At 58.4% G+C, this 43,475-nt stretch carries 45 protein-coding genes; 38 read left to right on the top strand and 7 right to left on the bottom strand.

Translation table 11 applies throughout. The features are described 5' to 3' along the window. Positions 1-683: 683 nt before the first annotated feature. The 11 genes from ACUN9V_RS19115 to ACUN9V_RS19065 all read left to right on the top strand — a co-directional run bounded on the left by ACUN9V_RS19115 (position 684) and on the right by ACUN9V_RS19065 (position 9,725). Positions 684-1,220: an STY4534 family ICE replication protein gene (locus ACUN9V_RS19115; protein WP_445512556.1), complete on the top strand. Its 537-nt coding sequence runs from the start codon at positions 684-686 to the stop codon at positions 1,218-1,220. A gap of 85 nt (positions 1,221-1,305) precedes the next feature. Continuing rightward, positions 1,306-1,596 carry a hypothetical protein gene (locus ACUN9V_RS19110; RefSeq protein WP_445512555.1) on the top strand — a complete coding sequence of 97 codons (291 nt, stop codon included), beginning with the start codon at positions 1,306-1,308 and terminating at the stop codon, positions 1,594-1,596. Between the two features lie 298 nt (positions 1,597-1,894). Then, the gene (locus ACUN9V_RS19105) at positions 1,895-2,137 is read left to right on the top strand and encodes a hypothetical protein (RefSeq protein ID WP_445512554.1); all 243 of its coding nucleotides are present in this window, start codon (positions 1,895-1,897) and stop codon (positions 2,135-2,137) included. Between the two features lie 84 nt (positions 2,138-2,221). Further along, positions 2,222-2,995 carry a hypothetical protein gene (locus ACUN9V_RS19100; protein WP_445512553.1) on the top strand — a complete coding sequence of 258 codons (774 nt, stop codon included), beginning with the start codon at positions 2,222-2,224 and terminating at the stop codon, positions 2,993-2,995. A 230-nt stretch (positions 2,996-3,225) separates the two neighbouring features. After that, positions 3,226-3,849, top strand: coding sequence for a PFGI-1 class ICE element type IV pilus protein PilL2 (pilL2, locus tag ACUN9V_RS19095; protein ID WP_445512552.1), 624 nt, complete (start codon positions 3,226-3,228; stop codon positions 3,847-3,849). Then, entirely contained in the window at positions 3,839-4,753 is a 915-nt protein-coding gene (locus ACUN9V_RS19090; protein ID WP_445512551.1) for a hypothetical protein, read from the top strand. The genes pilL2 and ACUN9V_RS19090 overlap by 11 nt, the downstream gene beginning before the upstream one ends. A 10-nt stretch (positions 4,754-4,763) precedes the next feature. Continuing rightward, positions 4,764-5,480, top strand: a complete 717-nt coding sequence (locus ACUN9V_RS19085) for a TIGR03759 family integrating conjugative element protein (RefSeq protein WP_295038897.1) — start codon at positions 4,764-4,766, stop codon at positions 5,478-5,480. Between the two features lie 3 nt (positions 5,481-5,483). Beyond that, entirely contained in the window at positions 5,484-6,266 is a 783-nt protein-coding gene (locus tag ACUN9V_RS19080; RefSeq protein ID WP_445512550.1) for a hypothetical protein, read from the top strand. Positions 6,267-6,275: 9 nt separating this feature from the next. Then, positions 6,276-6,848, top strand: a complete 573-nt coding sequence (locus ACUN9V_RS19075) for an integrating conjugative element protein (protein WP_445512549.1) — start codon at positions 6,276-6,278, stop codon at positions 6,846-6,848. Continuing rightward, positions 6,845-9,034, top strand: a complete 2,190-nt coding sequence (traD, locus tag ACUN9V_RS19070) for a type IV conjugative transfer system coupling protein TraD (RefSeq protein ID WP_445512548.1) — start codon at positions 6,845-6,847, stop codon at positions 9,032-9,034. Before ACUN9V_RS19075 ends, traD begins: the two co-directional genes overlap by 4 nt. Beyond that, positions 9,021-9,725: a TIGR03747 family integrating conjugative element membrane protein gene (locus ACUN9V_RS19065; protein ID WP_445512547.1), complete on the top strand. Its 705-nt coding sequence runs from the start codon at positions 9,021-9,023 to the stop codon at positions 9,723-9,725. Before traD ends, ACUN9V_RS19065 begins: the two co-directional genes overlap by 14 nt. Positions 9,726-9,913: 188 nt before the next feature. On the opposite strand, the gene ACUN9V_RS19060 is transcribed toward ACUN9V_RS19065, so the two are convergent. After that, positions 9,914-10,540 (bottom strand): LysE family translocator, encoded by a 627-nt coding sequence (locus tag ACUN9V_RS19060; protein WP_445512546.1) that lies wholly within the window; start codon positions 10,538-10,540, stop codon positions 9,914-9,916. Further along, complete coding sequence (locus ACUN9V_RS19055; RefSeq protein WP_445512545.1) at positions 10,524-12,098, bottom strand: B12-binding domain-containing radical SAM protein; 1,575 nt, start codon at positions 12,096-12,098, stop codon at positions 10,524-10,526. The genes ACUN9V_RS19060 and ACUN9V_RS19055 overlap by 17 nt, the downstream gene beginning before the upstream one ends. Before the next feature lie 95 nt (positions 12,099-12,193). On the opposite strand from ACUN9V_RS19055, the gene ACUN9V_RS19050 reads away from it, so the two are divergent. From ACUN9V_RS19050 to ACUN9V_RS18990, 13 genes are all read left to right on the top strand, one after another. Further along, complete coding sequence (locus tag ACUN9V_RS19050; RefSeq protein WP_445512544.1) at positions 12,194-13,129, top strand: LysR family transcriptional regulator; 936 nt, start codon at positions 12,194-12,196, stop codon at positions 13,127-13,129. A gap of 259 nt (positions 13,130-13,388) precedes the next feature. Continuing rightward, positions 13,389-13,736 carry an integrative conjugative element protein, RAQPRD family gene (locus ACUN9V_RS19045; protein WP_445512543.1) on the top strand — a complete coding sequence of 116 codons (348 nt, stop codon included), beginning with the start codon at positions 13,389-13,391 and terminating at the stop codon, positions 13,734-13,736. Next, positions 13,736-13,954: a TIGR03758 family integrating conjugative element protein gene (locus ACUN9V_RS19040; RefSeq protein ID WP_445512542.1), complete on the top strand. Its 219-nt coding sequence runs from the start codon at positions 13,736-13,738 to the stop codon at positions 13,952-13,954. Before ACUN9V_RS19045 ends, ACUN9V_RS19040 begins: the two co-directional genes overlap by 1 nt. 93 nt (positions 13,955-14,047) lie before the next feature. Then, a complete protein-coding gene (locus tag ACUN9V_RS19035; protein ID WP_445512541.1) occupies positions 14,048-14,422 on the top strand; it encodes a TIGR03745 family integrating conjugative element membrane protein in 375 nt (124 codons plus the stop codon). Between the two features lie 10 nt (positions 14,423-14,432). Further along, positions 14,433-14,810: a TIGR03750 family conjugal transfer protein gene (locus ACUN9V_RS19030; protein ID WP_445512540.1), complete on the top strand. Its 378-nt coding sequence runs from the start codon at positions 14,433-14,435 to the stop codon at positions 14,808-14,810. Then, on the top strand, positions 14,807-15,460 hold the full coding sequence (locus ACUN9V_RS19025) for a PFL_4703 family integrating conjugative element protein (RefSeq protein WP_295038882.1): 654 nt from the start codon (positions 14,807-14,809) through the stop codon (positions 15,458-15,460). Before ACUN9V_RS19030 ends, ACUN9V_RS19025 begins: the two co-directional genes overlap by 4 nt. Then, the gene (locus ACUN9V_RS19020; RefSeq protein WP_445512539.1) at positions 15,457-16,314 is read left to right on the top strand and encodes a TIGR03749 family integrating conjugative element protein; all 858 of its coding nucleotides are present in this window, start codon (positions 15,457-15,459) and stop codon (positions 16,312-16,314) included. The genes ACUN9V_RS19025 and ACUN9V_RS19020 overlap by 4 nt, the downstream gene beginning before the upstream one ends. Then, entirely contained in the window at positions 16,311-17,813 is a 1,503-nt protein-coding gene (locus tag ACUN9V_RS19015; RefSeq protein WP_445512538.1) for a TIGR03752 family integrating conjugative element protein, read from the top strand. Before ACUN9V_RS19020 ends, ACUN9V_RS19015 begins: the two co-directional genes overlap by 4 nt. A 7-nt stretch (positions 17,814-17,820) precedes the next feature. Next, the gene (locus ACUN9V_RS19010; protein WP_445512537.1) at positions 17,821-18,270 is read left to right on the top strand and encodes a TIGR03751 family conjugal transfer lipoprotein; all 450 of its coding nucleotides are present in this window, start codon (positions 17,821-17,823) and stop codon (positions 18,268-18,270) included. Continuing rightward, positions 18,270-21,230, top strand: coding sequence for a conjugative transfer ATPase (locus tag ACUN9V_RS19005; RefSeq protein ID WP_445512536.1), 2,961 nt, complete (start codon positions 18,270-18,272; stop codon positions 21,228-21,230). The genes ACUN9V_RS19010 and ACUN9V_RS19005 overlap by 1 nt, the downstream gene beginning before the upstream one ends. Then, the gene (locus ACUN9V_RS19000) at positions 21,223-21,774 is read left to right on the top strand and encodes a DUF2726 domain-containing protein (protein WP_445512535.1); all 552 of its coding nucleotides are present in this window, start codon (positions 21,223-21,225) and stop codon (positions 21,772-21,774) included. The genes ACUN9V_RS19005 and ACUN9V_RS19000 overlap by 8 nt, the downstream gene beginning before the upstream one ends. Then, positions 21,744-22,397 carry a hypothetical protein gene (locus ACUN9V_RS18995; RefSeq protein WP_445512534.1) on the top strand — a complete coding sequence of 218 codons (654 nt, stop codon included), beginning with the start codon at positions 21,744-21,746 and terminating at the stop codon, positions 22,395-22,397. Before ACUN9V_RS19000 ends, ACUN9V_RS18995 begins: the two co-directional genes overlap by 31 nt. Then, on the top strand, positions 22,394-23,164 hold the full coding sequence (locus ACUN9V_RS18990; RefSeq protein WP_445512533.1) for a DsbC family protein: 771 nt from the start codon (positions 22,394-22,396) through the stop codon (positions 23,162-23,164). Before ACUN9V_RS18995 ends, ACUN9V_RS18990 begins: the two co-directional genes overlap by 4 nt. A 131-nt stretch (positions 23,165-23,295) precedes the next feature. Here ACUN9V_RS18990 and ACUN9V_RS18985 read toward each other — a convergent pair whose 3' ends face one another. After that, complete coding sequence (locus ACUN9V_RS18985; protein ID WP_445512532.1) at positions 23,296-23,691, bottom strand: hypothetical protein; 396 nt, start codon at positions 23,689-23,691, stop codon at positions 23,296-23,298. Between the two features lie 121 nt (positions 23,692-23,812). Between ACUN9V_RS18985 and ACUN9V_RS18980 the strand changes: the two genes are divergently transcribed. From ACUN9V_RS18980 to ACUN9V_RS18960, 5 genes are read left to right on the top strand one after another with little or no spacing between them, the layout of a single operon-like run. Beyond that, entirely contained in the window at positions 23,813-24,238 is a 426-nt protein-coding gene (locus ACUN9V_RS18980) for a TIGR03757 family integrating conjugative element protein (RefSeq protein ID WP_445512531.1), read from the top strand. Next, positions 24,238-25,188 (top strand): TIGR03756 family integrating conjugative element protein, encoded by a 951-nt coding sequence (locus ACUN9V_RS18975; RefSeq protein ID WP_445512530.1) that lies wholly within the window; start codon positions 24,238-24,240, stop codon positions 25,186-25,188. The genes ACUN9V_RS18980 and ACUN9V_RS18975 overlap by 1 nt, the downstream gene beginning before the upstream one ends. Before the next feature lie 3 nt (positions 25,189-25,191). Next, complete coding sequence (locus ACUN9V_RS18970) at positions 25,192-26,622, top strand: hypothetical protein (protein WP_445512529.1); 1,431 nt, start codon at positions 25,192-25,194, stop codon at positions 26,620-26,622. Beyond that, positions 26,622-26,999 carry a hypothetical protein gene (locus ACUN9V_RS18965; protein WP_445512528.1) on the top strand — a complete coding sequence of 126 codons (378 nt, stop codon included), beginning with the start codon at positions 26,622-26,624 and terminating at the stop codon, positions 26,997-26,999. The genes ACUN9V_RS18970 and ACUN9V_RS18965 overlap by 1 nt, the downstream gene beginning before the upstream one ends. Further along, positions 26,996-28,519 carry a conjugal transfer protein TraG N-terminal domain-containing protein gene (locus ACUN9V_RS18960; RefSeq protein WP_445512527.1) on the top strand — a complete coding sequence of 508 codons (1,524 nt, stop codon included), beginning with the start codon at positions 26,996-26,998 and terminating at the stop codon, positions 28,517-28,519. Before ACUN9V_RS18965 ends, ACUN9V_RS18960 begins: the two co-directional genes overlap by 4 nt. 11 nt (positions 28,520-28,530) lie before the next feature. Here ACUN9V_RS18960 and ACUN9V_RS18955 read toward each other — a convergent pair whose 3' ends face one another. Further along, on the bottom strand, positions 28,531-28,806 hold the full coding sequence (locus ACUN9V_RS18955) for a hypothetical protein (RefSeq protein WP_445512526.1): 276 nt from the start codon (positions 28,804-28,806) through the stop codon (positions 28,531-28,533). A 161-nt stretch (positions 28,807-28,967) separates the two neighbouring features. Here ACUN9V_RS18955 and ACUN9V_RS18950 point away from each other — a divergent pair, with 161 nt between their 5' ends. From ACUN9V_RS18950 to ACUN9V_RS18940, 3 genes are all read left to right on the top strand, one after another. Continuing rightward, positions 28,968-29,396, top strand: coding sequence for a DUF2384 domain-containing protein (locus tag ACUN9V_RS18950; RefSeq protein WP_295040144.1), 429 nt, complete (start codon positions 28,968-28,970; stop codon positions 29,394-29,396). After that, complete coding sequence (locus ACUN9V_RS18945; protein WP_445512525.1) at positions 29,393-29,914, top strand: RES family NAD+ phosphorylase; 522 nt, start codon at positions 29,393-29,395, stop codon at positions 29,912-29,914. Before ACUN9V_RS18950 ends, ACUN9V_RS18945 begins: the two co-directional genes overlap by 4 nt. Positions 29,915-30,218: 304 nt before the next feature. Further along, on the top strand, positions 30,219-30,608 hold the full coding sequence (locus ACUN9V_RS18940) for an ester cyclase (protein ID WP_445512524.1): 390 nt from the start codon (positions 30,219-30,221) through the stop codon (positions 30,606-30,608). Positions 30,609-30,698: 90 nt separating this feature from the next. Here the strand turns inward: ACUN9V_RS18940 and ACUN9V_RS18935 are convergent, their stop codons facing one another. The 3 genes from ACUN9V_RS18935 to ACUN9V_RS18925 are packed head-to-tail and all read right to left on the bottom strand — an operon-like array spanning position 30,699 to position 36,255. After that, positions 30,699-33,692 carry an AAA family ATPase gene (locus ACUN9V_RS18935; protein ID WP_445512523.1) on the bottom strand — a complete coding sequence of 998 codons (2,994 nt, stop codon included), beginning with the start codon at positions 33,690-33,692 and terminating at the stop codon, positions 30,699-30,701. Then, on the bottom strand, positions 33,689-34,276 hold the full coding sequence (locus ACUN9V_RS18930) for an ABC-three component system middle component 1 (RefSeq protein ID WP_445512522.1): 588 nt from the start codon (positions 34,274-34,276) through the stop codon (positions 33,689-33,691). Before ACUN9V_RS18930 ends, ACUN9V_RS18935 begins: the two co-directional genes overlap by 4 nt. A gap of 2 nt (positions 34,277-34,278) precedes the next feature. Continuing rightward, positions 34,279-36,255, bottom strand: coding sequence for an ABC-three component system protein (locus ACUN9V_RS18925; protein ID WP_445512521.1), 1,977 nt, complete (start codon positions 36,253-36,255; stop codon positions 34,279-34,281). A 564-nt stretch (positions 36,256-36,819) separates the two neighbouring features. On the opposite strand from ACUN9V_RS18925, the gene ACUN9V_RS18920 reads away from it, so the two are divergent. The 6 genes from ACUN9V_RS18920 to ACUN9V_RS18895 all read left to right on the top strand — a co-directional run bounded on the left by ACUN9V_RS18920 (position 36,820) and on the right by ACUN9V_RS18895 (position 43,300). Beyond that, a complete protein-coding gene (locus ACUN9V_RS18920; protein WP_445512520.1) occupies positions 36,820-37,353 on the top strand; it encodes a hypothetical protein in 534 nt (177 codons plus the stop codon). Between the two features lie 86 nt (positions 37,354-37,439). Further along, positions 37,440-37,838 (top strand): hypothetical protein, encoded by a 399-nt coding sequence (locus tag ACUN9V_RS18915; protein WP_295041443.1) that lies wholly within the window; start codon positions 37,440-37,442, stop codon positions 37,836-37,838. Positions 37,839-37,953: 115 nt separating this feature from the next. Further along, on the top strand, positions 37,954-39,105 hold the full coding sequence (locus tag ACUN9V_RS18910) for a DUF3275 family protein (protein WP_445512519.1): 1,152 nt from the start codon (positions 37,954-37,956) through the stop codon (positions 39,103-39,105). Positions 39,106-39,176: 71 nt separating this feature from the next. Beyond that, positions 39,177-39,773 (top strand): hypothetical protein, encoded by a 597-nt coding sequence (locus ACUN9V_RS18905; RefSeq protein ID WP_445512518.1) that lies wholly within the window; start codon positions 39,177-39,179, stop codon positions 39,771-39,773. Positions 39,774-39,788: 15 nt separating this feature from the next. Continuing rightward, positions 39,789-40,967: a DUF6094 domain-containing protein gene (locus ACUN9V_RS18900; protein ID WP_445512517.1), complete on the top strand. Its 1,179-nt coding sequence runs from the start codon at positions 39,789-39,791 to the stop codon at positions 40,965-40,967. Between the two features lie 107 nt (positions 40,968-41,074). Further along, positions 41,075-43,300: an SNF2-related protein gene (locus ACUN9V_RS18895; RefSeq protein WP_445512516.1), complete on the top strand. Its 2,226-nt coding sequence runs from the start codon at positions 41,075-41,077 to the stop codon at positions 43,298-43,300. Positions 43,301-43,475: the final 175 nt, after the last annotated feature.

The following is a 43,475-nucleotide window of genomic DNA, read 5'->3' as shown; positions in this document are numbered from 1 at the left end:
ACCACACAGGCTGCTTCCTGCTTGAATTCCGGCGTAAAAGATCGTCGTTTCCTGCTCATCAGACACCTCGCTAATGGTGGCAAGATTACCACCTATGCTGATGTCCGGTGTCATTGGACCACTACAGACTCGTTGGCCGGTTGGACTTTGCTTCACCGTGGCGGCGCCCACCGCCTGACCCTTGGGCTCCCTTTGTGCGGAGATCCGCGCACAATTGTATCGGTCCAACGCCATGATTCGGGATCGGATGCAGTGGCAATCGAACCATGACTACGAGGGGCATGGCCGATGGCCGGCATAATGGCTGATTTCATACTTGCTACCCGAACCGGTATCGGTAGCAGACTGGACGCGCAGTTCTGGTCCTCAATCCCAAGGCGAGGCGGCGAGTTTTCGTGGCCTCGGCTTGCGATTGGCGATCGAGGTTTAGGGGTTGACGCCGTGAAAAAGTGGCGTAATCCTGTCGATGTAAGCCGCTGGTCACTGACGGTCATCAGTGACGCCCTTTGCCTCCGGGCAATTCCCGAAGCCGTAACGCATCCCGAGAGACGGCGCTCACCTGAGCTGGATGCCACTTCCGAATTCTCGGCCTCGCGCCAAACCACCCATCCGGGGGAACACTCTTCCCCGATGGGGATGGTGTATCTCCTGGAGTCCTACGACTCGAACCAAGGAGTAACACCATGTCCAACTCGACCGATAATCAGTTCTTCGATCTCCACGTCACTGGCGTTGGCTACGTCAACCGGATCCGCAAGGTCACGCCCAAGCGTGGCAATCCCTTCTGGGCTTGTGACATATCCGCGTTGAACGGTCCTGCCAATGATGTGGAATATCGCCGCTTCGATTGCCGCGTCAGCGGCGCCGATGCGGAAAAATTGGTCAAGAAATTCGCCGCGACCGTGGCCGATCGCCAGGAGAAGGGCGGCAACGAGCCCAAGATCCTGATCGGCTTCAAGCTCGGCGATCTCTATCCCGATCTGTTTACGCGAACCCGAGGCGAGCGAGCTGGTGAAACCGCCGTGAGCCTCAAGGCACGTCTACTGTTCGTCAATTGGGCCAAGGTTGATGGCGACAAGGTTTACGAAGCGCCACGGCGTGAGGAAACCTCGTCGGCCGACACCAGTGTCCAGGATGGCGATACTGCGCCGCAGGGAACCGATGTGCCTGCTCGCCCCGCCGTCAGCGGATCGGTCGGTGCTGCCGAGGCGGTCGTCTGATTCCACCACAACAACCTCACCATCCGGGAAGCTCGCTTCCCGGGGGGCGGTTTAACCCACCCGCTCGCAGGGAGATCTCTCCCTGATGGGCAACATCTCCCTTGCGGTATTGATTGGAGATGTCATGTCCTATCTATTTCGACTCCGTATCGCTCGCGCGATTTTCGATGCGGCCGATCGAATTAGCAGCAGCGTTACCGCTGCGTGCGTTGTTGCAACTCTGCTGGGTCCAGTGCTCAAGACGCAGCCTGGAGGCTATTTCACCGCCTTCTGGGCAGGGGCGGTTTTCTTGCTTCTGACCCTGATCGCTGGTATCGCCAAAGGCATGCTAGACTCACTGATAACCAAGGCCGAAGCCAATGGAGGTGATGCTTAATGGATTCTGCGACTCTGCTGCTTGGTACGATCTTCGTCGTACTCACCGTATCGATGACGATTGCCGGTGGTTACGCCTATGCCATTCATCGCAAGCTGGAAGCGCGACGAAAACGCTGATTCAGACTGATTCTTACACGCCATGACAGCCTCCCTAGGGAGGCTGTTTTCGTTTCGGCAGAATAAGCCTCTCGGAACCCTTCTAGACAGCTTCGTCGCCAGACGGACTTAACGTTTCTTCTCCCACCCGGGGCCATTTCCCAGTGGGATGGCTCCATTTCGTTCTAGGAGCCGTCGACATGAAACCGTACTGCCTGAAACCGGAACCCTTCGGTAATTCTCACAGTGTTTACGAGGGCAATCCGGCCTGGCCTGCAATCTCGGTGGGCTGTCTACGTCCTGCCTACGATATCGAACGCAGCCAGGGGCTTGGTCTCTGGATCGTGTTCGACAGGCTGCAGCGATCCTATTCCGGTGATTCACCGGAACAGGCACTCGAGGCATTCGCCACTCGTCCGATGACGCGCGTCACAGTGACCTGAGCATCTTCTGAAACAACTCACCCAATCGGGGCCACGCCCCGAGGGGGTGGCTCCTATCCAATCGATACACCAAGGAGCAATCCCATGAGTGACTCTCTGACTTATCAGCTGGCCAGCGAAGACGTGGATGTGATTCTGGCCGCACTGAGACTGCTACAGCGAACATCGGGCTGGGACATACCCGATGCAATCCGGGACATCGGCGGGGACAGTCTGGACGTGGTCAATATCGACAGGCTGTGCGAAAGGCTCAACCTGGATGGAGAGACCGACCATCTGGATGAGCGAGACGTGCTGATTCGGCGCTTTCGTACGGAGCTGTCGCGACCCGAGTGGAATTCGGATACGGCAGCCAATCTGGCAACGTCACTGTCCGATGCCGGCTGGCCGATATTTTACCCGCAGCATGAGGGGTGGACTCTGGATGTCGTGGATGGAGCCTACACCGTCGTGCATTGCAGCGATGGCCCTTTCCGGTCCGATGCCGAGGCGATCACCTCGATTGCGCGGCAGTTCGCCAGTGGCAGTCGGTGGCATGGTCAGGTACTGGACACCATCGGTATGATGGCCTGTGGGCAGGGTCTTCCGCTGATGCGAATCGTTGGTTATGGCCCCAACGCGATCGACGTGGTGGTCGCCAACGAGACGCGACCGGAGGACTGCCTTGAGATCGGCTACCGCCCTCATCCGTTCGAGCCGGCCAACTGGTCGATCTTTCAACGCGATACGGAAAACGGTGAAGCCCACTGGATCGCCGATAGACCCGATCAGCATGGTGCGCTGGCATACTGCGCGGCAAGATTGGGCGTGGTACTCAACGACGAGATCAAGCAATCGTTTCCCACCTACTTCAAATGACGAAAGATCGATCTCAAGCGTCCCTACGGGGGCGTTTTTTTGGAATTTGTAAGAAGGATCAGTCGCTCGAGAGGAAGGAGCGAAGAAGAGGCTCTGTCTGTCGAAGTCACAATCTGACATGACTTAGCAAAAGCCCAGCTGGTGCAATTAACATTTCCTGTCGCGAGTGTGAGCGGCCTTCGGCACGGTGAACCCGATCATTCAGGTTCCCCCGCGCGAGGCCAAACTCGATGTATCCCTTCCAGAAAACCCGTGTCGTTCCCTTAGCATTTCTGATTGCGCTCATTGCCGGGTGTGCTCAGCAGCAACAAGCGCCGCAGCCCAGCGAAAGCGAGCGCCTGGCTGCCGACTACCCCGACGCTGACAAGGTGACCATCGCTCGGACCGATGGAACGGGTCAGTCCCGAGTGGTAGCCACCGGACTGGATCAGCCTACTCACGAGGTCGAGCCAGACGTCTACCGCGATCGCGATGCATCGCGAGTCGAGGTGATGCGTGGCGGGCGCTACGCTCTGGTGACGGCCAATGCGACGTTGCAACAGCGCAATCTTCTCGAGCAGACCGTCAATATCTCGATCCCCGCATCGATGAATCCCTCCGTCGAGGATGGACTGCGTTACACCCTGCAGCACACTGGCTACAGCCTCTGTGCGCCACAGGGTGAGCCGCAAGAACTGCTTTACAGCCGGCCACTGCCGGCGACGCACTTTCGCCTGGGACCGATGCCGCTTCGTGAGGTCCTTCAGGTACTCGCCGGCAGTGCGTTCGAGGTTCAGGCCGACCCTATCGCGCGGACAATCTGCTACCAGGTGCGCGATCAGCGACTGATCGAGGAGACCGGCCATGACGGATGAACGCCATACTCCCCGAGATTCCGGTGAGCCTGAACAGGATACCCGGTCGGATGCGCCGATTGACTTGGATACCGGAGACTCCGGGCGTCGCGAGCCCTCGTTCTCCCATCACGATGAGGTCGGGGAGCAGAATCCCGGTGACGCCCATCGCGAGGGAACCAGTGACGAAGCGCCCAATTACACGCCTTACGCGGAGCGGCGCAGGCGCTGGAGCCCGCTGCGTTTGACCTTCTGGGTGCTGGGCGCGGTCATCCTCCTTACCGTCGTCTATCTGGTCTTCTTCTCCGATAGCAAGCCGGAGGGGCCAACGCTGGAATCTCGCCTGCAATCCCAGCAGCAGGTGATCGATCAGCTGCGCGGCCGCATCAAGGGGCTGCAGAGCGGCCAGGACGAGCGTCGCAGCCAGGTCCAAGGGACCAGCAATCGCCTTGGCGAGATCGCTTCACGCCTCGACGATCTTGAGGCGCGCCGACAGGACTCGCCGCTGCAGGCGTTGCCCGAGCGCGTCCAGGCGCTCTCGCATCGGGTCGACGAGCTGTCCAGCTCCGTGGACGTGCGATTCAGCGCAGCACAGGAAAAAGAGCAGTCGCTCGAGTCGTCGATCGAGGAGATGCGCAAGCTCCGAGCAAGTCAGAAGACCAGCGTCCAGCAAAGCCAGCCCAGCGATCAACGCCAGGCCCGTCGCAAGCCCGAGCCGCCGTCACCGCCGTTTTCGGTGTCGGGCGTCGAGCTGCGCGGCGGGCGCAGTTATCTCGCGGTGGCATCCGGCAATGCCGGTCGCTTGAGCGATCTGCGACTGGTCGCTGTGGGGCAGAACATTGGTCAGTGGCACCTCTCGTCGATCGACGGCCATTCGGCCGCGTTCACCATCAACGGCCAGACCGTGGTCGTCCCGGTTCCTTGAGGAGAGATCCATGACGATGAATCTTGATAAACGCCTGGGTATCGCGCTTTTGCTATTCGCTGCCATGCCCGTCTGGGCGCAGGAAGGGCACCAGAGCGAGTCGACTCGAATCGATCAGACACGCCTCGAACAAAGCAACCAGCAAGCTGCCGAGGCCTGGGGGCTGAACCAGCAGGAGTATCGACGCTACGAGTCGATCATGGAGGGGCCGCGCGGCACCTGGTCTCCCAATCTGGATCCGCTGACCGCATTGGGCCTCGAGGCGCGCAGTCAGGCTGAACGCCAGAAGTACGCCGAGAAGCTCGTCGAGACCGAGCGTGCCCGCGTCGAAGCGGAACTCGCATTCCAGCGCGCCTACGACGACGCCTGGCAGCGGCTCTATCCCAACGATATGCCGGTCAACTCCTTCACCACGAAAGGGGGCGAGGACGCGACGCAATCGGTGTTCGGCAGTCATCCGTCGGCATCCAGCGAGCGTCTGAACATCGTGGTGGCTACCGAGGGCTGTAGCCAGTGCGAGGCCACCGTGAAGCGGCTGCTGAGTACCGGGGCGGCCATGGATATCTGGGTCGTGGATTCCAATGGTGACGATGATCGCATCCGCAGCTGGGCGGCCGAGATGGGCATTTCGCCGGCGAGGGTTCGTGCTGGCACGATCACGCTCAACCATGGCGGCTCGCTGAACGTCGACAGCAGCGATCTGCCGCGCGTCGCCTCAAGGGGCTGATCCATGATGCGTCGAGCGTTGAGGACAGCAGCGGCTGGATTGGCAGCGGCGTTGGCTACCGGTGTCGTTCACGCCGGCCAATCCGACCACCTCGATATTCCTTCGGCCTACGTGGTCGCCGCAGAGGATCACGGGGTGCCGCCTGAAATGCTTTACGCGGTGGCCAGCGCCGAGTCGGTGGTCATTCTCGACGCTGGTCGTCGCCCCTGGCCCTGGACACTGAACGTCGCTGGCAAGTCGATGCGCTTCGGTGATCGTGCCTCCGCGTGCCTGGCGCTGACCGATGCGCTCGAGACGACCCAGGTTGTCGACGTTGGGATCGCGCAGCTGAACGTGCGCTGGCAGCCGCAGCTGTTCGGTGCCGGTCAGCGTTTCGCGGATCCCTGCGACGGTCTCGATCCCTACGCCAATCTTGAGGAAGCGGCGGCACTGATTCGTCGCCACTTCGATGACGCCGGCGATTGGTTGATCGCGGCGGGACGATACCACCGTCCGGCCGGTGGGCGTCCCGCCGAGCGCTATCGTGGCGTAGTCAGTGATGAGCTGGTTCGGCTTGGCACGTCCCCTTCTCTGGAAGCGGCGTCGCCGGCACTGATGGCCGCGCGCCAGGCTCCAGCGCCAAAACGAGCCCGCCGGGCTGGCGTGGTGTCGGCATCGAACTCCACAACAGCTGCGCCAGCGGAGGCGTTGACCTGGGTGACACCAAGCCCACGGCCCCCTGAATCTGGCGTCACCTGGGTGACGCCTGAACAGCGACCCTGGATGGCGGAAGTCGCGACCCGATAGGAGTCCCCAATGCAAAAATCTCTCTGCTTCAGCCTGCTACCGCTATACGCAGTGATGCTGATGTCGACGGCGGCATTCGCACAAGCTCCCGCCGAGCGCCCACCGGGGCTGCCTCAGCTGACCGTGGTCGCCGATCACGGTGGCGAATCCGCACGACCCTATTACGTGGCCATCAAGGGCGCGGGCGTCGACGAAGAGGAGAGCTACTCGCCGCAACTGGGCGGCGAATCACGTCCGTCCCGACCCTACGGGGAGCAGGACATGCTGCCGCTCGAGAGCGAGCAACTGACGCCCGGCACCGTGACGCCGCGTCAGTTGGATCTTCCCGGCGGGTTCACGCCGATCTTCCTGATCGGCGATGACGATCTATCCCGGCAATGGCTCGCCCAGCGCGGTGACATTCTGCGCGAGATGAACGCGGTGGGGCTGGTCGTGCAGGTTCGTGACGAACAGTCCCTGCAGGCACTTCGCAATGCTGCCCAGGGGCTCGAGCTTCGTCCTGTTTCCGGCGATGGCCTGGCTGAGCGGCTGGGACTACATCACTACCCAGCGCTGATCAGTCAGCGGGGGATCGAGCAATGAGCGGCAACCATCCCCTCGAATCGCTCCTGCGACCGGCAGTAGAGCTTTACACCGTCTGTATCTGCGCCGGTTGCGCGGTCTTGTGCATTTGGGCGCCCTGGTCACTGGCACTGACGCCCAGCGTGGGTATCACCACAGCGGCGGGATTCGCGGCCTTTGGTGCCTGGCGCTTTCGCCAGGCATGGGTCGTGTTGCGTTATCGCCGTGCCATGCGGCGCTTACCCCGGTTCGCGCTGCCTGCGCGCAAAGTGCCATTGAGTCGACGTAGCCTGTGGTTGGGCAAGGGGTTCAAATGGGATGCCCAGCACACGCAGCGACTCCATGAATCACGACAGCCAGCCGCCAAGATCTACGTCCAGCCAAGCCCCTGGTATCAGCGTGCAAGGCGGCTGGAACAGTCGATGGAAGGAGGTGTGGTTGGCCAGCGCATCGCAGAGCTGCTGCGCTGGGACTCGTTTCTGAATCCAGTAAAGCCTCTGCCACCGGTTGGGGGTCGTCCTGCGCTGCATGCAGTAGAGCCAAATGAACATGATGTCTGGATGCCTCTGGGCGAGCGGGTAGGGCACACTCTCGTCGAGGGCACGACGCGCGTGGGCAAGACGCGCCTGGCCGAAATTCTGATCACCCAAGACATTCGACGTGGTGACATCACGATCTGCTTCGATCCCAAAGGCGACGCGGACTTGATGATGCGCATGTATGCTGAGGCCCAGAAGGCCGGGCGCGGTGACGAGTTCTACATCTTTCACCTGGGCTGGCCGGACGTCTCGTGTCGCTACAACGCCGTGGGGCGCTTTTCGCGGCTTTCCGAGGTGCCGACCCGGGTGACTGGCCAGCTCTCTGGCGAGGGCAATTCTGCTGCGTTTCGGCAGTTTGCCTGGCGCTTCGTGAACATCGTGGCTCGCGCACGCCACGCACTCGGTGAGCGGCCCAGCTATGGTCAGATTTTGGCTGACGTGGTGAATATCGATGCGTTGCTGATGCAGTACGTTCAGGAGACGCTGGAGCAGCAGATGCCGGGGTCGAATCAGCAGATCACCGACATCGAGGGCAAGCTCAATGACCGCAACATGCCCCGCAATATGGTTGGGCGTCACAAGCGCGTCGTGGCGATCGTCCAGTATCTGCAACAGCCGGAGGTGATCGAGTCGCTGAGGGATCCTGTGTTGGATGGTCTGCTCTCTGCCGTGCGCTACGACAAGACCTACTTCGACAAGATCGTGGCGTCGCTGCTGCCGCTGCTCGAAAAGCTGACCAGCGGCAAGATCGCGGAGCTGCTCTCACCGGACTACGACGACATCGAGGACGAGCGCCCGATCATCGACTGGCAGCAGATCATTCGCAAGAAGGGGGTGGTCTATGTCGGGCTCGACGCGCTTTCCGATTTCGAGGTCGCTCAGGCGGTGGGCAACTCGATGTTCGCTGACATCGTGTCGGTGGCCGGTCACATCTACAAGTTCGGCTCCGAGGATGGGCTACCCGGTCAGAGGGGTAGCCAAAAACAACCCATCAACCTGCACTGCGATGAGTTCAACGAGCTAATGGGAGATGAATTCATCCCGCTGATTAACAAGGGTGGCGGTGCCGGTATCCAGGTGACGGCCTACACCCAGACGCTGTCGGACATCGAGGCGCGGATCGGTAACGCTGCCAAAGCGGGGCAGGTGGTGGGTAACTTCAACAATGTCATCATGCTGCGTGTGCGCGAGGAGCGCACCGCGCGTCTGCTCACCGATCAGTTGGCCAAGGTCAACGTGGCCACGCGGCTGATGGTCTCGATGGCCAGCGACAACGCCGACGTGAACAGTGATCAGGACTTCACCTCCTCGGCAGGTGACCGCATCGGTACCGAGTCGGTAGACATGCTGACCCCCAACGATGTGATCAATCTGCCCAAGGGGCAGGCGTTTGCGCTGTTCGAGGGCGGACAGCTGTGGAAGATCCGCATGCCGCTGCCGTTGCCGGACAAGACCGAGGACGTGCCAAGGGACGTGGCGGACATCGCCGCCCGAATGCGGGCGAAGTACGCCACGGGCGATCAGTGGTGGGAAGGCGTGATGCCGCCGCCGATTCATCTGGACTTCGCCAATCCCCCGAGCCCGAGCAGCAAGGAAACCGCCGGTCGTGACACCGCTGATGTCGACGCTAGCGTCAGTGCCGAGGGGGTGAATCATGGCGAGGGATGAAGCCCCGGCACAGCGCGCCGAGAAGAAGCGCAGCGGTCCCGTCGGCACGCTGCTAAAGCTGCCGTTTACACTGATGTGGATCGTGTTCCTCTCGATTATCTGCAGCGTGTTGATCGAATGGATCGGTATCTACTTCGACTGGTTCAGTCAGGCAGGATCGGACCACGCCCATCAGACCATGCTTTCCGAGATGGGGTATCTGGACAGCCAGTTCTCTCAGTCGCTGCTGGTGTCATCGCCGGTCGAGTTCGCCACGATGATCGTGGACACCGGCTATGAATGGCTGTTCATGAAGACAGGCATCGCGGGCTGGGTCGAGCAGGGTGCCGATGCCGTGGGTTGGACTGGCACGCTAAAAACCTACCTGCAGGCGGCCATGTTCGTGACCCTGATGACGCTGACACGCTGTGTTATCCTGATGTTGACCTCACCGCTGTTCATCATGGCCGCCCTGGTGGGCTTCATCGATGGCCTGGTGAGTCGCGATCTGCGCCGCTTCGGTGCGGGGCGCGAATCGGCGTTCATTTATCATCACGCCAAAAGGATGGTGACGCCGGTCTTTCTAACCGGCTGGCTGATCTACCTGTCATTGCCGTTCTCGATTCACCCGAATCTGTTCTTATTGCCATGTGCGCTGCTGTTCGGGCTATTAATTGCAGTAGCAACCGCTAGTTTTAAGAAGTATCTCTGATATTAGCGAATGATGTCGACTTTCGAAGAGTTCATTTGTCAGAAGGTAAATGATGACGGGCTTTTTGGGCTGATTTAAAAAATTAAACTGTAAGAGTTTAAAGCCGACAATCGCTCGCCACGCTAGAAGATATGCAAGGCCACACCTCCTTGGCGTGAGAGTGAATAAGATATACTCGATGCATTTAACTACAAACTTCCGAATATAGTGATGCCCAATACTAGAAAAACAAGACCTTGAATCAATATGTCTTTACGCGAGTTGAGTGATGCCTGAAAACTTGGTTTGCAAAAAAGGCTGGATAAAAAAACGATCAAAAAATCTCCTAAGGTAATAAAAATATTTGACAATGTGCCTAACCAAAACATCATCCAAAAAGTGATGGATGTATCTGAAGTCAAGAACTGAGGTAGGAACGCCAGATAAAAGAGAGAACTCTTAGGGTTTAGGGTTTCTATAACTACGCTTTCCTTGAAAGATGCGGCACGGCCGTGAGTCCGCTTTTCTTTGACTTTGGATCGATGAAAAGAAAAAAACTTTACCATGCCTAAGTATACAAAATAGGTACCGCCTAAAATTTTTATAACAGCCAGAAGCCAAGGTGCCGCAAGCAGAATAGTTGCCATCCCGGACGCAGCAATCAATACATGCATCTGAGAACCGGTAAATACTCCTGTGGCCACAAGGAATCCAGCTTTACGCCCTTCGTAGATAGTTCTGGAAATCAAATAAACCATGGATGGGCCTGGGATTAATGAAAATCCCAAGCAAGACGCAAACAAAATTGCAAGCTTAGCTTCAGAGATCGTCGCCAACAACGATACCTACCTCGCGACTAAATGAACGTATTTCATCCCTAGCTTGGGCTAAATCTGACCGCTCAAGCTCTGGCATCATCGCTTTTATGTAGTCACTAATTGCAGATTCACGATCAAAAATGTCTTTTGGCCTATAATAATTTGCTATGCGGTCACGTGTCTCCAAAGATGAAATGGATACGTTGAGTTTATGCGCCTCTAATTCTGCAACAGAGGGGGCGGTAAGAAAATTATAGTCTTTGGACCCTGGTTCTGGGGAAAGCATTTCAACATCAGCGCTAATTATCACCTCTTTGCCAAGATCTAATAAATTTTTATATTCTTCAATGTTTTCGCGAAGAAGTTGTTTGTTCATGCCGATATGGCCTAGAACAAACCCGGCTTTTATTTTTATATCATAGGTCTTGGCATTTTCAATGGCGCTCAAATTAGATTCATACATACTCTCACTTGAAGCTATTTCATTTTTGCTTTTCAACGGCTTTCGCAGAGCTTGTAAAGACTTTTGAGCGCCTGCGTCGATACCAACGAAAAGAATTTTGAAACCGATGCTGGCCATCGCAGACATTACATTTTTCTTTTGAATGCCGTCAGCCCTAGCGTAACCAACTAACATAGGCCGTGATCCAACCGGAGTCTTTAGCCACCAGCCTGGCGTATTTTTTGCCATGTCTAATAACAATCTCGCAAAGGTTAAGGGCAGTTCATCCGCAGTCACATAAAGATAATCATAGCCATAATCGTGAGCCTGTTTGATAGTATTCCAAGCTTTTTCGTGACCGAGATGGTTTCTCCACATTCCACCGTATTGAATGGAGCAGAAAGAGCAAGCATCATCGCCTTTAAACTTAATGCAACCTCTGGCGATCTCTACTGGGACCCCGGATGTCACCTTGCGACCTGTGAGTTCATAGATTCTATCAGTTAACCTACTTTGAAAATTGTTGTTGTAGATGTGAGAATGTTTAAAATGTCTGTCAATTAAAGAGTAATCAATGGTGGGGTTAATGTCTTCATCACCAGTTGGCACCGGTTCAAGACTGTGCTTTGAAACTAGCCCCGGTAATTTATCGTCAACCGGGCTACCTACAGATATCGAATTTAGTAAAGTTGACAGGCTTCCATAAACTTCATTTCCCACAATGCCATAGTCGATTGAGCCATATCGGCTAACAATTTTATCACGCATGACACTAAAGTGATCATTGCCAAAAATAGTAGTTATTCTAGGATCAACGCCTTTAGTAAAGCGAGAGATATACTCTGAAGCGCCAAAGTTTGCTGTAATAGAGCTGCAGCAAAGTGCCAGTATTCGAGAGCTTTCTTTTTCAATAAACCCAAGCAGGACGGACAGATCCAAAGCGACCCCATCAAAATATACCGATTCAAAGCCGCAAGCCTGAGTATGAGAGGCAAGTGACAAGATACCAAGATGTGGGAAGTTTGCCCAATCTGTGTGTTGCATGCCCTTGGTTACAGCTTGAAGCGAATTGTCGCCATCAACCAAAATATCATCCGTGTTAGGAGCGTTAACGAAAATCACCAAGTTCCGCATTTCAACACCTATTGTCCTGTAAAAGCTAGAATAGGTTACAACAACGATAGGCTTTGCAAAGCGCAAAAATATAATGTAGGGTATTAGTTAAGCTAATGATGATGCGGTTTTCTATGAAAAGCATACCTCCTTTATATTCACTTCGAGCCTTTGAAATGGCTGCTCGTAAAAACTCTTTTACAAAGGCAGCAGATCAGTTGAATTTGACTCAAAGTGCTATCAGTCAGCATGTTAAAAATCTCGAGAGCTTTTACGATAAAAAGCTTTTCTATCGTCATAAGGGAAAGCTGGAACTCACACCTTTCGGTGTGGAAAAATATGCTGAATTGAGTAAGGCATTTCTCATAATAGAAAATATGCACAGAGCGTCTAAAGCGCCGGATAGTCATTTGAAAATAAAAACCCCAACTTCATTGACCAATCGCTTCCTCATAAAGCGCGTTAATGCTTACAATTTGAGAGAAGCTCCGAAAAAAATTGAAATCAGCAGCCACTGGATGGAAGTTGATACTATAGACTTTGCGAGTGAAAACTTTGACGCTGCCATTGTGTTGAGTGATGGAAAGTTTCCAGATAATTGCTTTTGCCAACATCTTTTTCCTGAATGGTTGATTCCAATTAACGATTCATATGAAGGCATTGATATTAGCCAGGTTCGTGACTTGCTTCGTACTTTAGAGATGATTCATTCCTCCCAAGATAAGTCTGATTGGGGAATGTGGGCGGCTAAGACAATCGGTGTTGATGAACTAAACCTAGATCGTGGCATGACGTTTGACACGATAGATCAAGGTATGACCGCAGCCCAACACGGCGTTGGCGTTGCCATAGGTGACTTAACCATGATTTCAGAAGAAATCAATTCAGGTAGAGCAAAGCCTTTGGCTAATATTGCTGTGCATTCTGGCAAAGACTATTACCTTGTATCTCCAAGGTACAGTGCCGAGGCGGAGTTTATACATGACTTCGGCGAGTTTTTGAGATCTAACATACCTTGCTTGATAGATAATGATTTGCAATATATAAGATAGCATCCAATGCTAAGGCCTTACTGCATGAGGAGACAATGCTATTAATTACTGGTTATGAAGGGTCTACTCTACTCGGGCTTTATCCATACCAAGCTCTTCGCTGATCTTCCGGCCAATCACCTTGAACTCGGACGATTCCAAACTTCTCCTTAAAAGCTCAAGAATACCCCGCTGTTTCGCTTAACGTTTCCGGCTGATCCCTGGGTGAGTTGCCTCGACCATGAGGCCATGTCGTCATTACTCACGACGGGACTTAACCATGACGGTGCGTCAACGCATTTCTCTCTCCTCTCTGTTCACGAGCTGCGTGCTGGTCAGCGGCCTGTGGGCTCCTGCCCAGGCCGATGACATCGACGAGATACAGCGCAGGGACCTGGCGCTGATTCAGACCCAGATCGAACAGATCAAGGTCGTAGTCGATCGCGTCGATGCCAGGCAGCAACAGGCTGACCCTGAGACCACGCGGGTCTATTTCGACATCCCGCGTTTGCGCGATGACCTGCATTCCATCACCAGCGGTATCGATGCCTATCTCGCCCCTGATCGTTTGCTGCCACGACAGCCCCAGCCGCTCGATGGCAACTACCTCGACGATCGGGGGCAGTAGTGGAGGCATTCGAGGCGGGGGCCGGCATGGGAGGCCAGGAGCTTTCCTGGCTCATCGCCGGCGTGGGCTGTAGTGCCGCGCTGATGGTCGTCATCTGGATTCTGATGTCGGCGTACCGGGGATGGGTCAAGGGACGCGTGGACGGCGACGTCCTGTCCTCCGTGGTGCTCAAGTCGCTGTTGCTGGTGCTGTTGTTTTTCTGGTTGTTCCTGTCCTGACAGGGGCGGCTCGAAGGTCCCCATACGGGGAAAGGAAGAGCCCTTGTGGGTTCTTGGTCGTAACGGGCAATCATCTCTCAAGAGGACGCAATCATGTCGCTTCAATCCTTCTATCGTCGCCTGTCCAATGGGGTCACTCGGGGCTGCCAGAATCTGGTGGTGCTGGCCAGCATTACCGTGCCGGGCCTGGCGATGGCCGACCTCCCTACCCTCGAAGAGCCGACTCAGGGCGGGGACGGCATTCGCTCGACGGCGCAGGGGTATATGTACGACGGCTTCGTCCTGGCAGGACTGCTGCTTTGCACCGCTGCCTTCATCTGGGTGGGCATCGGCTGCCTCGCCTCGTTCAACGAAGGTCGACAACGCGGGGAGTGGACCAAGTTCGGCGTGACCGCGTTCATCGGCGTCGTACTGATCCTTGTCATCATCTGGCTCAGTACCGAAGCCGCACCGATCCTGGCTCAGTGAGGATCGGGTCATGGCAAGCATCGATTTCCTGCCGAAACGTATCAACGATGCCCCGGTGGTGTTTCGGGGCATGACGCTTCGGGAAGTCTGCATCATGGCTGTGACGGGGTTCGTCAGCGGCATGCTTCCGGGCATCGTGCTGGCGATCCTGTTCGGGATGCCTGCCATGGCGCCTACCGTTGCCGTGGCGGTCATGGCACTCGCATTGGTTGCTGGCGGCACTGTCATGCGCCGGCTACGCCGTGGCCGACCTCCCTCGCTGCTCTATCGCCAGATCATGTACCGACTCGCCGTCTACGGCATCAACACCGGTGGCGAAACCCTCATTACTCGCTCGAGCACTTACCGCGTAGGGCGTGAACCCCGGGACCGAGGAGAACTGCGATGAGTCGTTTGCGTAACGCGCTGGGTGCGCGCGACGCCCATATCACGACGCTGCGCGGCGTCATCATCGTGCTGGTGCTGTTCTGCGCCGGGATGGGCTTGGGCTGGTACAGCGCGCCCAAGGATCTGACCATTTCCATCCCGCCGGATCTGCGCAGTGGCTCGACGCAGAAGTGGTGGGAGAAGCCGCCGTCCGCCGTCTATGCCTTCACCACCTACGTTTGGCAGCAGATCAACCGCTGGCCGGCCAACGGTGAGGAGGACTACAAGCGAAACCTCTACGCCTATTCACCGTTCCTCACGCCGTCCTGCCAGGCAGAACTGGAGGAGGACTATCGCTATCGCAAGCAGCGCAACGAGCTGGATCAGCGTGAACGCATGGTCTTCGAAATTCCCGGTCGCGGATTCAGCAGTGCCCAGTCCGGCCCCGGGGCGGTCGAGATCGTGTCGCGGGATCAGTGGATCGTGAACCTGGATCTCGCCGTCAAGGAAACCTACGCCGGTACGCCCGTCCGCGACGTCTACATGCGTTTTCCGATCCGAGTGGTGCGTGCCGAGGGCGATCCACAGAACAACAAGTGGGGCATGCAGATCGATTGCCTGGCCCGCCCAGCCCAGCGACTGGAAATCCCAAAGCAGGAGGATGACTCATGAATCGCCTCAAGGCGTCGATGTTGAGAGGCGGGTTGTGCGCCTCGCTGTTGAGTATGGCGATCCAGGCTCACGCCGTTGAGATTCTGCACTGGGATCGCAAGCCGCTGGACGTCGATCTTCCCGTGGGTACCGAACGGGTCATCGTGCTCGATCGCAATGTGCGAGTGGGGCTCCCCCGTGAGATCGCCGACCCCGACACGCTGCGGGTACAGAGCGCCGGCGGTGCGATCTATCTCAAGGCCAACAAGGCGTTCGATACCCAGCGCGTGCGACTGCAGGACGTCGAGACCAACGAGGTCGTGTTGTTCGATCTGACCGCCAAGGAAAGCGGTGCCAGCGACGAGGATATCCAGGTCATCATCCCCGATGAGGCAACGGGGGCGTCTTCTGGAGAAGCCGTGTCAGATGACCGATCCGATCAGGAGCAGGGTCGCTCTGATCAAGCCCCCAGGACCGGTACGCCGACTCCGGTCGTGTTGACGCGCTTCGCGGCTCAATCGCTCTACGCGCCCAGTCGGACGATCGAGCCGGTCCAGGGGCTCAATCGTGTGGCGATGCAGTTGCCCGACAGCATGCCATCCCTGCTGCCCTCGCTACCGGTCACGGCGACCCCAATCGCCGCCTGGAAACTCGATGGCTGGACCGTCACGGCGGTGAAACTCTCGAATCGGGATCCATCCCGCGACTTCGAGCTTGATCCACGTTGGCTTCAGGGCGATCTCTACAGCGCCACGTTCATGCACCCGACGCTGGGTCGTCGTGGCAGCGTGGAGGACACCACGACCGTCTTTATCGTGACCAACGGTCTGTCTCTGGCGAAGGCGCTACCGCTGTCGCAGAGAGGTGAGTCATGAAACTGCAGGGGAACACGTTACTCAAGGTCGGCGTGCCCGTGCTGGTCGTCGGCATGATCCTGATCGTCATCAAGAGCTGCAATAGTGGCGGTGGCGACGCGGGTCAGTCGAGTCAGCAGGAGACGCAAGACGATACGCGCACGCTTTCCCAGGAGGAGATGGATGCGCTGGGCATCAGCGGTGACTCCTCTCAGGACACCGTGGCCACCCTGGTGGGCAAGATGAATGCCTGGGATCGGCAGCGCCAACGTGACCAGGCGCGAATGGAAAAGCTGGTCGAGGAAAACAACGATCTGGCCGAACGTGCCTCCAACGTCGACCGATCCGTGAATCAGGCAATCCAGCAGGAGCGAGAGCGACAACAACAAGCGCGCGAGCAGAGCGAACAGTCGTTGCTGTCCCGTTTCGAAAACCGTCTCGATCGACTGGTGCCAGCAGACGAAAACAGCAGCGGCAATGGTAGCCAGTCCAGTGACGATATGCCGATCGGCCTGGGTCTCGAGGGCGGCGGTGGTTCATCCGGGAGCTACTCGGGCGGCGGCAACCTGGCCTGGGTCGAACCGATGGATCGACGCCAGGAGGAGGGACGTTCGAGTCGCGGTGGACGCGACGATGGCCCCGCGTTCCCGACCTCGTTCAAGGCCGCTGCCGACACGGCAGGCGACATGGCCTCCCGAACAACCAGCGCGGTCGAGTCGAAGGTGACGGGAGAGCCGGATGCCTCGACGGTCGAACCGGTCTACACCATCCCCGAAAACTCGACCCTGATGGGGTCACTGGCCATGACGGCGCTGCTGGGCCGAGTGCCGGTCGATGGCACGGTCAACGACCCGTATCCGTTCAAGGTGATGATCGGCAAGGACAACCTGACGGCCAACGGCGTCGAGCTGCCGGAAGTGCGGGCCGCCGTTGCCAGCGGCACGGCAACCGGCGATTGGACCCTCTCCTGCGTGCGCGGAAACATCACCAGCCTCACCTTCGTTTTCGAGGACGGCACGGTCAGAACCGTGCCGACACCGGATGACGTCAACCAGAACGGTGGTGACGGTAACGGCAACAATCAAAATCAATCCATCGGTGGAGGGGACTCCATCGGCTGGATCAGCGATCAATCCGGCATTCCCTGCATCAGTGGCGTGCGTCGTAGCAACGCCCAACAGTATCTCGGTACCCAGGGGCTGCTCACGGCAGCGGGCGCTGGCGCGGCGACGATGCTCTCCGATGATGATTCAACGTCGGTCACGTCACTTGGCAGCAATGGTTCGATTTCCCAGGCCATGACCGGCAACCAGGCCGTGGGCCAGATCCTCAGTCAGGGCGTCGACGACATGAGCGAGTGGGTCAACAAGCTCTACGGCGAAGCGTTCGCCGCGGTCTACGTCCCCCCGGGCAAGAACGTGGCCATCCACATCAACAAGCAACTGCCGATCGACTACGAGACCGAAGGGAGGAAGGTGCGCTATGACACGTCAACCGCAACCACAGTCGGACTCGACTGAGTCCCGCGTGCTTTCCCGCACAGCCATCGCGATGCTGGCCTTGGCAGGCCTCGGGCTAGTCTCGGGCTGTGCGACGTCCAAGGATGAGCTGATGCCGACCAATGGCATGACCATGCAGGAGCTTTGGGAGCAGGGGGCCAGTGAGCAGAGTCGTTCGGCGTCCACCGGCAGTACCGGCCAGCAGGCGATCGAGGCGGCACGGGGTTCGCTACGCCGTCCTATCACAGCGGGTGACATGGTGGATGATCGGACCCGCTATACAAGGGAGGCTGCCAACGAGATCCACAGCCAGTTCTCGCGACTGCCGAACCCCGATCTCGTGATCTACATCTACCCGCATCTGGCCCGCGATCAGAGCGTGCCGGTACCGGGCTATTCGACGGTCTTCCCGCTGTATCAGAAGCCTCAGTACGCCATGCCGGGAGAGGGCGCTCGTCCGCCGGGGAGGACGCGCTGATGTCATCGTTCAACGCCTTCATGAATCGGCTGTTTGCCCCCAAAAGAGGGCAGAGCGGTTTGGCAGGGGAGCGAGACGGCGAGGACGACGAGCGTCGTGAAGCCCTCAACGAGCGAGAACTCCTGACCGACGAGACCGGCCGTCCGATGTGCCTGCCGCGCGGAAAAATGCCCACCGTCGGTGATATTCGCCGTCAATATCAGCGCGCGCCCTCCTTCGCCAGCCGGCTGCCCTGGACGGAGTATCTGCCGGAATCCGGCTGTTTCCTGCTCGAGGACGGGGTGTCGTTGGGTGTCGTGGCCGAAGTCACGCCGGCGCCGTCCGAAGGACGCTCGCTCGAAGCGCTGGAAGCCGTGCGCGACCAGATCGAAGCGGCGTTACAGGACAGTCTGCCGGAACTCGACACACATCAATGGGTGGTGCAGCTCTACACCAAGGACGACACCGATCCGCGCGAGGATCTCAACCGTATCCGCAATGCGATCCCGGCGGAACTCCAGGAAACCGAGTACACGAAAGCGTGGCTCGCCAGCATGGAGGCGCACTTCAAGGCCATCTCACGCCCGGACGGCCTGTTCGAGGATGACATCATCACCCAAACCGCCTGGCGCGGTCAGACACGGCGCACGCGTCTGGTGCTGTATCGCTGGGCAAGTCAAAAGAACAAGTCGAAGCTGGGTGAGCGGCGATCTCGGCTTTCGCCGGAGGCACTGCTCAATCACGTCTACGGCAAGCTGGAATCGAAGCTGGCCAGCGCCGGGCTGCCGGTGCGTCGCTACGACGGCCGTGATTTTCACCGCTGGATCATGCCGCGCTTCAACCCGCGTCCGACGTTCTCACCGGACGATCCGCAGCGCTTCTATGATCTGTTCGACTATCCCGGTGACGATCCGGACGTCCGCCTCTGGTCCTATGATCTCGCCGAGGGGATGCTGGTCAGCTCGCCGCGAGCCGATGCCGAATCCGGTCTCTGGTATTTCGACGGCGAGCCGCAGCGCGTCATTCCGGTCGAGGAGTTGCGCAAGATACCAAAGGTGGGCCATCTGACCGCCGAGATTTCGCGTGGACAGACATCGATTCGTAACGCCACCTTCGACGTGTTGCCACTGGGTGTCGAGGCCTGCATGACGATCGTGGCCATTCCCCAGGAGCCACTCGAGGGGCATATCGATCAGTTGGCCAAGAAGGCGGTCGGCGATAGCGTCCTGGCCGTTAACGTGCGCGACGATTGCCAGCAGGCCCGAAAGTATCTCGGCAAGGACCACAAGATGTACCAGTCGGCGCTGGCGTTCTTCGTCAGCGGTCGCGACGAGGCCGATCTGGATCGGCGCGTCATGGACCTGACGACCCAGCTCAGCACCGCCGACCTCAAGCCGGTCGAACCCGAAAACGAGGTGGCCGCGCTCAACACCTATCTGCGCTGGTTGCCGATGAACTTCGATCCCGAGATCGATCGCAATAACCGCTGGTATACCCGATTCAACTTCGTGCAGCACCTGGCCAACCTGGCACCGCTCTACGGGCGTGCCCGGGGGACGGGCCATCCCGGTATCAGCTTCTTCAATCGAGGGGGCGAGTCACTGACGTTCGATCCGCTTAACAAGCTCGATCGCAAGCAGAACGCTCATATGTTCGTGTTTGGCCCGACCGGCGCCGGCAAGTCGGCGACGCTCAACTCGATGCTGGGGCAGGTGGTGGCCATGCGTCGGCCGCGCCTGTTTATCATTGAGAAGGGTAACTCCTTCGGGCTGCTCGCCGACTATTTCGAGCGGATGGGCTTATCGGTCAATAAGGTCAAGCTCGCTCCAGGGGCGAATGCCAGGCTGCCGCCGTTCGCAGAGGCCCATCGCCTGCTCGATCCCGAGATGCGCGAGCGCCGCGTCGTCCGTGATCGCCAGGACTTCGGCGAGTCACCAGACGATCCCGCAGCCACCCCGGATGACTTGCTCGAGGCGATCGGCACGGACGAATCCGACGATGACGACGTCGAGCGAGACCTGTTGGGCGAGATGGAGATGATGGCGCGCCTGATGATCACCGGCGGCGACCCCAAGGAGGAGGCCGACTACCGGCGCGCCGATAACCGGATGGTACGTGATGCGGTGATGATCGCCGCCGAGAAGTCCTTCGAGGAGGGGCGCCAGTGCCTGTCCGAGGACGTTCGCCAGGCGTTCTACACGCTCTCCCGGGACGAGAATCTGCCAGACGGTCGTCGGAACCGCGCCTACATGATGGGCGAGGGGATCGGCATGTTCTGTGACGGGTTCGACGGGCAAGTCTTTAACCAACCGGGCGAAGCCTGGCCGGAGTGCGACGTCACCATCATTGATCTGGCGCACTACGCCAACCCGGGTTACGAGGCGCAGTTGGCCCTGTCAGTGATGTCGATCACCAACATGATCACCACCATGGCCGAGCGAGATCAGTACAGCGGCCGTCCCATCATCCAGGTCATCGACGAGTGTCACCTGTTGACCGCGAACCCGCTGCTCGCGCCGTTTCTCGTCGGCGTGGCCAAAATGGGGCGAAAACTCAACCACTGGCTCTGGCTCGCGACCCAGAACGTCAAAGACTTCCCAGACGTTTCGGCCAAGATGCTCAACATGATGGAGTGGTGGCTGCTGCTCAACATGCCGCCCAACGAGATCGCCGAAGTCAGCCGATTCAAGACGCTGACCCAGGATCAGCGCCTGCTGGTCGAGTCCGCGACCAAGGCCTCGGGCAAGTACACCGAGGGTGTGGTGCTGGGTGGGAGACTTCAGTCGCTGTTCCGTGTCGTGCCGCCGAGCCTTTACCTCTCCCTGGCCGGTACCGAGCCGGAGGAGAAAGCGGAGCGCGCCGAGATCATGCGCGAGCATGGCTGCTCCGAACTCGACGCGGCCATCAAGGTAGCCGAGAAGCTGGATCGGCTACGCGGGCTGGAAACGACATCGCCGTTGGGGGAGTCGGCACATGGCTGATGCGTTGCTCTTCACCTCGGCGGTGCTGGTGATCGTCGGATTCTCGCTGTGGCAGCTCAAGCGCCTGGTATCGGGGCGGGGACGATACCCCTACATCGCCCAGGGACGACTCAACACGGCCACTGAGCAGGCGTTCTATGCCGCCGTCCAACATGCCGTTGGCTCGACGGCCTTGCTCGCCTGCAAGGTCCGGATCGCCGACGTACTCCAGGTACGCTTTCGCAAGCGTCACGGTCGCGACCAGCGGTGGTGGCGCTACTTCCGCCTGATCAGCTCAAAGCATGTCGATCTCGTGGTGTGCGAGCCACGCGGCGGGCGCATTCTCGTCGCCATCGAACTCGACGATCGCAGTCATCGCCGTGGCGATCGCAAGCGCCGCGACCGTTTCGTGGACCAGGCATTTGCCTCGGCAGGGGTGCCGCTCCTGCGCTTTGCAGCCGGCGGCCGCTACGACGCTCGCGAGATCCACGAACGCCTGACGCCTTATCTCACGTTGGAAGAAGGACCGGTTACATGCCTCAACTCCAGATCGACCATGCGATGAGCCTTGATTCGCGAGAGCGCACACTACATCTGCTCCCGGCCCTGCAGATCGATCCCTTCGATGGTGTCGCGCTCGAGGACATCACCCTATCGGTATCGGTGAGCTGGCTCGATGCTCCCGTCATTCCCACGACGGGCTGGACTATCCGTCAGCCTTACCCCAACAGGCTCTATTTCGTGGGCGGATCCGAGAGCTGCCACCTGGGTCACTTCATCGTGCTGCCGGACGGGCAGCAGGCCGGTGAAGTCACCTTCCATTGGACTGTGAACGTGTCGGCATTACCGCCCGGACATTTCCAGATCACGCACCGGCTCGATCTGGCGTTCGACGAAGGGGAGGGACGTACCTGGTCGATGGATATTGCCAACTGGTGGTGCCACAGCGAGTTTGCCACCGAAGGGCATGCGACACCCGAGATCGGACGCAATCGATTCTCCCGACTCAAGCGGCAGGGGATTTCGCCGACCCGGCGTGCGCACGTCAGCGAGGCGCTGCGGGACGGATGTCGCTATCTCGACATCCACGAGTCCCTCTCATTGCCGGCGATCACCCTGAATGACTGCTGGACCCTCGAGACCTATGGCGGAGACGCCGTTACCGACTGCCTGGAGGCGTTGCGATGAAACCACTCACCCTGTTGTGCGCGGCCGGCCTTGGCTTGATGACGTCGGTGCCGGCACTGGCGACCGAAATCCCGGTCCCTGACGTATCGGATACGGCTCCTCCTGCGGCGCTGCAAGACCTGACAATCAACAGCCAGCACGTTACGACGGACTCCGTCCGGCGGGTCGATCTGGATGGTCCGATCTACGAGGTGCGGCTGCGAAACGGTGACACTTTCTATAGCGACGCTCAGGGACGTCACATGGTCGTGGGGAGTCTTTACGACAACGGCCCCAACGGACTCATCAACGTCACCGAGCAGCACGACCGTCAGGATCGGCTGGACCAGCTGGATGCCATTCCGGAAGAAGGCACGGTGGACTATCCCGCACAGGGCGAGGAGATCGGGCGCATCACCGTCTTCACCGACACGACCTGTCCCTATTGCCAGAGGCTGCATCAGGATATCGAACAGTTGACGGCGGCCGGCATTGCCGTGCGTTATGTGCCGTTCCCGCGCGCTGGCACCCACTCATCAGCAGCGACTCAGCTGGCTCAGGTACTCTGCTCCCAATCGCCCACCGATGCCATGACGCGTGCATTTCATGGCGAGCCACTTAAGCCCACTCCGGTCAAAAGTTGCATCACTGCAGTCGATGACGGATTTGCGCTGGGACAGCGATTTGGGGTGCAGGGAACGCCATCAATCGTCCTGTCCAATGGCGAGATGGGTGAGGGGTATGTGCCCGCGCAGCAGCTGATTCAAGCCATCAAAGGGGCTAAATGATGAATGATGGAACGAAGAGCACATTATTTTCCATCCGCCCCAGCGGTCTTGCGGAGCCCAATGCCATTTATCTCCCTGAGATCCACAGATTGTGGACGTGGCTACACGCCGAAAATGAATGAGGTGGATCTTCAGTTCAATGCACTTGCTGATGCCAAAGACAGAGACAGGACCCACAGGAAAACAAGCTCAGCGAGCAGAAAGGTTATGGTGCCGTATGCCAGATATTTCTTATGGCTGTAAAGCTGTCGTAGAAATGCTGGAAATTGCTTGATGCCTTGCATGCCCGATGTCTGCATGTAGGGACGTAACTCGTCAGGTGTCGGGTTAGGCAATAAGGATTGAATGAACGATCTCACACACGAATACATCCCATAGATGCATAGCGCCAATAAAGGGGCGACTAATATCTTGAGCACCATGCTCACGGGTAAAGACATCATGTATAGGACTAGGCCAGAAGCGCCGGAATAAGCGATGGCACGCCCCAAAAAGGTATGCAGGTTGTGGTCGAAATCCTGTTCCAAAGCCGATCTCCTAGCGGGTGATGGTCGAATAAACCCTGTCCGATCAATTTAACATTCTCTACTGCCTGCCAGCCTCCCACCCGGTACACCTGTGTGCTGATACCGCCGTGGGAGCCGATCCATGTCCTTCGCTCATCAGTTATGGCCTGGTGCCGCGCTGCTATATCTCTGCCTTCTGACCTGGAGTCATACGGCCTCCGCCGGCGTTGAAGTATTCACTACCGCCGGCGAGCCGGTCGTCAACGTTCCGGCATCCGCTGCCGTGGTCGAGCTGGACGCACCGGCCCGTCTCGACGCTCGGCTGTCACAAGATCTTCCCGCTGATCCGTCACGCGCGAAGCAGGTGCTGCAATCGCGCATGAACGATCCCGAGTGGCAGCAGACGCTTCAGGAATATGGCCAGCTCTATCAGGGCGTAGCCCGCGCCTGGATGCTGGGCATCGAGACGGTGCCGGCGGTCGTCGTTGACAGCCAGTACGTGGTGTACGGCGAGCCGGACGTCGGCCGCGCGCTCGAGGAGATCGAGCAGGCGAGGGGAGATCAATAATGACTCGTTCCCTCACCACGCTGCGGGTGGCGGTTGCCTTTGCACTGTTGGTCGGGCTGGCCAGTATGAGTGCACCGCGCGCGCAGGCGATTACTACTCCGGAGATTCTTCAGTCATCGATGAGCACCCAGTGCCTCGACTACCAGGTTATCGGGGTGTGCGCATGGCTCTACTGCTCGGCCTGGGGCTGCACGGTACGCACTTCGGTTCGCGTGAAGCACTACATCCCTGAGCTGGTCGTTAGTGCTTACGAGAACACCGGCGACAATCCCTGGACCGAGATCGCGATGCTTTCACCCCCCACGGGCGACGCCCTGGGCGGGGGATCCGCTCGCGAGTCTGTCGCGCAGCAGCATTCGAATACGCATTTCAAGAACGTCGACGCGATCGGCCATCCCTCTGAGCTGTTCTACCAGTTCGCCAGCGGCTTCGGCTGGTTCTGCGAAAGCAACTCGCAGCCGCTCATGCCTTACTTCATCTCCACGCTCGATGCGCTGGCCTGGCGCTCGGGCGTGCCGGAGATGGCCTACCCCGAGGCGCTGACCCCGGGGATGCGTGAGATGGGCGCTGTGGGCGATCTATGGAGCCCGATCTACCCGCGCAGCGGCTTCGTCTCCCAGACCCACGACTACAAGGTCGCCGCAACGGCGGCGCAGCGTGCCGCCGATGTCGTGACGCGCAGCGGCCAGCCTCACGTTTATCAGCCACTCATTGCCCGAGATTCGGAGAGCAGCGGCATCTGGGGGCCGGATCCGGTCAAGGAAGGCGATCCCGAGACTCATGAATGGCAGGAGTTGGCTCCCAATATGCGCATGTCCTGCTCGACTTTCCCCGACGGTGGCGAGGACGACCAGCTGCAGGATCCGGGCGACTACGCCTGGGCGCTGTGGCGGCCCTATCGCTGTTGCAAGAAACGGGGCCAGGAACTGCTGTACTTCACCGGAGAGTAAGCCATGAAACGAACCCTACTTCCGCTGACCCTCTCGGTGGCCCTGGCGACGCCGATGCTGGCTCAGGCGCAATCGGCTGACAGCCTCTACTACGACATCGGCGGTGCCGCGCCCTTCGGTGCTTCGGCAGGCCTTGGTCATGGTCCGAGGGCACAGGGGCTCGGCGTCAGCTGGGACGTGGACGCGACCTGCGGCAACTTCGACGTGGGATCGACGGTGAGCAATCAGCTCAACGGGGCCACCAACGGCTTCCAGAACATGATGGGTAGCGTAGTCTCCAATGCCACCGGCGCGGTGGCCAGCCTGCCTGCGATGATCATCCAGCGCTCCAATCCCGCCCTCTACGACCTACTGACCAACGGTGTCATGCAGGGACGGCTCGACTTCGACCGATCCAAGCTCAGCTGTCAGCGCATGTCTGAAAATCTCGCTGACGCCACCTTGAGCGGCGGCATGCGACAGGCGTCGATGGCTGACAACTTCCAGTACCAGGCGTCTCAGGGCAGCGGGGACATTGTTGCCGCCGAGCAAGCCGCCGAAGCCGAGGCCGGGAACGGTGGGGTGACGTGGATTGATGGGCGCAAGCGTGGTGGCGCGGGACAGCAGCCCGTGCGAGTGGTCGAGGATACGGCGACTGCCGGCTACAACCTGCTTCACGGTCGAACTGATCCTACCTCACAGGAGTCCGTCTCGGGCGGTGGCGGCGGATGGGGATCGGTCGCGACCACGAGCGGCGACTGGGTCGGCGGTGGCGGTATCGCCGGCGGCAATGGGGGATCCGGTGGCAGCGGTAACGACTGTCAGGGCGGCATGTGCACCATTTGGGGCTCTCCCAAGGAGGCCGCCATGTGGACCAAGAAGGTGGTGGGCGATACGGAGCTTCGGACCTGCAACGACTGCGAAAAATCCGAAACGATCGCGGGTACTGGACTGATCCGGGAACTCGAAGACGAGCAGAGCGACATTCACGACACCTTGGTCGGGATGCTCAACGGTGGCGAGATCACCCAGTCGAAGCTCAACGACGTTTCTGCCGGCAACGGTCTGGCCGTTTCGCGCGGCGTGATCGAGGCCATGCGCTCTGATCCGCAGGGGCCGCTGCTGGCCCAGCGGCTGGCGAGTGAGATGGCACTGGCCCGAACGTTGACCAAAGCGATGTGGGCTCGTCGTGCTCTGGTGGCCGGTTCCAGCGACCCCGGCATCGAAAGCAACAAGGAAGGTATGACGGCGCTGGATCGCAAGATCGATTCGTTCAATCGTGACATCGAGCTTCTGCGCAGTGAAATGGAGATCCGCAAATCGCTGTCGAGCAATGCGGCACTTCAGGCGCTACAGCGCGCTGCGAATCGCTCGATGGGCTCCAGCCCGGATGAAACCACGCTGCCGGCGCCGGTCCTCGATGAGCGCGGCCGTCCCCTCCAGGGAGGCGAGTGATGCGCCCAAGACGACTGATCGATCCTCGGCGGTGGCCATCCCCCGTTATCTTCGTGGTGGCGCTGATCGGCGTGTTCCTGCTCAGCGGCGTGATCGTGTCATTGGCCATCCAGATGATGGGTAGCCGTGAAGCCTTCGCCGCCGCGAAGCAGGCCGCACTGCCGTGGCTGTTTCTGTGGCGATGGGGATGCTACGCCGTCCTCATCCTGGCCTGGCTGAGGCTGTGGAAACCGCGCGTGATCACGCGTCTCAACGAAGATCGGGACGGCGGTGCCGCCGCACGCGAACGGCTCAAGCGTCTTGAGATCCTGACGCTGGTTGTGATGGCCGCTATCGAGCTGTTCAACCTGCTCGACTGGCTGGGAGGTGAGTCATGAACGCGGAGCTGAACGTCAGCGACTACTTCGAGATGGTCATGCTGATGATCGGATGGGTCGTGAACAACGCTCTCTGGTCGTCCCTGATGCAGACAGGTCTGGCACTGGTGCCTTTCGTTGCCCTGATCGCTTCCGAGTGGTTCAAGGTGCGTCAGGAAGGCGAGGATGAGGGCAACAAGGGCGTGCTGTTGATTGCCCGCATCGAGACCCGGCTCTACGCCATGGTCATCTGCTACGCATTCACCTGCGTGCCCATGATGAGCCTGTCGTTCAACCCGGTCAATGCCGTTGAGCGGACCAATGGTAGCGGGGAGTCGTGCAGTGTCGCCGTTATCGGTCAGGGCCAGTGGGGGAGCAACACCCTCAACGCGATCGACGGCCAGTCTGCCGAGATCCCGCTCTGGTGGGCGCTGGTGCACGCTGTTTCGAAGGGCGTGACCAACGTCGCCGTCTCGAGCATCCCCTGCAGCCCGGACCTGCAGGCCATCACCTCCGAGATCGACGCCCAGTCGATCACCGACCCTGGACTCAAACGGGAGTTGGGCGAGTTCCAGCGGCAGTGCTATGGCGCGGCGCGCAACCGGCTGTTCCAGCAGGGCGGCACGATCGAAGCGCTCGAGGGGCAGGACGTCGATTGGCTCGGCAGTGAGTTCTTCCTGAATACGCCTGGCTACTACGACTCGTTCTATGCCGGCCGGCCGGTGGAGGATTTTCCCTACGATGCCAACCGCGATCAGGCCCGTCCCGGTACCGGTCCCGGACGTCCTGGGTATCCCAGCTGTCGGCAGTGGTGGGAAAACAGCGAGAGAGGCCTTCACGCCCGTCTGCATGACCAGGTCGATCCGGGCATCTGGGACGGCATTCGCTCGATCTTCTCGTCGACCGACGCGGAGGATGAGGTCATTCGTCGATTGATCAGCAACCGCGCGGGATCCGCGAACGGCAACCAGGACATCGCCGTCACCGGCTATGGCAACCTGGATGGGACGAGCGTCGAGGACGGGCTATCCATGGTCGCCGGTAGCGTTGGTGGCGTCATGGGAGCCGTCCTTGGCAAGGCCGGCATGGACATGCTCAAGCGCGCACTGCCGATGGTGCAGTACATCCTGATCATGGCCGTGGTGATCTGCCTCCCGTTCGTGATGACGATTTCTGGCTACTCGTTCAAGGTGGCTGGCACAGCGAGTTTCGGGCTGTTCGCGCTTTGGTTCCTGACCTTCTGGTGGGAGCTGGCACGCTGGATCAACGCGAATCTGATCAACCTACTCTACAGCTCGGAAGCGGCCAAGATGTCGTTCGTCGCGGCCGCACAGAACGGCTACGACAAGCTGGTATTGATCTTCGTCGAGTGGGCGACGTTCCTGATACTACCGGGGATTTGGGTGGCTGTGCTCGGGTGGACCGGAGCACAGGTAGGAACCGCGATTAGCAAAGGAATTGGAGAAGGAACAGCCGGAGCGAAATCTGCTGGAGACAAAGGGAGCAAGATGGCTGAAAGTGCCGCTACCAAAGGAAAATGAACCGCTCAAGACTACGAATCTGATTCCCTGTCGAAAATACTACGGCGATCAGAGAACGTACCGAAGCCGTCAGATGATCGCCCGAAACTGTTCATTTGGGATCGTTTCCCAAAAGCTTCGATGTCGTGATTGGAAGCAGGTCTAGACGTGGCTGCGTGTGCTACCACTTCAGCAAAGGTCGCTGCTCCAGCAACCGCAACTTTCCCCGTAATCTTCGTGAGATCCAACGCGAGCTTCGCGGTGGCTCTACGGCCTTTGGGTGTCGTGACGAGTTCGGAGAGCTTCATGGGGGGTCCTCCCATGGACATTGAACGTTAGGTCCAGATTAGCGCTGTCGCTGTTCCAGTGCAATTTTGGCTGCGGGATGCGTAACTACTCATGCTCACGTATAGTGATATGATGCATTTATGAAGCATAAAAGATGCCGCATGGCATCGAGGAGAGTGTCATGACCGCTGAAGCCCTTCGTGATCCCATCGAGTCGAGCGACTACCGAGCGCCAGAAAGTTTCGAACGATTCTTGCAGGATCTCAAGACGGCGGCGCGGCCGGATGGTCAGCCGATCATCAGTCCTCGCCTGTTCGCCAGCGCTCTCAGCATGGACATCCAGGCGCTGGCAAGCCGAGCGCATGTCCACCGCACGACCATCGCCCGCGCGGCGGGTGCAGAGAAGCTGCAAACCTTTCTGCGCGACGCCATCCGGGTCCTGGCAGCAGCGACCGACATCAACGGCGACTTTCCCGGTGCGCTTTTCTGGTTTCGCAACGAGCCCATCAGTACGTTCGATTATCAGACTGCGGAGGAACTGGTCAGCGATGGGAGGAGTGATGATTTGCTGCGCTACATTCGATCTCTCCAGGCTGGGGTTGTTGGATGATCGAGCTTTTGCATTTCGTCTCGGCGGCCTATCGCGTCCACGACCCCAAATGGGCGTTCATGCCGACAAGCGGCGCGGGAGCGGGGGAACATGGAGGGCGCTTGAACAGAGTAGGGCTGCCAGCTCTCTATCTTGCGCTTGATGAAGCCACCGCCATCGCGGAATACAAGCAACTATCCGCGCTGATGCCGCCGGGCTTGATCGTGAGCTATGAAGTGGAGGTTTTCACTGGGCTTGTGGACTTCCGGGAGGGGTACAGCGGTTCTTGGGATCCGTTGTGGCAGGAACTCTACTGCGACTGGCGACAAATTTGGTTCAACCAGCGCGTCGAACCGCCATCCTGGCTCATTGCAGACATGGTTTTGGAGATCGGCGCCAAGGGCATTCTCTTCCCCTCTTTGGCACGGCCCGAGGGCACGAACCTGGTGCTCTTCACGGAAGCTCTGAACGATCAGGATAATCTTGCTGCCTATGATCCCCACGGCCAGCTTCCGCGTGATTTAAGCTCCTGGGAATAGGTTTCCGAGAAAGGGAAAAGGTTAACGGCGAAAGGGCTGGAAGGGAAGGGTGAGTAAGGGGAAGGGGGTTATCCGGTTGTTTGAATAGGACCACCCCAACCCCAAAGGGCTAAGCGAGGGAAAGGGCCAAAGGGCTGCGCCTATTTCGATAGTCGCGGATATATGTCCAGTCCTTTGCGCCCCTCCCATTCAGCTCAAGGGTGAATATCTTCATGAGGTCAGCTATCGGCCAGAAACGGACATTGACTTGCAGGATGATCCCGCCCGGCTACATTGAGCGAGGTGCAGTTAATGAGGTAACGCCATGAACAGCGACACATTGTCTGTCAGCTATCGCGGCTACATCGAATGCCTGAACCAGCAGGACTGGAACAACCTGGGCCGCTATGTCAGCGAGAACGTTAGCCATAATGGCAAAACCCTAGGACTGAGCGGCTACCGCGCTATGCTGGAAGGCGATTTTGCGGCCATTCCGGATCTTTACTTTAATGTCGCCCTGCTGGTCTCACAGCCCCCGCATATCGCCTGCCGCCTGAAGTTCAATTGCACCCCCGTCGGCATGCTGTTCGGATTACCAGTCAATGGCAAGCCCGTGCATTTCGAAGAGAATGTCTTCTATGAATTCGATGATGACGGAAAGATCAGAACCGTCTGGTCAATCATCAACAAGAGCGCCATTGCTGAGCAGATTTGAGGCTGTTGGGGGGTATTGGTAGAGACTGATTTCCCTTTTCGGCCAGAAGCAGCCACTCGGAAGTGGCTACAAAACTAGGGACGATTCACCTCACCTTATGCGCTGCTTCCAATGTCCTTCCTCTGCGGTAACCCCATGCTCGGTCGGCACGAGTTTCCAAATTTTCGCGTCTATTCCGTCATTTTGAAGCTTGCGCAAGAAATAACGCGCTTGCAAAGCGTCGTGGGTAGCGATGACGACTTGGAATCCATGATCGACGATATAGTCGCGCAGCACGTCAAAAACAGCAGACGCGTGCACCAGGTCGTGGTGTTGGGTCGGGTCGTCGAGCAGAAGCGCTTTCCAAGGTGACCATTGGTGACTCAGGGCCATTGAAAGTAGGAAGGTCAACTGAAGATCCGTCAGCTGGGCCTCACTCGCAACGTCTGGTACCGGCGCCGACTTATTGCCCAGAGGCACTGAGACCTCGGCTCGGTCCTTGTTATAGGCATTGAAAAACTTGAGGCTTGCTTCGTGGAACCTCGACTCTCGAACGACTCGCTTGAGCAGCGCCTGCCAGCGCGGGACGACCTTGCTGACATGCTTTTGGACGTTTCCTATCTCCCGCTTGAGGAAGCTATCCAGCGAACCCATGGCATCTGACAGCTCGGTCAAATGGGATAGCTTTCGCCGAGAGATAATGATTCTGTCATTGAGATGGGCAAAAAAGCTCTCTTCCGAACGATCGAGTCGCTGGGCATCGATAAGCCGTTGTGCCAGTTGCGACTCATTCAGCTTGGCCCAAGCGGATATCTCTATGCCGATAATTTCTAACGCCCCAAGGTGGTTCTCAAGATCAGACAAAGTTGCGGTCAACGCACTAGCCTGGGCCTGGGCAGTCTCAGCGAGCGGGTCTCCTGTCAGTGCAAGCCCTTGCCAGCCAGCCCGAAGTGAGGCGAGCTGAGACTGAGCCTGCCTGATCTCCTCTTCAGTGCTTCGAATAGTGCTGCTGAATTCCAACAGCCGAATTTGTTGAGCGTCCAACTCTGACTGAACAGCATCCACTTTGCCATTGAGATCGCTAATTCGCTGGTCAAGTTGATTTCTTTGTATCGTCAGCTCTTCGAGAGTCCGGGCAAGTGGAGCGCTGGACGTTAGATCAGATAACGTTGTGACTGCTTGATCAAGTCGGGTCAAGGCTTCGCTATGCTGCAGCCGAGCCTGATCGAGCGCATTTACCGCCCCTTCGTAAGCATGCTGAGACTGCTCTAATACCTCGGGGGCTATTAGAGGCTCCAGCGCAGAGCGCCGATCTATAAGGTTCCGCCGGGTCGCTGCGATTCCCTCCAACTGCACCCTGAGCGACTCTTTAGCCAATAGCACGGAATCACTAGCCAGAATCGGATCGATCCGTAACTCTACAATCTGCCGCTCTAAGTTCTGACGATTGCCATCCAATTCAGCGCGCTTTGCCTGGCAATGCTGCACCGCTTCGAGGGCGGAAGCCACTTCGGCCTCACTTGCAATCAACGCCTCTGAAGCAGCTCTCAATTGCTGCTCGGCGGATGTCAGATTAGGGTTTATCGCCTGCAATGCCTTGGCAACACGTTCTTGCAGCGTTGCTACGCCATGAGGCTGCAAACAAAGCGGACAGCTATCGTGGTCTGGCGGTAGATGCGCAGCAATCGAGGCCACCGCTTGGCGAATCGCGTCAGTGGAAGAGCTCAACGCTTGATAGTGCGTTCTGGCAGCGGATTCAGAGGTTTTACAAGCCTCCTGTGCAGCGCGCTTTTCAGCCAAAACCGCGCCCGAATGCTCCAGAACCTCTTCAAGAAGATCCGACTCTCTGCGGTTTTCCCTTAACCGCTCTTCGGTAGCCTCCCATTCGACGACTAATCGCTGGCCTTCGCGCATCCGTTTCTCGGACTGATCAAGCGATTGAAGCTGACTGTCGACCTGAGCATGTTGATTGCGAACCTGCTGATGGCGCTCATGCTGCTCTCGCAGATGCCGGCATTGCTCTTCTGCCAGACCAACGCCGTTAGCTGCCTCAGCCAACGCTTTATTGCGATGATCTATCTGTTGTCGTGCGCTGGCTTCATTAACCAAGCGCTCCAGCTCTTGCCCCACACTGATACGTTCCTGCTGCGCGAGCAGGATATTGGCCTGATGCTCCTGCAGCAGAGCGGCGCTTTCAGACCGGACTTTCGAGTGTGCATCGCGAGTTTTTGTCGCAGAAGCCAGCTGGGCATTCAGCGTCTCAAGCCGAGAACTCTCGGAACCGAAGTTCTCGATCAGACCGTCTGCCTCAGCTAGACCTGTGATCAGCCCCCTCACACGCTCGACTTTGGCATGCAAAATTTCGACGAGAGCGGAATAGGCAAGGGCCAATGTGTCCTGACTCACTGGCTCTGAGAGTAAGGCCGTTGGAATCTGATCGAGGCTCTGCGTCTGTGTCGCGGCTTGAGAGATCGCCCTGACAAGGTGATCCCGTGGACGCAGAGCGCCGACTGCCCCAGCGGCAGCGGCATCACGCTCTTGAATCAGGCGGTTCCATTCATTCAGTTCTTTCTCAAAATCAATCAACACCTCTTCTTCACGAGCTTTCTGGTCAGTCAATGACCGTCGAACCGCAGGAAGCGTCGTGCGGGCACGGGAACCGTCACGGCCAATCGGAAGTCGGGCGAGTTGTGAGCCAGCTTCCTTTTCTTCGGCCTTAACGATCCACTCATTCTCTCGTTGATCAAGCAGATGCGTCAGCCGAAGCAAGAATGGGACGTCGTTCGCAGGAATGCCGGGGAAAAGCGCGGTCAGATCTCCATCCCGACTAACCTCCCCAGCCGCTGTCACATGGGATGTCGCGGTAAGGTCGGTAAAATTCAAACTGACTTTGGCAAATTCCTGATCATCACGAATTACATGCAGAATGTCGTCGCGCAGGCGGGCGATCTTGCCAGTAAGGCCAAATTCGATGGCTTCAAAGACTGTGGTTTTCCCCGTGCCATTAGGCGCGAGCAAGATCGTTGCCCCGGGACTCAGCTCAATGGTGACATCTGGCCCGAACTTGCGCATGTTCGACAGGATGATCGAATCTAACTTGCTCATCGCTGATCCTCGCTGCTGCGCAGCGAATCGCTCAGGACTCGGACGACATCTACGCCGCTTGTATTAGAGAGAAGCTCCGCTTTCCACACACTGATATAAGGGGCAGTCCATGGGAGATCATCGGAAAGCGACTTCAACGCCGATACCAAAGGATCGCTAAGAGTTTCAACGTTCCCCGGTGGATCGAGCGCAGCCAGGAAAGTGCGATCAAGGAAATCCATCACATCTTCAGACTGCCGCGCCACGACCTTTCGGCAGAATCGGTCGTCTGTCTCGATGCGCACGGCTTCGTCATTTGTAACGTCGTTGATCAGGAGAAACATGTACAGATCGGACGTTTCCGGTTCCGGCAAGACGTCACGTACGTCCGCAGCCCATTGGTGGGCCGCTTGTACTGCGCTCGATTGAAGCTCGATCAACAAAACGGTTCGCCAGCCGGCTTTGTCTATCCAGGAGCGTTTTAGCCGCAATATCTCTGAGGTGTGTTCAGCCCCAGGTAAATCCATCGCATCCGTGACGTGTACTTCATACCGACCTTCAGCGCGCTGACTTATCGCCGCAGCCAATTGTTGGAGCGTCATCATGATCAGTATCCTTTTCCACAAGCTTCTATTGCCGCTTCGCGCGCCAGACGCCAGGCATTCCAGTGCTTCTGAAAATGTGCTTGCAGTTTGACCAGCGACCCTGTTCGTAGCTGCTTATAAACTTGGAATCGGGTAACAAGGAGGCGGGGTTGTCGCTCGGCTGCCATGCTATGGCCTACTTCCAGATCCTCTGCCATACCTGTCCCAAGCAGATCTGTCGCAGATGCGTCAACGCCTGACAGGATAACTACAGAGGGAGGGGATTGGCCTAACACCTGCCGCAGACTGTCTTCACCCAAGAGCCGGGGCCCGCCATTGTCGGACGCTTCGCCAGACCAATAGCGTAGGGCGATGCTAAGCACATCACCAATCGACGGGATCGAACGCCAATGAGCATCGGCGCCACCGAGGCCCACGCACGCCAATAACAGCATAACGATCGCGGTCTCCATCAGCTCCACAGTGCGGGGCCCAATGCGCAAAGCGTGCTTGGCATTTATGCCTTCGGTCTGGGGGTACATCATCTGCTCAAAAAGAAGCAGGCGGGCATCTGGATTTGCATCTAAATCGCCTCGCCAGATCTGCCACTTTTCTGCCATGGTAGCTGACAGATCATAGTCGGCGATCTCGTTCAGCTTTTTTCCGATGCAATACTGGAGCTGTTGCCATACGAGGTCATTCATCGCGCTGTGAAGCGCATCCGACTCGTCTTTGGTGCCGACGGGCGATAACAGCTCGCGCCCCATTGCACAGGAAAGTGCCCCGGGATTATCAAACCATGGGAGGTCGTCGAGATCATTTTCCTTGACCCCGAGCGTACTACCCAATTCATTGTGTGCACCTTGGCGCCACGCAGGTTCACCAAGAAGGAAGGAATCACTGCCCGTTTTCAGATGCAACGCCAGCCGAAGGATGGCTGAGGGCAGGGAGGTAGTTTTGGCAACGGGGCGAACGTAGTCAGCATGGAGTCGAAGCTTCCTGTTCGGAATGGTATCCGCCCAGTGATGGCTAACAATTTGCGATGCAGGATTGCAAAGAGGTACGGCCGGCGTACTGCCCAGATCGTGAGTGCCAGCGACTGTCCAACCTTGGCCTGGTATAGGACTAACCAAATATTGCGTCCAAGTTTGAACATCTGGTCGGAGCAGCTTTTGAAGGTGCTTCACCGCAGTATAGCAACTCACAGCATTAGTGTCGGTCGTACTGTCCGAGATATAATCGAGCAACACACTTAAAGTAGTGGCTGGATCCTTGAAATGCCTTCCGAGCGAATCAAGCGCTCTCGTTTCCAGTGTACTTTCATCGCCGATGCAGTGGATCTCAAGCACCCGCATCTTTTCCACAACATGATCCCAGTCTGTGAACCCACACCATGTCGTTAGCCATGTGTAGACATTCTGAGTGGGCTTATGGTCGCGTTGGGAGAGCGCAGCGACATCAACGCCATCCTTGCAACAAAGATTCCAGACATCGCGCAGATGGTTGATTGTGATAATTTCTTTAGCCTTACCCTTGATCGCAACCTCAGGTCCGGGCAGGGTCAGAGAAAAGGTGCGCTTTGAGGGTTTCACGCCGGGGGCAGAGGGCTGCCAAGTCGCCAGACTCTTTAACACCTTTTCCAACTCGGAATCGAACTTATCGTTAGAAGGAGGCTTGCGTTGTTCCTCAGAGGAAGTTCCAGTCGCGACTTCAGTGTCTTTCAAGGTGTTGCGGGGCTTGTAAGATGCTAGATAGTTGGCTTTATCTATATGCTTGTCACTGAAGCAGCTGGTTTGCCGTTTGATCTGCAGGTGTTCCCAGTGCTCGTCGTTATGGTGAATGACCACATCGTCCCACTCGGCGATACCGCCCTGCTCTGCGCCAATGCGTAACGGGGCAATGCGCCCGTCCAGGAACTTATCAAGCATGTCCGACAAACGTTGAGCAATAACCAGCTTTTCGTAGCGACCTTTCGACTCAAGCTGGAACCTTCTAAACATCTCGCTTCCCTTCAATTTAAACTAGTTACGTAAGGCATCTCCGGCAACTCACCACCTGCTCGGTGCTCACGCCCACGTAGGATACAGGGTCAGGCTTTTATCTGTGATGGATTGTCCGCTTTGGGTCGTAAGCGGCCTTAGCTGATACAAAATGACAGACCAACCGCGTTGTCATCTGGTGAAGCACCTTATTCAGTATTCGTGTCGGCATGTTACGAATGTAAAACAATGCTTACCGAAGTGCCACACACCTAGACCAATGCTTTAGCAGAAAGCCAGACGGGCGGAAAGCAGCAGGGCGGAGTGGGTTCGAGTCTTGGCCTTGCGATTCGTGGTCCTGTCCGGCTATTCTCAAGTTGCACCACGTCCGCTGCTAACGGCAATAGCAGCGCCCTTTGCCTCCGGGCAATTCCCGAAGCCGTAACGCATCCCGAGAGACGGCGCTCTCCTGAGCTGGATGCCACTTCCGAATTCACGGCCTCGCGCCGAACCACCCATCCGGGGGAATACTCTTCCCCGGTGGGAGTGGTGTGTCTCCTGGATCCTATCCACTGGAGCTGCACCATGAATCCTTTCCCAGGCTCTCGAGCCCTGCTGTTCTCTGTACTGATTCCGATCATGCTGCCACAGGTGATGCCTGAGCCACTCCGGTGGATCTGGTTGACGCTTGTCGCCCTGGTGGTGCTCAAGCGTCTGGGCATCATCAGCATCGGCTTTGGTGGCAACGCCTCCAGCGACGACGATGAAACGCTGTCTTCTTCGAAGCCGGCCTCATCACGTCGCGATGGCGCTACTCACCGAGGGGTGATTGTTGCCCATGGCAGCGCACCCTATCAGTTCAACGAGGCCAATCGCCTCAGCTACTACATCACGTTGCAGTCAGAGCGTGGTGACGACAAGACCGTGTGGGGAATCGATCTCAAACGCGTTGCGTGTGAGACCCCGCTGGCCATTGGCGACACCGTGGCGCTCGAGTTTCTCGGACGCGAGGCTATCGTGGTCAAGGAGCCAGTCCGCAATGACCAGGGCAAGGTCGTGGATCACCGCAAGGTAAACACGCACCGCCATACTTGGAAGGCACACGTTCTGCCGGCATAAACCAAGCGGTATCCATCCCATGGGGAAGTTTCCTTCCCCATGGGGCGAGGTGCTTCCCCTTTTTTCGTTCCCAAGGAGAAGCACCCATGAACCGCAACACTCACAATGCCAACGTCCGTATTGATCTCACTCTCAAGGCGCAACGCCTCGGGCTTTGTCCCGATCGTCGCGACGTGATGGTGCAGATGGAGCAGCCCCTCATCAACGAGGTGGTGGCGCTCTTCGAAACGGCTGGCACATCGCACTCAGCTCTCGACAACCTGCACTGGACCGAACGCCTCGATGCGTTCCTGGCGCAGGCTCGCGATGAGTTGTCGAAAGCACCTGCAGGTAGTCGATCGCTCGACTTCGACATAGCGGCACCGCATCGCACCGGAGCGTTACTGCTTCCGCTGTATGTCGGTGTCCATGTCGAGCTGGAGCATCACTTCGGCAAGCAGACGATGGTGTTCTCGCTGCCAGGACGTGAACGTCTGGCTGCCTGAATACATCGCAGTTCTACACCATTGAGCCCGGTGCGCCGGGCTTTTTTCATATTCCACCCCGACCGGGACAGTCTCCCGGTGGGGGAGTCTCGGTCGTCATCATGAGGTTTTGACGATGGCCGACATCTACCAAGCGATCACTGACAGGATCTTGGAAAGTCTCGAACAAGGGCATCTTCCTGGCATTGGGAAGCCCTGGGATCCGTCCAGCCGAACGCCGCTCATCCCCCGTAATGCCGTCTCCGGTCGCCAGTACAGCGGCATCAATGTGCCACTGCTCTGGGACATGGCCGACAAGTGCGGGTTTTCACAGGACCGCTGGCTCACCTTTCGCCAGGCGAAAGAGGCTGGGGGCACGGTACGCAAGGGCGAACGCAGTACCCTCGCGTGCTTTTACAAACCCATGAAGCGGGAGATCGTCGATGATGCTGGCGAACCCGTGTTGGACGAGGAGGGTAATCCCAAGGAGCGTAGTTTCGCGATCCTTCGGGGCTTCAATCTCTTCAACGTGGACCAGTGTGATGGGCTTCCCGATGAGGTTACGAATCCGCCGGCGACGTCGGTCGAGGGATTCGACAGCGTGAATGCGCTGGATGACTTCATCGACGGCTGTGGCATCAAGGTCGTCCATTCTTTGGATCGGGACACTGCCGGGTATTTTCCGAAGCAGGATCGTGTACTGCTGCCGGCCAGGGAGCGGTTCCACAACGCGGACAGCTACTACAGCGTCGCACTGCATGAACTCACGCACGCGACCGGGCATGAATCTCGCCTGGCTCGCCCCGGGATTACCGACCACGATGGCTTTGGGACTCCCCAATACGCCTTCGAGGAGCTGATTGCGCAGCTGGGAAGTGCCTTTCTGTGTAGTCACTTCGGTATCCGAAACGAGGCTTTCGACGCCGCCTACATCGCCTGCTGGATTCAGGCGTTGCGGGAGGATAAGAGAGCGATCTTTCGGGCGACCGGGGCAGCGCGTCTGGCAGCGGAGTTCCTGAAGCAAGCGCACCAGGAAAACCGTGCGCCGGTATCGACAGATCAACCGCAAGAGGAGAGCGCCAAGGCTACGCCGAAGCGACGACCCCAAGCGGACGATCAAGATATCGAGCTATTCGGGCATCAATGGCCACTGGGCGATAGCGTCAAGCTGGACCCCACGGTCGACCGAGGCACATTCCGTGCCCAGGTCACTCGCCTGAAGCAGATGGGCTATCAATTCGATGCTACGTCACAGACCTGGACCTATTCGGCTGCGGCAGCGGCCTGAATTCACTCAACCCCTGGGGGCGATCACTGTCCTCGGGGCAGCTCGCCCCCATATTGTTTGATGGAGGCAGCATGTCGACTTCAACCCCGCTCTGGCGTCTCGAGGAGGCGCCAGAGCTTTTTCTGGACAGCTACGTCGCCGATGGCGACCGCGCGGTCTTCCTGTCCCTGTGGGGGCGGGATACCGCCATTCACGAACTGATGGCCAAGCTGACCCTACCCATCGCCGAAGGCGGCTGGAATGGGCTTACGCTGCAGCGAGACGGTGAGACGTTCGCCTTACAACTGGATCGTGATCGCCTGGCGAAGCGCACGACGCGGACCTATCGGCAGACGCGGTTCGGCAGCCTGCTGAATCTCTGGCTGTTCGATCAGCGCTGTCAGGATCCCGATCGGGCCAACCGTCAGTGCTACGCCATCTTCAACGAACGAGATGCACGGCAGGACAAGAGCGCGATGCTCTGGTCACGACTGCAGGATCTCGCCGCGTTTCCACTGCTCGATCAGTGGCGGCCTTCGGTCGTACAGCTACTTCTCGAGCACGGGGCGATACGCATGCTCGATCACACGTCCGAGCGTCTGTCCGGCGTCTGGATCGATCTCTCTCTGGCCAGCGTTCAGGACGCGATCGGTCAGCGCCTTCACTCCGGCGAACTCGCCACGCAATGAATCCAGGAGGCCACCATGGCTTTGATGTTTCCACGCCTGGCGCGCAACTTCGCCAAGAACGGCTACTACCCGACCGACGAGGACACGATCGAACGTGCTCTTCAGGCATTGGGTACCTCGCACGACCAGCGGGTTCGCATTCTGGATCCGTGTGCCGGCGAAGGCCACGCGATTCTGGAAAGCGCCCACCGGCTGGGTCGAGAACGAACCGACGCCTACGGCATCGAGTACGATCTCGAGCGAGCGCGCCACATGCAGAGCCTGGTCGATGTCGGTATCCAGTCGGACCTGATGGATACCGTTATCTCGCCGCGCTCGTTCGGCCTGCTGTTCTTCAACCCACCCTACGGCGATCTCGTCAGCGAGACCGGCGGTAGCAAGGGGTATGCCGGCAAGGGACGTCAGCGGCTGGAAAAGCTGTTCTACCAGCGCTGCGTCCACCTGCTGCAGTACGGCGGGATCATGGTGATGATCGTGCCTCACTACGTCTTCGACGATGAGCTGTCGAGCTGGGTCAGCCAACACTTCGATCGCGTCACCGTGTTCGAGGCCGCGGTCGATACCTTCAAGCAGGTCGTCGTCTTTGGCGTTCGCACGAAGCGCAATGCATTACTGGCCAACGACAGGGCCAAAACGATCAGAAAGATGTTGCAGCAAATCGGGCTGGGAGAGTTCCAGCCCGAGCCGCTGCCTTCGATCTGGTGTGATGAACCCTATGGTGTGCCGCCGGCGATCGGCAGCACACCACACTGCTATCGCGTGTCGTTAGAACCCGAGCAGTTGGAGCAAGAGATCGATCAGCTGGGCGGTCTATGGCCTGACTTCAACCTCGCGTTCTGGACTGGTGGGGTCACGCAGCGACGTCCGCTGCGCCGGCTTTCGAGCTGGCACCTCGCGCTGTCTCTGGCAGCAGGAGGTATATCGGGCATCGTGACCTCGCGATCGGGGCGTCAGCTGGTCGTGAAGGGCGACACCTTCAAGGGGAAAACGTCGAAGGTCGAATTCAGTGAAGACGCCGATGGCAACATCAGCGAGCGTCGCATTCTGACCGATCGTTTCGTGCCGGCCATTATGGCCTGGGACGTCACGCCGGATTCTCCCGATAAGGGGCGACTATTCACGATCACGTCGACGCCAGCGCAGAACACGCCGGTACAGTCTGAACCTGCCGACTCGGACCCCGAGACGGCATAAACCACATGCTCGCTCCTTGAGCGAGACAACCCCCTACGGGCAGACACACGGCCCGTAGGGGGCGTGTTATGCCCATTTTTTCCGACAAGAGTCGCAAGGAGATGGACATGAACATGCCATGCACGACAACAGATAACGTCATCCCGCTCATCGATTTCGTCGATGAGTTCGGCGACGGGCTTCTGGACACGCTCAACCACACCCATCCCCCGGTCTACGACGGTCGAGGCAACCCGGCTCGCCAGGCGGTGATGAATGCTCTGGCGCGCAAGCCGTTCCCGGCGCAGGCGGATGTCGTTCACGCGATCTGCGCGCTGCTGCTGGACCAGAACGAGCGCGCTGGCGTGATCAACGCCGAAATGGGGACCGGCAAGACGATAATGGCGATCGCCGTCGCCGCCGTGATGGCGACCGAGGGCTACCGCCGATCGTTGATCGTGTCTCCGCCGCACTTGGTCTACAAGTGGCGGCGCGAGATCCTCGAGACGCTGCCCGAGGCTCGAGTATGGGTACTCAACGGACCGGACACGCTGGCAAAACTGCTCAAGCTGCGCGAGCAGCTGGGGCAACCAGACGATGGCCGGCCGGAGTTCTTTGTGCTGGGTCGCGTGCGGATGCGAATGGGGTTTCACTGGATACCGGTGGCTACCCCAAAGCGCACGCTTTTCGGCCGCTTCGCCGCGTGTCCGGACTGTGGCCACATGGTCCTCGACAACGATAACGAGCCGATCCGGTTCGAGTTGTTCCAGCAGACCGAGCGTCAGCAGGCGTGCGCCGGATGCGGTGGCCAGCTCTGGACACTCATACGACAACGGCAGCCCGAAGGGGATGTCCGTCGTCGTTCGGTGTTCAAGGCGCTGCAGCGGATTCCGACAATCGGCAAGGTGACGTCGGAGAAGCTGATCAACCAGTTCGGCGAGGGGTTTCTCTCGTCGATGCTGGCCGACAACGTTCACGAGTTCATCAACCTGATGGACGAGAACGGCGACCTGGTGTTCAACGATCGACAGGCCAAGAGGATGGAGCGGGCGATGGCCAACATCGAGTTCGGCCTCGGCGAGGGTGGTTTCCAGCCGAGCGAGTTCGTGAAGCGCTATCTGCCCGATCAGTTCTTCGACCTGCTGATCGTCGACGAGGGGCATGAGTACAAGAACGCGGGGTCGGCCCAGGGCCAAGCCATGGGCGTACTGGCAGCGAAAGCCCGCAAGACGCTTTTGCTGACCGGCACGCTGATGGGCGGCTACGCCGACGACCTGTTCTACCTGCTCTTCCGGATCCTGACGCCGGTGATGATCGAGGACGGCTACCGTCCCCAGCGCAACTCCCTGGGGGCGGCGTCCATGGCCTTCATGCGCGAGCACGGTGTCCTCAAGGACATCTACTCGGAACGCGAAGGCGCTGGACACAAGACGGCGAAGGGCCGAAAAACCTCGGTGCGCACCGTCAAGGCACCCGGTTTCGGTCCCAAGGGCATACTGCGTTACGTGTTGCCCTTCACGGTCTTTCTCAAGCTCAAGGACATCGGTGGCGATGTACTGCCGCCGTATGACGAGGAGTTCGTGGAAGTACCGATGTCGTCTGATCAGGCCAGTGCCTACGAGAAGCTCTCCAGAGAGCTCTCGCGGGCGTTGAAGGAAGCGCTGGCACGCAAGGACACCACACTGCTGGGCGTGGTGCTCAACGTGCTGCTAGCGTGGCCTGACTGCTGTTTTCGTCCCGAGACGGTCAAGCATCCGCGCTCGCGGGAGCTGATCAACTTCACGAAGTCGATCTTCGACGAGACGTCGACGATGCCGAAGGAAGACGAGCTGGTCGAGCTATGCCGGTCGGAGAAAGCCGAGAGCCGCAAGGTTCTGGTCTATTCCACCTACACCGGCAAGCGCGATACGACAAGTCGCCTGAAGCGCGTGCTCGAGCAGGCGGGGCTGAAGGTGGCCGTGCTGCGCTCGAGCGTCGACACCAGTCGGCGGGAAGACTGGATCGCGGATCAGGTCGAGAAGGGGATCGATGTGCTGATCACCAACCCCGAGCTGGTGAAAACTGGTCTGGATCTTCTCGACTTCCCGACGATCGCGTTCATGCAGACCGGTTGGAATGTCTACACGCTCCAGCAGGCTGCACGGCGTTCCTGGCGTATCGGTCAGCAACGGGCGGTGCGTGTGGTGTTCTTCGGCTACGCCGAGACCTCACAGATCGCCTGTCTGCGGCTGATGGCCAGCAAGATCGCTGTGGCGCAAAGCACGTCCGGTGACATCCCCGAATCCGGGCTCGATGCACTCAACAGCGATGGCGAGTCGGTCGAGATGGAACTGGCCCGTCAGCTGGTCGCTTGACATTACCTCAGAACCTAACTCCTCTTCGGAGGAGTTAGGTTTTTTATCGGGTATCCGGATTATCTGGTTGAAGGTGCCTGCCAGCCCCTCCAAGTGCTTAGTCCCGCCAGAAGGTTGATAGATCGACGCCGAAGTTCTTCTCGGGCTCAGGCAGATCCATGCTGTAGGTCATGGT

This window comes from Salinicola sp. V024, from assembly GCF_052645315.1.
Note: the sequence above shows the minus strand (reverse complement) of the source record. Positions and strands in the feature narration are given on the sequence as shown.

Excerpts from the sequence above, each read along its gene's own strand:
- ACUN9V_RS19115 (WP_445512556.1), top strand. The coding sequence starts at position 684 with ATGTCCAACTCGACCGATAATCAGTTCTTCGATCTCCACGTCACTGGC.
- ACUN9V_RS19110 (WP_445512555.1), top strand. The coding sequence starts at position 1,306 with ATGGGCAACATCTCCCTTGCGGTATTGATTGGAGATGTCATGTCCTAT.
- ACUN9V_RS19105 (WP_445512554.1), top strand. The coding sequence starts at position 1,895 with ATGAAACCGTACTGCCTGAAACCGGAACCCTTCGGTAATTCTCACAGT.
- ACUN9V_RS19100 (WP_445512553.1), top strand. The coding sequence starts at position 2,222 with ATGAGTGACTCTCTGACTTATCAGCTGGCCAGCGAAGACGTGGATGTG.
- pilL2 (WP_445512552.1), top strand. The coding sequence starts at position 3,226 with ATGTATCCCTTCCAGAAAACCCGTGTCGTTCCCTTAGCATTTCTGATT.
- ACUN9V_RS19090 (WP_445512551.1), top strand. The coding sequence starts at position 3,839 with ATGACGGATGAACGCCATACTCCCCGAGATTCCGGTGAGCCTGAACAG.
- ACUN9V_RS19085 (WP_295038897.1), top strand. The coding sequence starts at position 4,764 with ATGACGATGAATCTTGATAAACGCCTGGGTATCGCGCTTTTGCTATTC.
- ACUN9V_RS19080 (WP_445512550.1), top strand. The coding sequence starts at position 5,484 with ATGATGCGTCGAGCGTTGAGGACAGCAGCGGCTGGATTGGCAGCGGCG.
- ACUN9V_RS19075 (WP_445512549.1), top strand. The coding sequence starts at position 6,276 with ATGCAAAAATCTCTCTGCTTCAGCCTGCTACCGCTATACGCAGTGATG.
- traD (WP_445512548.1), top strand. The coding sequence starts at position 6,845 with ATGAGCGGCAACCATCCCCTCGAATCGCTCCTGCGACCGGCAGTAGAG.
- ACUN9V_RS19065 (WP_445512547.1), top strand. The coding sequence starts at position 9,021 with ATGGCGAGGGATGAAGCCCCGGCACAGCGCGCCGAGAAGAAGCGCAGC.
- ACUN9V_RS19055 (WP_445512545.1), bottom strand. The coding sequence starts at position 12,098 with ATGCGGAACTTGGTGATTTTCGTTAACGCTCCTAACACGGATGATATT.
- ACUN9V_RS19050 (WP_445512544.1), top strand. The coding sequence starts at position 12,194 with ATGATGATGCGGTTTTCTATGAAAAGCATACCTCCTTTATATTCACTT.
- ACUN9V_RS19045 (WP_445512543.1), top strand. The coding sequence starts at position 13,389 with ATGACGGTGCGTCAACGCATTTCTCTCTCCTCTCTGTTCACGAGCTGC.
- ACUN9V_RS19035 (WP_445512541.1), top strand. The coding sequence starts at position 14,048 with ATGTCGCTTCAATCCTTCTATCGTCGCCTGTCCAATGGGGTCACTCGG.
- ACUN9V_RS19030 (WP_445512540.1), top strand. The coding sequence starts at position 14,433 with ATGGCAAGCATCGATTTCCTGCCGAAACGTATCAACGATGCCCCGGTG.
- ACUN9V_RS19025 (WP_295038882.1), top strand. The coding sequence starts at position 14,807 with ATGAGTCGTTTGCGTAACGCGCTGGGTGCGCGCGACGCCCATATCACG.
- ACUN9V_RS19020 (WP_445512539.1), top strand. The coding sequence starts at position 15,457 with ATGAATCGCCTCAAGGCGTCGATGTTGAGAGGCGGGTTGTGCGCCTCG.
- ACUN9V_RS19015 (WP_445512538.1), top strand. The coding sequence starts at position 16,311 with ATGAAACTGCAGGGGAACACGTTACTCAAGGTCGGCGTGCCCGTGCTG.
- ACUN9V_RS19005 (WP_445512536.1), top strand. The coding sequence starts at position 18,270 with ATGTCATCGTTCAACGCCTTCATGAATCGGCTGTTTGCCCCCAAAAGA.
- ACUN9V_RS19000 (WP_445512535.1), top strand. The coding sequence starts at position 21,223 with ATGGCTGATGCGTTGCTCTTCACCTCGGCGGTGCTGGTGATCGTCGGA.
- ACUN9V_RS18995 (WP_445512534.1), top strand. The coding sequence starts at position 21,744 with ATGCCTCAACTCCAGATCGACCATGCGATGAGCCTTGATTCGCGAGAG.
- ACUN9V_RS18990 (WP_445512533.1), top strand. The coding sequence starts at position 22,394 with ATGAAACCACTCACCCTGTTGTGCGCGGCCGGCCTTGGCTTGATGACG.
- ACUN9V_RS18980 (WP_445512531.1), top strand. The coding sequence starts at position 23,813 with ATGTCCTTCGCTCATCAGTTATGGCCTGGTGCCGCGCTGCTATATCTC.
- ACUN9V_RS18975 (WP_445512530.1), top strand. The coding sequence starts at position 24,238 with ATGACTCGTTCCCTCACCACGCTGCGGGTGGCGGTTGCCTTTGCACTG.
- ACUN9V_RS18970 (WP_445512529.1), top strand. The coding sequence starts at position 25,192 with ATGAAACGAACCCTACTTCCGCTGACCCTCTCGGTGGCCCTGGCGACG.
- ACUN9V_RS18965 (WP_445512528.1), top strand. The coding sequence starts at position 26,622 with ATGCGCCCAAGACGACTGATCGATCCTCGGCGGTGGCCATCCCCCGTT.
- ACUN9V_RS18960 (WP_445512527.1), top strand. The coding sequence starts at position 26,996 with ATGAACGCGGAGCTGAACGTCAGCGACTACTTCGAGATGGTCATGCTG.
- ACUN9V_RS18955 (WP_445512526.1), bottom strand. The coding sequence starts at position 28,806 with ATGAAGCTCTCCGAACTCGTCACGACACCCAAAGGCCGTAGAGCCACC.
- ACUN9V_RS18950 (WP_295040144.1), top strand. The coding sequence starts at position 28,968 with ATGACCGCTGAAGCCCTTCGTGATCCCATCGAGTCGAGCGACTACCGA.
- ACUN9V_RS18945 (WP_445512525.1), top strand. The coding sequence starts at position 29,393 with ATGATCGAGCTTTTGCATTTCGTCTCGGCGGCCTATCGCGTCCACGAC.
- ACUN9V_RS18940 (WP_445512524.1), top strand. The coding sequence starts at position 30,219 with ATGAACAGCGACACATTGTCTGTCAGCTATCGCGGCTACATCGAATGC.
- ACUN9V_RS18935 (WP_445512523.1), bottom strand. The coding sequence starts at position 33,692 with ATGAGCAAGTTAGATTCGATCATCCTGTCGAACATGCGCAAGTTCGGG.
- ACUN9V_RS18930 (WP_445512522.1), bottom strand. The coding sequence starts at position 34,276 with ATGATGACGCTCCAACAATTGGCTGCGGCGATAAGTCAGCGCGCTGAA.
- ACUN9V_RS18925 (WP_445512521.1), bottom strand. The coding sequence starts at position 36,255 with ATGTTTAGAAGGTTCCAGCTTGAGTCGAAAGGTCGCTACGAAAAGCTG.
- ACUN9V_RS18920 (WP_445512520.1), top strand. The coding sequence starts at position 36,820 with ATGAATCCTTTCCCAGGCTCTCGAGCCCTGCTGTTCTCTGTACTGATT.
- ACUN9V_RS18915 (WP_295041443.1), top strand. The coding sequence starts at position 37,440 with ATGAACCGCAACACTCACAATGCCAACGTCCGTATTGATCTCACTCTC.
- ACUN9V_RS18910 (WP_445512519.1), top strand. The coding sequence starts at position 37,954 with ATGGCCGACATCTACCAAGCGATCACTGACAGGATCTTGGAAAGTCTC.
- ACUN9V_RS18905 (WP_445512518.1), top strand. The coding sequence starts at position 39,177 with ATGTCGACTTCAACCCCGCTCTGGCGTCTCGAGGAGGCGCCAGAGCTT.
- ACUN9V_RS18900 (WP_445512517.1), top strand. The coding sequence starts at position 39,789 with ATGGCTTTGATGTTTCCACGCCTGGCGCGCAACTTCGCCAAGAACGGC.
- ACUN9V_RS18895 (WP_445512516.1), top strand. The coding sequence starts at position 41,075 with ATGAACATGCCATGCACGACAACAGATAACGTCATCCCGCTCATCGAT.